The organism is Paenibacillus sp. 01L418 (assembly GCF_056400045.1).
The window spans coordinates 1-43,607 of sequence record NZ_JBFTSN010000049.1 but is presented as its reverse complement, the minus strand read 5'-3'; the positions used below and the strand labels follow the sequence as shown (position 1 = coordinate 43,607).

Annotated in this window: 33 protein-coding genes and 1 pseudogene; 26 read left to right on the top strand and 8 right to left on the bottom strand. The window is 45.7% G+C overall.

What is annotated here, in order from left to right:
• Positions 1 to 136 precede the first annotated feature (136 nt).
• From AC1DSE_RS09675 to AC1DSE_RS09655, 5 genes are all read left to right on the top strand, one after another.
• Positions 137 to 1,063 carry a hypothetical protein gene (locus tag AC1DSE_RS09675; RefSeq protein WP_477510180.1) on the top strand — a complete coding sequence of 309 codons (927 nt, stop codon included), beginning with the start codon at positions 137 to 139 and terminating at the stop codon, positions 1,061 to 1,063.
• A gap of 92 nt (positions 1,064 to 1,155) precedes the next feature.
• Positions 1,156 to 1,518: a BlaI/MecI/CopY family transcriptional regulator gene (locus AC1DSE_RS09670; protein ID WP_076268671.1), complete on the top strand. Its 363-nt coding sequence runs from the start codon at positions 1,156 to 1,158 to the stop codon at positions 1,516 to 1,518.
• A gap of 2 nt (positions 1,519 to 1,520) precedes the next feature.
• Positions 1,521 to 3,473 carry a M56 family metallopeptidase gene (locus AC1DSE_RS09665; protein WP_477510181.1) on the top strand — a complete coding sequence of 651 codons (1,953 nt, stop codon included), beginning with the start codon at positions 1,521 to 1,523 and terminating at the stop codon, positions 3,471 to 3,473.
• A gap of 585 nt (positions 3,474 to 4,058) precedes the next feature.
• Complete coding sequence (locus AC1DSE_RS09660) at positions 4,059 to 4,754, top strand: lysoplasmalogenase (protein WP_477510182.1); 696 nt, start codon at positions 4,059 to 4,061, stop codon at positions 4,752 to 4,754.
• Positions 4,755 to 5,302: 548 nt separating this feature from the next.
• Positions 5,303 to 5,758 carry a hypothetical protein gene (locus AC1DSE_RS09655; RefSeq protein WP_477510183.1) on the top strand — a complete coding sequence of 152 codons (456 nt, stop codon included), beginning with the start codon at positions 5,303 to 5,305 and terminating at the stop codon, positions 5,756 to 5,758.
• Positions 5,759 to 5,980: 222 nt separating this feature from the next.
• On the opposite strand, the gene AC1DSE_RS09650 is transcribed toward AC1DSE_RS09655, so the two are convergent.
• Complete coding sequence (locus AC1DSE_RS09650) at positions 5,981 to 6,304, bottom strand: 2Fe-2S iron-sulfur cluster-binding protein (protein ID WP_477510185.1); 324 nt, start codon at positions 6,302 to 6,304, stop codon at positions 5,981 to 5,983.
• A gap of 429 nt (positions 6,305 to 6,733) precedes the next feature.
• Here AC1DSE_RS09650 and AC1DSE_RS09645 point away from each other — a divergent pair, with 429 nt between their 5' ends.
• The 8 genes and pseudogenes from AC1DSE_RS09645 (at position 6,734) to AC1DSE_RS09610 (ending at position 18,435) form a co-directional block, all read left to right on the top strand.
• A complete protein-coding gene (locus AC1DSE_RS09645) occupies positions 6,734 to 7,597 on the top strand; it encodes an AraC family transcriptional regulator (RefSeq protein WP_477510186.1) in 864 nt (287 codons plus the stop codon).
• 77 nt (positions 7,598 to 7,674) lie between these two features.
• The gene (locus tag AC1DSE_RS09640; protein ID WP_477510187.1) at positions 7,675 to 9,471 is read left to right on the top strand and encodes a sensor histidine kinase; all 1,797 of its coding nucleotides are present in this window, start codon (positions 7,675 to 7,677) and stop codon (positions 9,469 to 9,471) included.
• A gap of 3 nt (positions 9,472 to 9,474) precedes the next feature.
• The gene (locus AC1DSE_RS09635; protein ID WP_477510188.1) at positions 9,475 to 11,115 is read left to right on the top strand and encodes a response regulator; all 1,641 of its coding nucleotides are present in this window, start codon (positions 9,475 to 9,477) and stop codon (positions 11,113 to 11,115) included.
• A gap of 124 nt (positions 11,116 to 11,239) precedes the next feature.
• Entirely contained in the window at positions 11,240 to 12,826 is a 1,587-nt protein-coding gene (locus AC1DSE_RS09630; RefSeq protein WP_477510189.1) for an extracellular solute-binding protein, read from the top strand.
• 33 nt (positions 12,827 to 12,859) lie between these two features.
• The gene (locus AC1DSE_RS09625) at positions 12,860 to 13,816 is read left to right on the top strand and encodes an ABC transporter permease (protein WP_441878841.1); all 957 of its coding nucleotides are present in this window, start codon (positions 12,860 to 12,862) and stop codon (positions 13,814 to 13,816) included.
• Positions 13,817 to 13,832: 16 nt separating this feature from the next.
• Positions 13,833 to 14,729, top strand: a complete 897-nt coding sequence (locus AC1DSE_RS09620) for a carbohydrate ABC transporter permease (protein ID WP_477510190.1) — start codon at positions 13,833 to 13,835, stop codon at positions 14,727 to 14,729.
• Between the two features lie 38 nt (positions 14,730 to 14,767).
• Positions 14,768 to 16,658: pseudogene (locus tag AC1DSE_RS09615) on the top strand (alpha-L-arabinofuranosidase C-terminal domain-containing protein).
• Between the two features lie 10 nt (positions 16,659 to 16,668).
• The gene (locus tag AC1DSE_RS09610; protein ID WP_477527627.1) at positions 16,669 to 18,435 is read left to right on the top strand and encodes a glycoside hydrolase family 2 protein; all 1,767 of its coding nucleotides are present in this window, start codon (positions 16,669 to 16,671) and stop codon (positions 18,433 to 18,435) included.
• 147 nt (positions 18,436 to 18,582) lie between these two features.
• Here the strand turns inward: AC1DSE_RS09610 and AC1DSE_RS09605 are convergent, their stop codons facing one another.
• Both AC1DSE_RS09605 and AC1DSE_RS09600 read right to left on the bottom strand, forming a co-directional pair.
• Complete coding sequence (locus AC1DSE_RS09605) at positions 18,583 to 19,428, bottom strand: helix-turn-helix transcriptional regulator (RefSeq protein WP_477510193.1); 846 nt, start codon at positions 19,426 to 19,428, stop codon at positions 18,583 to 18,585.
• Between the two features lie 177 nt (positions 19,429 to 19,605).
• Positions 19,606 to 21,141, bottom strand: a complete 1,536-nt coding sequence (locus tag AC1DSE_RS09600) for a sulfatase family protein (RefSeq protein ID WP_477510194.1) — start codon at positions 21,139 to 21,141, stop codon at positions 19,606 to 19,608.
• A gap of 259 nt (positions 21,142 to 21,400) precedes the next feature.
• Between AC1DSE_RS09600 and AC1DSE_RS09595 the strand changes: the two genes are divergently transcribed.
• From AC1DSE_RS09595 to AC1DSE_RS09585, 3 genes are read left to right on the top strand one after another with little or no spacing between them, the layout of a single operon-like run.
• Complete coding sequence (locus tag AC1DSE_RS09595) at positions 21,401 to 22,018, top strand: chromate transporter (RefSeq protein WP_477510195.1); 618 nt, start codon at positions 21,401 to 21,403, stop codon at positions 22,016 to 22,018.
• 24 nt (positions 22,019 to 22,042) lie between these two features.
• Positions 22,043 to 22,573, top strand: a complete 531-nt coding sequence (locus AC1DSE_RS09590) for a chromate transporter (protein WP_475446017.1) — start codon at positions 22,043 to 22,045, stop codon at positions 22,571 to 22,573.
• A gap of 27 nt (positions 22,574 to 22,600) precedes the next feature.
• Complete coding sequence (locus tag AC1DSE_RS09585) at positions 22,601 to 23,575, top strand: formylglycine-generating enzyme family protein (protein ID WP_477510196.1); 975 nt, start codon at positions 22,601 to 22,603, stop codon at positions 23,573 to 23,575.
• Positions 23,576 to 23,707: 132 nt separating this feature from the next.
• Here AC1DSE_RS09585 and AC1DSE_RS09580 read toward each other — a convergent pair whose 3' ends face one another.
• Positions 23,708 to 25,444 (bottom strand): ABC transporter ATP-binding protein, encoded by a 1,737-nt coding sequence (locus AC1DSE_RS09580; protein WP_477510197.1) that lies wholly within the window; start codon positions 25,442 to 25,444, stop codon positions 23,708 to 23,710.
• Positions 25,445 to 25,661: 217 nt separating this feature from the next.
• Here AC1DSE_RS09580 and AC1DSE_RS09575 point away from each other — a divergent pair, with 217 nt between their 5' ends.
• From AC1DSE_RS09575 to AC1DSE_RS09560, 4 genes are all read left to right on the top strand, one after another.
• On the top strand, positions 25,662 to 27,104 hold the full coding sequence (locus AC1DSE_RS09575; RefSeq protein ID WP_441878821.1) for an ABC transporter permease: 1,443 nt from the start codon (positions 25,662 to 25,664) through the stop codon (positions 27,102 to 27,104).
• 14 nt (positions 27,105 to 27,118) lie between these two features.
• Complete coding sequence (locus AC1DSE_RS09570) at positions 27,119 to 28,627, top strand: ABC transporter permease (RefSeq protein WP_339206601.1); 1,509 nt, start codon at positions 27,119 to 27,121, stop codon at positions 28,625 to 28,627.
• Between the two features lie 222 nt (positions 28,628 to 28,849).
• Positions 28,850 to 30,682, top strand: coding sequence for an ABC transporter substrate-binding protein (locus tag AC1DSE_RS09565; protein WP_076268688.1), 1,833 nt, complete (start codon positions 28,850 to 28,852; stop codon positions 30,680 to 30,682).
• A 102-nt stretch (positions 30,683 to 30,784) separates the two neighbouring features.
• Positions 30,785 to 31,240 carry a hypothetical protein gene (locus AC1DSE_RS09560; protein WP_477510198.1) on the top strand — a complete coding sequence of 152 codons (456 nt, stop codon included), beginning with the start codon at positions 30,785 to 30,787 and terminating at the stop codon, positions 31,238 to 31,240.
• A gap of 176 nt (positions 31,241 to 31,416) precedes the next feature.
• Here the strand turns inward: AC1DSE_RS09560 and AC1DSE_RS09555 are convergent, their stop codons facing one another.
• The gene (locus AC1DSE_RS09555) at positions 31,417 to 32,622 is read right to left on the bottom strand and encodes an S-layer homology domain-containing protein (RefSeq protein WP_477510199.1); all 1,206 of its coding nucleotides are present in this window, start codon (positions 32,620 to 32,622) and stop codon (positions 31,417 to 31,419) included.
• A gap of 411 nt (positions 32,623 to 33,033) precedes the next feature.
• On the opposite strand from AC1DSE_RS09555, the gene AC1DSE_RS09550 reads away from it, so the two are divergent.
• Together AC1DSE_RS09550 and AC1DSE_RS09545 are read left to right on the top strand one after the other, a co-directional pair.
• Entirely contained in the window at positions 33,034 to 33,360 is a 327-nt protein-coding gene (locus AC1DSE_RS09550) for an ArsR/SmtB family transcription factor (RefSeq protein ID WP_477527626.1), read from the top strand.
• 60 nt (positions 33,361 to 33,420) lie between these two features.
• Positions 33,421 to 33,954 carry an SRPBCC domain-containing protein gene (locus tag AC1DSE_RS09545; RefSeq protein ID WP_477510200.1) on the top strand — a complete coding sequence of 178 codons (534 nt, stop codon included), beginning with the start codon at positions 33,421 to 33,423 and terminating at the stop codon, positions 33,952 to 33,954.
• A gap of 178 nt (positions 33,955 to 34,132) precedes the next feature.
• On the opposite strand, the gene AC1DSE_RS09540 is transcribed toward AC1DSE_RS09545, so the two are convergent.
• Positions 34,133 to 37,600, bottom strand: a complete 3,468-nt coding sequence (locus tag AC1DSE_RS09540) for a galactose-binding domain-containing protein (RefSeq protein WP_477510201.1) — start codon at positions 37,598 to 37,600, stop codon at positions 34,133 to 34,135.
• 751 nt (positions 37,601 to 38,351) lie between these two features.
• On the opposite strand from AC1DSE_RS09540, the gene AC1DSE_RS09535 reads away from it, so the two are divergent.
• The 3 genes from AC1DSE_RS09535 to AC1DSE_RS09525 all read left to right on the top strand — a co-directional run bounded on the left by AC1DSE_RS09535 (position 38,352) and on the right by AC1DSE_RS09525 (position 41,132).
• A complete protein-coding gene (locus AC1DSE_RS09535) occupies positions 38,352 to 38,540 on the top strand; it encodes a CsbD family protein (protein ID WP_477510202.1) in 189 nt (62 codons plus the stop codon).
• Positions 38,541 to 38,824: 284 nt separating this feature from the next.
• Positions 38,825 to 39,541, top strand: a complete 717-nt coding sequence (locus AC1DSE_RS09530; RefSeq protein ID WP_441878807.1) for an ABC transporter ATP-binding protein — start codon at positions 38,825 to 38,827, stop codon at positions 39,539 to 39,541.
• On the top strand, positions 39,525 to 41,132 hold the full coding sequence (locus AC1DSE_RS09525; protein WP_477510203.1) for a hypothetical protein: 1,608 nt from the start codon (positions 39,525 to 39,527) through the stop codon (positions 41,130 to 41,132). The genes AC1DSE_RS09530 and AC1DSE_RS09525 overlap by 17 nt, the downstream gene beginning before the upstream one ends.
• A gap of 141 nt (positions 41,133 to 41,273) precedes the next feature.
• Here the strand turns inward: AC1DSE_RS09525 and AC1DSE_RS09520 are convergent, their stop codons facing one another.
• The gene (locus tag AC1DSE_RS09520; protein WP_339206614.1) at positions 41,274 to 41,477 is read right to left on the bottom strand and encodes a DUF378 domain-containing protein; all 204 of its coding nucleotides are present in this window, start codon (positions 41,475 to 41,477) and stop codon (positions 41,274 to 41,276) included.
• 352 nt (positions 41,478 to 41,829) lie between these two features.
• Between AC1DSE_RS09520 and AC1DSE_RS09515 the strand changes: the two genes are divergently transcribed.
• Positions 41,830 to 42,585 carry a YheC/YheD family protein gene (locus tag AC1DSE_RS09515; protein WP_477510204.1) on the top strand — a complete coding sequence of 252 codons (756 nt, stop codon included), beginning with the start codon at positions 41,830 to 41,832 and terminating at the stop codon, positions 42,583 to 42,585.
• A 53-nt stretch (positions 42,586 to 42,638) separates the two neighbouring features.
• On the opposite strand, the gene AC1DSE_RS09510 is transcribed toward AC1DSE_RS09515, so the two are convergent.
• On the bottom strand, positions 42,639 to 43,607 hold a 969-nt coding region (locus AC1DSE_RS09510), incomplete at its 5' end, for a LysM peptidoglycan-binding domain-containing protein (RefSeq protein WP_477527625.1).

The following is a 43,607-nucleotide window of genomic DNA, read 5'->3' as shown; positions in this document are numbered from 1 at the left end:
GGTCTACATGACCTCATTTAACACATTTTCCTTTGCCATACTTTCGCCATGTTCAGGAGCGTTCTGCTCAGACATAATTCAGTTAATAAGTACAGAAGTTAGTTTGTTTTATAACTGTCTTTAAGGAGGAATGGGCATGTTTAATAAAACGGTGGCGCTTCAACCTTTTGCTGATATTTCTGCGTATACGGAGGGGTTCAAGATTGTCTCGGCACAAATTGGCTCCGATGGCTGCATGTATGTTTTGCTCATTAACCAGATCCCAATACGGGAACGAGGTATGTTCGTCCCATCGACTCTAAAGAAACCATATACCTACAAGGTGCTGCTCGTAGAAAAAGATTATGTTGATGAAGTAGTGTTTGCGGATCAACATTTCAATTATCATTATGTTCAGCCGCTTCATAATCGTCTACTGTTAGTCGGAGCGCGCTGCTCTTACTATGGCGAAGGCAAGTATGATCTGAATGCTAAAGTGTGTGATTTTAAAGGGAATACGATCCGAGAATTTTTGCTTGGAGACGGCATTCAAAGTGTTCAGGTGACGGAGAAAGGGATCATTTGGACCAGTTATTTCGACGAAGGCGTGTTTGGAAACAACGGTTGGGATAAACCTGTAGGTGCGCAAGGTCTTCTAGCTTGGGATGAGAACGGCAATAAATTGTATGAGGATCAAGTGTCGGATATCGCCGATTGTTATGCGTTGAATGCAGCTAACGATGAGAAAGTTTGGTTTTATTATTATACAGACTTTTTGCTGGGCTGTATTTCCGGCGGAATCGAGCAGCCCAAGGTCACCTTTATAAATCCTGAGATTTCCGGCTCTTCGGGGTTTTGTACGGATGGTTATCACTTTCTGTTCGATGGTGGTTACGGAAAACACGGAACTTATATTCTTAAGAAAAATGAAAAACCGGGGAGCTTATCAGCAGGGTGCAAGATCCATTTTCTGAATGAAAAAGCTGAGCCGCTTGTCCCGTTAACACAGGATTTTCGAGAGAATCGAGTGCTTTTCAGTGAAGGAAGCTTGTTGTATCTGGTGTCAGTTGAAGAAGTGGTTTAGCCTTGGTCTCCTATTTCCATTGACTAATCTGGTTTATAGTTATAAACTCGTTACATGGGTTTATGATTATAAACCAGATAGGGGAGGTTATTATGAGTAACTTAAAGCTATGTGAAAGTGATTATCGCTTTATGCTAGTTGTGTGGGAGAGCGAGCCGGTGGCATCCGGAAGGCTGGTAACTCTTTGTTCAGAGAAACTCGGCTGGAAGAAGCCAACCACCTATACCGTGCTTCGGAAAATGTGTGAAAAAGGACTTCTTAAAAATGAGGATACAATGGTAAGCTCCATTATTCCAAAAGAGCAGATCCAGGCGTACGAAAGCGAGCATTTTATTGAGCGGACTTTTGAGGGCTCGCTGCCCCAGTTTCTCGTCTCTTTTTTCGGCAATAAAGCTCTCTCCAATAAGGAAGCTGATGAGCTAAAGCGTCTAATTGATGAGCATAAGGAGGGATGAGTATGGAAACGTTGTTTCTAAAAATACTCAATATGTCCCTCACGGCGTCTTATGTCATTATCGCCGTGCTTCTCATCCGTCTGCTGTTGAAACGGGCACCAAAGAAATATTCCTATATGCTATGGGCGATTGTACTGTTCCGCCTAGTTTGTCCGGTGTCTATTTCCTCCGAGCTCAGCCTCTTTAATGCTCCCCCCTTTGATATGACTGCAGCACAAAAGAGCGGCGAAGCGGCACTGAGCTATGTCCCAGCGGACATCGGCTATATGGAGAAGCCGGGAATGACGGTAGGCATACCGACCGTAAATGTCATGATAAGCGACACGCTGCCTCCAGCAGACCCGACTGCTAGCGTAAATCCTTTGCAAATATGGATACAGGCCGGTACTGTTCTATGGTGTTTAGGTACCCTTTCGCTGCTTGTTTACAGCTTGGTGACCTATTTCCGATTGAAACGCCGTATGGCTACAGCAGTCCGTTTGGATAAACATATATTCGAGTCCGACAGCATCCGGTCGCCATTTATTCTTGGCTTTATCAAACCGCGAATTTATATTCCCTTTGGGCTTCAGAAGCAAGAACGAGTTTACATTCTGCAGCATGAAGCCTACCATTTAAAGAGGAAAGATCACCTAATCAAGCCGCTTGCCTTTGTGGTTCTTGCTTTTCACTGGTTTAATCCGCTTGCTTGGCTTGCTTTTATATTAATGGCCAAAGACATGGAGATGAGCTGCGATGAAAAGGTGCTATCGGAGACGGGTTCAGGAATCGCGAAGGAATATTGCACATCATTGCTCTCCTTTGCGGCAAACCGCCGCTTACCGTCTGCTAGTCCGCTAGCCTTTGGAGAGACAGGCATCCGTGAGCGCGTCAAAAATATATTACGCTTTAAGGCGCCCAAAAAACGGGTGATTGTATTCTCAGCAGCTGCTTGTATAATTGCTGTTGCCGTCTGTGCAACGAATCCAATCGTGAATGGGGCGCTGCAAGAGACTGGAGAACCGTATGGCAGCTATCGCTTTGAGGAACAGGTGTATATGAATTTACTGAGCTCGTTTGTAGCTGTCGATGGGTTTAAGGAGTACTATACATTTACCAAAAACTCGCTTATTATAACCGACGGAGCCGGCAATCAACAGAAAATGAAGGCTGTTTATGAACGGAAAGCTTTAGATGTGCAAAAGTTTAATGAAAGCTTTATGCCTAGCATTAATGTTCCTAATATTTTAGGTTATAAAGAAAGATATGAGTATGTATTAACCGATTCTGCCGTTGATCCTGAATATCGTCTTTTTCTGCTGGATGATGAGATATGGCTGGCAAAAACACATAAGGATAACGTCAATACTTTAAAGAGTGAATATATTTGGAGCATCTACAAAATTTCGAAGCTAGACGAGGAAATAGTAGAATCGGAATCTATAGTGGGAACTCAAGACGGTGTTAATGCTTTTTTAGCTTTGCAAAAGGAATTTAATTCAGGCTACGACACAGACAAGTGTTATAACATCACACCACAATCTATTAGTGAAAACTCTGAATATAGTATTTTCAAATATGACAAATCTGCCGCATCATTTTTGTTATATAAGGGAGTTGTCTATCCGCTTGGCGAGTGGTTTGGCGGGCTAGGCGTAACCAGCATGACTCTAGCCGATATGAATAATGACGGGGATTCCGAATTGTATTTTACATACTCATGGGGTTCTGGCCTTCATCGCTCTCATGCGGCTTATTTTGACCCGTCTGCCAAAGAAATTGTAATCTTACCCTACACAAATATGAATAAGGACATGACCCTCGTGAATCATGGTGACGGCAGTCTATCTCTATATGGAGCAGACATATCAAATCTAATAGATTTTGCCCATTTCGATAGGAAGAAAACTGATTTTATATCGGATATTGTATATGAGAAAGGGCAGATCTTATTAAGTGCAGCAGCTAATGAGTAAAGACGAAGGCGAACGCATTGATAGGTATTATGAAAGCTTCATATGCATAGAAGGTAGAAGCTCAAATCACGGTAATTGAGGATGCAGCTTTCACTGCTAAGATCCAATTTCCATCCCAAAATCATTTTTCTAACGAACCGTATTGCCCTTATTATGTAGAAAAGTACAACTATTTTATTTTAACGAATCTGGATAACGTTATATCATGCTTTATTRGGTGTTATGAGCTGCTTTTCTCGAATTAACGATTCTGGAGTTCGTTACAATTTTAATCGACTACCTATGGCTTAAATAGGACCTATAAGGTTCGTAAGCTATAGGAATGGTAAGAGAAGGGCACCTTCTGCCTAAGCTCCATCAAAAAACAAAGCTGGGTCTGTTTCAAGCGTAGGTAACTCTACTTTTGGGACAGCCCTTTTTTAAATTAAGGAGTGGCGATAAGATACGAAAAAAGACTAACCGTTCTCTGTTTTCGTTTATTTCATTCCTTTGTTCTACTTTGAATAAGCAAAAATATTCATGTTTATGTCAGCGTTTACATCGCATCTAGGTTCGGGTAAAGTGATGGAATAAGGGGGATCGCATATGCGTAGAAGTTGGCTGCTGGGACTTATTGTGTGTACAGGTGTAATTCATCTTGCGACGTTATCAGTGGAAAGTACGGTGCTGCATTGGATATTCAAGCTTCTGCCAATTGCGCTCATTATTACGCTCGTTGTTTGCAGTGTACCAGATGGACGCGGCCAAGCGGTTTATAGGAAGCTGATTCTGACAGGGCTGCTGTTTAGCCTATTGGGAGATGCGTTTCTACTGCTTCCTGATGATCCGTGGTTTGTGTTCGGGTTGGGTGCGTTTCTAACGGGGCATTTGTTTTATGTGGCTGCAATGGTTGCTCGTTGGTTTAAGCAGCAATCGCTTATGAGCTGGTACGGTGTGCTTGCGGGCTTGATTATCGTCATTTACTCGGTGCTGCTGGGCAGTCGCTTTTATGAGCATATTTCGGGGGAGGAAAGCTTAAGCGGGTTATGGATTCCCGTCGTTGTCTACATTACCGTTATTGGAGCGATGTGCTTTACGGCAATTATGAGCCGCAATGCGTTTGCGATTGTTGGTGCGATCCTATTCGTTGCATCGGACTCGATACTGGCTTGGAATAAGTTTGTCGCAGAAGTGCCTTATTCAGGTCTCCTTATTATGTCTACTTACTTCGCAGCTCAATTGTTGATTGCTTCAAGTGTACAGAAGGTCGAGAATGTTGGAGCGGCGGCCGCTAAGCCTTAGAACATCCCTCTGTGATTAAGAATACGAACTTGATAATTGTGAATCAAATTGGATCGAGAACAAGTGTCGCCTGACACCTGATCCAAAAGCGCTTGCGATCGTAGGAGATCCCACATGAACAGCGATGAGTACCGAAAAGCGAGTTATAGGATGGAGGGAACTCGCGATTTACACGGCGAACCTCGCAAACTCTCTGCTATCCCTTGGAACTCTACGCAGCTTGTTGGCCTTTGCTTGGGTATCGATATGTGCTCCGGGAGGAACGAACCGATTGGGGGCAATTAGACGTTTGGAGTTGTTTATCTTAGTGTTATTGTTGAATGATGGTTTCCAAAGCTTAATATTATTCCCCGTGTCTTATTCTCCTCATGAGCAGTTTATATGCCTTCCAATTTAAACTATTCAGCATGTCTGTGAATGTCACAAGATTTTCAGGTTATCTATCAGGAGTATGCCTTCCCAACCCATTGAACTGCCGTATACACACCAAAATCTATTAATCTCCATATGATAGTAGTAATTCTACTAATATTAAGGAGATGATAGGAATGATGAGAACAGGGGGAAGCAAGAGCGGAGGAGACCGAAGTTCAGGTTGCACATGCTCAAAGAACAGGAGCCATGGCGATAAAAGTGAAGGCCACAAGAGTGGAGGCCACAAAAACGAAGGACATAAAAGCGAAGGCCACAAAAATGAAGGTCACAAAAATGAAGGTCACAAAAGCGAAGGCCATAAATGCTGCTGCGGTAAAAGCAGTGGAAGCAACAGCAATATTTTAAAAATTCTTTTGCGAATTGGTGTAGGAACACCTAATGTTCGGATTCATTTTGATGGAACATCGCATGTAGGCGTTTATTTGGGCATTTCAGATGGCAGCGTCATTCTTAATGTAAGAGGTGTCGTAGCATATATTAAAATTACTTCTATAACGGCTGTAGAGTTAGGTGTTAAAGTCAATAGAAAGTGTAAGAGAAAACAGTCGTGGAAATGCAGAAAAACATAAGCTAAATGTGTGTACTCACTGGATATAACAACCGTACTGTTAGCAAGAAGGCCGTGTTCATTTCCTTGTTTGGGTGGCACGGTCTATTCATTATTCCTATCTATACAAACAAAAAAAGGGCTAGAAGCCCTTATTGCCGTAGATATGACCCAGATGGAGCTAGCTCACTTATTGTTATGATCGAAGCTTGCTTTTCCATCACCATATAACACGGGAAAATGATTAATCTTGGGGACGAGTGCCGGGCTCCAGGCCAGTAGAAGTCGCTGTCTTAATAAGCCGGACCGATAGGTCGCTATGCAGCCGAATTTGGCAGGATAGTCGAATAGCTGCATCCTCGATTCCTTTGTTGCGAAGAACTGTCGCTTCTGCCTCGCTCATCTCGCCTGCATCTCCAGAGAGAACTTCTACAGCGCATGTCGTACACCTAACGTTCCCGCCGCATCGGTGCAGGACGTCGACTCCATTATCCTCTAACATTAGCACAAGCTTTGTGCCTTCAACTGCCTGAATGGCGTTTCTTCCTTCTACTTGAACCGTTGGCATTTGCCATTCCTCCTCGAATTGTTCATCCTCATATTACCTAACCAGCTTATATTAAACCATTATCTTATAGAATAAGTCCAATTCTATAGCCAAACTCTTTTTATAGTACGAAAACCCACAAGAGGGGGGCAATTTTCAGAGTATCTTTCTTAAAAGTAAAATAGCTAAAATAAAAAGAATCATAACCATTAAGATCATTCATCCAACGGGTTTCGGTTCTTTAATATCGCCAGCTTAGCGGGATGCAGCGGCCACCCAGTGGCTTTTTTTCACTTCTAATAAAATTAGCATTATGTTAGGTGAACTAGACAAGAACAATCACTACTATTATTATAATTCTTATAATAATACGATTTATTTTGAATTGTGAGAAATGATATAGTTGTCATTATGTTATATGTATGTGGAAATGATTATGGGATGGGAGTGATGGCTGCGATGCAGGAATACGAGTATGAGTTTGCTGATTTCATTTACTATACGCCTGGGCAACTGGAAAAGGAATGTCGTATATGGCCGGTTCGAGCGGGTCGCTGTTTGGCCAAGCCTAACTATAAAGTGGGACCCAAGAGGATCGAGTGCTACAGCCTTCACTTCGTGCAGGAGGGAATGGTTCGGCTGCAGTACGAAGGCAAGCAGGTGGAGCTGGAGAAGGGCGACGTGTTTTGTTTATTTCCTTATCGTAAATATTTCTACGACATGCTTCCCTCTGATCGGCCGCTTCAAATGAGCTGGTTGGCGGTGGATGGCGATAGGGCAATGGCGTTGCTAGAGCTTGCGGGCTTAACGCATGAGTATCCGTTTCGCAAGAAGGCGCTGACCTCACGAGTCAGAGCATCGGCAGACCAAGTCATTCATACGCTTGAGGGGGCTCAGCGGTGGAATCCGGCAGGTGCGCTTGAGCTGCAAAGCCATATTTGTGCCTTATTCGCCGGGTTGATTCCGGAGTCGGTACCTGCTCAAGAGGCCGAGCTTGCCGGTTGGATTCATGAATGCATGAAATACATAGAGCTGCACGCCTCAGAGGGAATATCCGTCCAACAGGTAGCAGATTTCGCGGGTGTTCATCGTTCCTACTTTACCCAAGTGTTTACAAGCCAAGCGGGTATGCCGCCAATGAAGTACATGCAGAAGATCCGCATGGACAAGGCGAGGCAGCTGCTAATGGATACAGACGCGACGATAACGGAGATTGCTCTATCCCTTGGGTATCCGAATCTATATACGTTCACCAGAGCTTTCAAGACTTATTTTAAGGAATCCCCCTTAACTCTGAGAAAGACATTTGGATAAGCTCAAGTAGGTACAATATATTTGAAAACGATTACAAGATAAACACTTCCTTATGTTCAAAAAGGAGATTTCGCGATATGAAGTTATCCACCCTTCAACGATGGATTTCGCCCCGTTTAAGCATCCAAGGGAAGATATTCATCGCATTCAGTCTAGTCGCCCTGCTTTCCATATTATCCGTATCTGGCATTGTCTATTTGAATATGCGCGAGACGATAAAGGATAACGCAGTTACTTCGGTATCGGATAGTATTCGCCAGGCGGATGAATCCCTAAATATTATGCTGGAGGAGATCGACCGGCTGAACACGGTAGTAGTGACTAACAAAAACACGGTGATCGATACGCTGCTCAGTCCATCGGAAGAGATCAGCTACGAATGGTTTTTAGAACAGAAGCGGATTGAAGAATTTCTATCGGTGCTGATCGATTATAAGCCTTACATTTCTAGGATTGCCGTTGTTGGGTTGAATGGAAAGGTTTTTTTCTCCGGTGGTCCTTGGCTGGACCGGACGGTCCTTGGGTCACAGATGATGGATTATACGCTTGGAAACGGATCGCGCCATGCCTATTTGAAGCAGACCGGCGTGTCGGATGCCATTACCGTAGGCAGAGAAATCCGTTATGACCGCGAGACAATCGGCGTAGTCATGGTCGATTTAAACTATGATTTCATTAAAAAAACGTATGGAGTGAAGCCGACCGCCGATAGCATGCTGTATGTGCTCGATAAAGAAGGCGGATTCGTGTATCAGTCCGAATCGGCGCCGTCTTTTGCTCCTCCTATTGAGAAGATTGTAAGCATTAAGCAGGAATTCAAAGGCCCTGGCGATGCGGCGGAAATGATCATAGATGGAAGAACCTACACCGTTGTTAGACGTTCATCGGAATATACGGGCTGGACTACACTGGCGCTAATACCGATGGATTCACTGCTTAGTGAATCTGCGAATCTTCGCAAGCTGATGGCTGAAGTATCGGTATTTGTTTTGGCCATCGTGTTAATCTGCTCACTGCAGGTGTCCTCCCGGATCACCATAAATATTCGGCGTCTGAAGTCCATGATGATGCGGGTGAAGGACGGGAATTTGGAATTTCCAATGAAGGAAATCAAAACGAAAGACGAGGTAGGCCAGCTGTACCACGTCTTTATCGGTATGGTGGAGGAATTGAAACGGCTGCTGGAAGGAATTCGAATCAGTGAGAAGGAGAAGCGCGAAGCGGAGTTGACGGCTCTTCAGGCGCAGATACGTCCACATTTCCTATACAATTCCCTAAATACAATCAAATACTTGGCTAAGCTGAACGGTGTGCCCAATATCGAGGAGGTATCCGGCTCTTTAATCGAGCTGATGCGCGGGGTTTTAGGTAATTCCAATGAATATCTTACGGTTCGAGAGGAACTGGACTATGTAAGAAGTTATATCTCCATCGTGAAATATAAATACATGCAGCCAATTCCGGTGTATGAGGAGATTGAGGATGAAGCCCTGCTGGAATGCCGGGTGCCCAAGCTTATGCTGCAGCCTATTGTGGAGAACGCCATCATTCATGGGATCGGCTCGCTGGAGGAAGGGGGAGCGGTCATGATTCGCGTTTGCGAAGAGAATCACAACCTAAAAATAGAAGTGACGGACAATGGCAAAGGTATGACCCTGGAGCAGATGGGTTTGCTGCTGGGCGAGCATAGCAAAGGAGAGGCTCCATCACGTTTCAGTGGCATGGGAGTGCGTAATGTGCATGAACGAATTGTTCGCATAAATGGAGAACCTTACGGTGTAAAGCTGTACAGCGAGCTGGGACTATATACGAAGGTCGTAATTACACTTCCCGTTCTACGGGACACGGAAAAATTAGATCATGAGGTGATATAGGTTATGTTTCAAGTGCTGTTGGTTGATGACGAGCCGCTGGTCCGCAACAACTTATCGACGCTAATCAATTTCCGGAAACACGGCTTTGAAATATGTGGTGAAGCGCACAACGGAGTCATGGCCCTGGCATTGATCGAGCAGTCTCCGCCGCATATCGCCATTATAGACGTAAATATGCCTGAAATGAATGGTGTGGAGCTAAATCGAACGATCAAAGAAAGATATCCTGCCATTAAGACGATTATGCTTAGCAGCTTTGACGACTACGATTATGTGCGTGATTGCTTGAAAAATGGCTCCATTGATTATTTGCTGAAGCATCGTCTCGACGGAGCAACGCTGATTGACATGTTGAACAAAGCGGTTCTTGCACTGCGGCAGGAGGATCGGCTGTTGGAGGACCGCAATGATCAGAAAGCGATGGCAGAACGAATGAATCCCGTGCTCATCCGTGGTTATATTGCCGATTTGGTAAGAAGGAAACCGCAGTCCGCCCAGGAGCTTGAAGTCTTTGCACGGAAGAATGGGCTATATCCTCAAACGGTGAGCTACGCTGCAGCGTCTCTTCAGATTGTCCCTTTCCTGCTGCTGACGCAATCCTGCAGCGACGTACAGACCAATCGGCTCGTCCAGCAGGCTGTTGAGATCATGCAGCAGAGTCTGGGTGATATACAAGAACGTACAGCTGCCTACCTTGAGAACGGACGTATGGTTGTCGTTTTTTCGTTCAAGGAACGAAGCGAGCATGCAGCCGCAAGCGAGGCTGACCGAATGATGAGCAAGCTTCGCCACGCGCTGGAGCTATTCCTGAATTTAAAGTGCGTCTATGCTGTCGGACATTTATGCAGCAGCCTGTCACTTCTTAGAACGAGTTACGGTTCCGCAGAGCGATTGCTTGACTTTTCACCCAATGAGGAACTGACTGGCCAAGTGAATGGAGGGGGAAATGGCATATACGGACAGCGCGTCTCTTTAACCATCGAGGAGCAGAAACAGCTGCTGCTCTCAATCGAGATGCTGGATAAGGACGGCATGCAGCGGCTGATTTTATCCGTATTCGATTCGATTAAGGGGCAGCCCATTCACTCTCATTCCGTGCAAATGATCATCAGCGAGCTTCTGCATATCGCGGATAAAGTGTTGAAGAAATGGCTGCCTCAGCATGGCTCTGCGATGGACAAGCTTCCTGCAAGGAGCGAACTGGGCAGATTAGACAGCGTCGGAGAGATGGAGCAATGGCTGCAAGCCTTCTATGCCAGCCTGTTGAGCCTGCTCAAGGAGACCCATTCAGTGGGACCGTATTCACGGCATGTATCGCAAGCGATAGGATTCATTCTGGAAAGATATTCAGGCAGCGTCACCCTGGAGCTGGCAGCGGACGCCATCAGCCTGAATCCATCGTATTTAAGCAGAATATTCAAAGAAGAGACGAAGTCGACGTTCTCAGAATATTTAAACCGGATCCGAATCGATGCTGCGCGCAAACTGCTAGAGAACGGTCAATACTCGCTCAAGCAAATCAGCAGTCAAGCGGGCTTTTCTTCCTACAACTATTTTTTTAGAGTGTTTAAGGAAATGACCGGCGTGACGCCCCAAACGTATTTGAACGGTTTGGGAGGCGGGGGAGCTGAAGCGAAGTTGTAAAATATGTGGAGTAAATAGTCATATTATTATAACTTTGTGGCGAAACGGGTGAATTATAATGAGTGGACACCGCTGGCAAACGGTTACACCATTCGGTGAATAGAACATTGGAGGTCACAGATTTATGCGTAGACACTGGGGAAGAAACGCACTTACTACGATGATCGTTTCCGGTCTGATCCTGACCGGCTGCAGCAACAACAACGGAGGCTCAAAGACAGAGAATCAGCCTTCGCCTGCTTCTGAAAGCGCTGTTAAAGCGGAAGGATTCCCGATCGTGGAGCAACCGATCAAGCTCAAGATGTTCACACGAATCGCGCCTGCTAACGGGCCGTTCAAAGATATGCCGGTGTTCCAAGACTATGAGAAATTAAGCAACATTCAGGTAGCATTTACCGAAGCTCCTACAGACGGCTTCGCGGAGAAAAAAAATCTATTGTTCGCTTCCAACGAGCTTCCCGATGTATTGTACCGTTCGGAACTCAATCCGCTTGAGACTATTCGCTACGGGACGGCCGGACAGCTTATTCCGCTGGAGAATTTAATTGAGCAGTATGCACCAAATTTGAAAAGCCTAATGGAGCAATATCCAGAGATCCGCTCGGGCATTACGACTCCGGAAGGACACATTTACTCGATTCCCGGTATCGTAACGACCGGCTCGGCGCGTACGGACAAACGCTGGATCAATAAAGCGTGGCTCGAGAAGCTGAACTTGGAAGAGCCCAAAACGACGGATGATCTATATAAAGTGCTCCTTGCTTTCCGGGATGGAGATCCGAACGGCGACGGCAAATCGGACGAAATTCCTATGACTGCGCGTAAGGCGGCAGCGGGGATACCTATCGTAAATATGATGGCAGGATCGTTTGGCTTGGATTTGCAGCTCGGCTATAACATCAACATCGAAGACGGCAAGATCAATATTTGGAGCAGCGACGAGAAGCACAAAGAGTTGCTTATGTACTTGAACAAGTTGTATAAGGAGAAGCTTCTGGACCAGGAAATCTTCACGCATACGGAAGCACAATATCTTGCTAAGCAAGGCTCAGGCAATACGGGTCTTTTCTTCGACCAGACGAACAACAACTTCTTGCCGATCCAGGATCAATATGTCGGCACCGCTCCTCCAGTTGGTCCGCATGGCGACCAGATGCAAAGCCCGGTAGCGCCGGTGCCACGCGACTTTGGAGCGTTCGCTATTACATCTGTGAACAAATATCCGGAAGCGACTATACGCTGGATCGACTATTTCTACAGTGACGAGGGCTCCACCCTGCTACGCTTTGGCAGAGAGGGCGAGCATTACGAGCTGAAGGATGGCATGCCGTATTACAAAGAGGATTTTCTGGCAATAACAGGTGCGCAGGGAAAAATGACACCGTACGCAGGCGGCGGCGCGCCTCACTTGATCAGCGACAAGGTAGCGTCTTTCATCAATCCACCGCAAGTTCAAGAGGCATACGCGAAGCTGGAGCCGTACATGCCGAAGATTCGTTATGCTGCTCCGATGTTCAATGAAGAGAACGCTCAGAAAGTTAACATTCTGCGCAACGACATCGACAAATATATCGACGAGCAAAGCACGAAGTTTATCGTTGGCGCGATCAGCTTCGATAAGTGGGAGGAATTCCAGGCTACTTTGAAAAAAATGAAGATCGACGAGCTGGAACAGCTCTATCAAGAAGCTTACGACAAGATGGAGAAATAAGACCGAGACCGTATGAATAAGGAGTGAATGCTCATGAAGAGCGCGCAAGAAGGTGCAGCCGCTCTGTCCCATATCCAGCCGAGGCGCGGATCCAGCCTGATCAGGAATATAGCCAAACGGTATGATCTGTATCTTATGCTGCTTCTGCCGATAGCCTGGTACTTAATCTTTAACTACGGTCCACTGTACGGCCTGCAAATCGCATTCAAAAATTTCAATCCGGCAAAGGGCATTTTCGGAAGCCCTTGGGAAGGCTTTGGGCATTTCGAACGGTTTTTTGACTCGTATTATTTCTGGAGGCTGTTATGGAACACGGTGTCCATCAACTTGTTCTCTCTGCTCATCGCATTCCCGGTTCCGATTATGCTCGCTCTAATTGTTAACGAAATCCGAAGCAAAACCTTTAGCAAATGGCTGCAAAATATTACGTATATCCCTCATTTCATTTCGGTTGTCGTTATCGTAGGCATATTGAACGTATTCCTATCACCGACAGGACCGATCAATATGATGATCGAGGCATTCGGCGGCACTTCAGTCCGATTCATGGAGGCAGCCGGCTGGTTCAAGACGATCTTCATCAGCTCAAACATATGGCAAAACATGGGGTGGCAATCGATTATCTACATTGCGGCGCTCAGCGGAGTGAATCCGCAGCTATACGAAGCGGCCAAGATGGACGGGGCATCGAGGCTGAGGCGCATATGGCATGTCTCGCTTCCAGGCATAGCTCCGGTCATCGTGATCCTGCTCATTCTGGATATCGGCCATTTCATGAACGTCGGCTTTGAGAAAATTTTGCTCATGCAAAACAACTTGAATTTGGAATCAAGCGACGTCATCTCCACGTTTGTCTATACGACAGGCATATTGAAGGGAGAATACAGCTACACGGCGGCTATCGGACTGTTCAACTCGGTCATCAATCTCATCCTGCTGCTGATGGTCAACCGGTTCGCGCGCAAGACGTCAGAGACGAGCTTATGGTAAAGGAGGGAACCCAGTCATGTCGAAGCAACAAGCCATAAGAAAACCATCGGATGAACGGGCGTTCGACTTCGTTATATACGTGATCGCCGCAATCATCATTATTATTGTGCTGTATCCGCTGCTCTTTATTGTCAGCGCTTCGTTCAGCGATCCGTCCAAGGTGCTGAATGGAGATGTATGGCTGCTTCCGAAGGGCGTGACCTTGGGAGCGTACAAGAGCATTTTGCACAACGATAAAATTTGGACAGGGTACCGCAATACGATCGTTTATACCGTGGTCGGTACGCTCATCAATATCATCATGACGATATTGGCGGCGTATCCATTGTCCAGGCCAGATCTTCCCGGGCGCGGCAAAATTATGGTCTTGATCACGCTCACTATGTTTTTCGGCGGCGGATTGATTCCAACCTATATGCTGGTTAAGGAACTGGGAATGGTGAATACCATGTGGGCGCTGATCGTCCCGGGGGCGATCGCCACGTACAATCTAATCGTTATGCGGACTTACTTTCAATCAAGCATTCCATGGGAGCTGCAGGAGGCAGCTCACATGGACGGCTGCTCCAACTGGCGATTGCTGTTTAGCATTATATTGCCTCTATCCAAACCGATATTGGCTGTTATGGTTCTATTCTATGCGGTGGGTCATTGGAATTCGTACTTCGCCGCGCTGATCTATATCCGCGACGAGGCTCTGCATCCGCTCCAGCTTGTGCTGCGTGAAATTCTCATGATCAGCCAATCCGCAGGCATCGAGGGCGGAAGTGTCGGGCTGGAGGATCAAATTCTGCTTGCCGAGAGCATTAAGTTCGCGGTCATTATCGTCTCTACTTTGCCGGTATTGATCATGTATCCATTCGTGCAGCGGCATTTCGTCAAGGGCGTTATGATCGGATCGCTTAAAGGTTAACATCGTAACCATTATGACAAATCAGTTGGAGGTTTATTTTGAAAACTAACGCAAAGATTACGATTGATTGCAGTCATGCGAGCGAGCATGCAGTTAACCCTTACCTGTTCGGTCATTTCGTTGAAGACATTCGGGATCACATGGAAGCGATGCTCGCATTCCCGCTTAAGGATATGGACTTCGAGAGCGAGGCCGTGTCGAAGAAAGAGATTTCCGGTAGCTGGTACGCCTATACGAATGGACGAAATACCAAGTACGCGTTGGAGGCGCCTGCACCGAAGCATTCCTATTATCATTGAAGCTGTCGATCGGCGCTCGGAAGAGCTCCTTGGACAAGTCCGGATCGAGCTCGAAAGTCACAATTGGCGTGAGTACGAAGCGCAGCTGTCTATTGCTCGCGAATGCGTCGACGCCGAACTCAGGGTATACATTCCGGATGACCACCAGAGATGGTGCGATCACGTGTCCACCGGTATGCTTTGGATTGACCATGTATCTGTATTGCCGATAGATTGCATCGCCATGGTGAAGCGTGAAGTCATCGACATGACGCGTGATTTGAACGCGGGGATGATGAGGCTTGCCGGCAACTACATCAGTGCCTACCATTGGGAGCACGGTATAGGTCCTGTTCTCGAAAGACCAGTCATGTACAACGAAGCATGGGGTGGCTGGACCAGTAAATATTTTGGCACGGACGAATTTATTCGGTTTTGCCGGGAACTTCAAGTGGAGCCGCTCATCTGCGTAAATGACGGATCGGGTACGCCCGAGGAAGCCGCTCAGTGGATTGAATACTGTAATGGCGGCGTCGATACGCCAATGGGTGCGAGGCGTGCGGCGAACGGAAACCCCGAGCCTTACAATGTCCGCTATTGGGAGATTGGCAACGAGGTATGGGGACAGTGGCAGGTAGGTACGTGTTCTGCGGATCAGTTTGCAAAGCGTACGGTTTCCTTCGCCGAAGCTATGAAGGCCAYAGATCCCTCCATCGTCCTGCTGGCTTGCGGACACTACGAGCAGGAGTGGAACAAGACCGTCCTTGATCTCGCTGGTGAACATTTTGATTATCTTACCTTACATTTGTATCACGGCTATGGACCATTCGGCATGAACCAGAATACGCCGTCGGAGGATCGATATAAAGCGATTGCTGCTTATCCCGAGTTTACCCGTCACCACATAACAAAGACGACAGAGCATATTCTTGCGAATGCGAAGCATAGCCATGTGAAGCTGGCAATTACCGAATACAACACGATGTATTACCCGAACACGATTCGTAAAGGGCTGCCGAATGAGCATACATTAGGTGCGGCAGTAGCCAATGCTGCTAACCTGAACGAAATGATACGCTGCAGCGATATGGTTCATATCGGCAGCTTCTCCGATCTGGTAAACGGCTGGCTCGGCGGATGTATTCGCGTTGGCGATTATTATGCCGATCAATATTGCGGCAAGGAACCCGGCTGGAGCGGCTTGCCCCTTACCGTATACGGAACGCCAACGTATGAAGTGATGAAGCTGTACGCAAATCGTGATGTTCGGCATCTTGTTCACGCCACAGCCGAGTGCGGAAATTTTGCTGTTCCGTCACTCAGGGAGACGCCTATCTCTCTGGAGTCGCTGCCTGATCTCGATGTTGTGGCAGGCACGAACAGCGGTCGCACCTCCGTCACCGTGTTTATCGTAAACCGCAGCTTAAATGAGGTGAAAGCGACGCTTGAACTGCAAAACTTCGAGGCTTCGGAAGAAACGATTTTATATGAAATTACGGGAGATTCCTACGACGATATCAATTCCGTGTTTGAGCCGGAACGGATTACAGGCAAGAAAAGAGTCGTCCCTGCCGAAGAATGGAAGCTCGGCTATCCGCTGCGCCCTACATCTGTTTATGTACTGGAAATTTTGGCGAAGCACAAGAATTAGGAGGTACGGCATGACAACAAAGGCATATATCAAAGACTATCCCAGACCACAATTTGTACGCGACAATTGGCTAAGCTTAAATGGCGAATGGAACTTCCGCTTCGATGACCGCGGTTTGGGAGAGAAAGAAAAGTGGCACGAGAAATTCGAAGAGACCCACAAAATAAACGTGCCTTTCACGTACGAAACCAAAGCGAGTGGGATTGGAGACGAAGAATTCCATCCGCAAGTATGGTACAACAAAGCTGTTCACATCCCGATGGAAGCTGAAGGGAAACGGGTTATCCTTCATTTCCAAGCGGTGGATTACGAAGCTAAGGTGTGGGTGAATGGAACGTTAGCAGGCCAGCACATAGGCGGCTACGCGGCTTTCTCGTTCGATATTACTGATTATCTCGCATTCGGAGCTGATAATCTAATTACAGTGAAGGTGGTAGACAGCAATAGCTGCTATCAGCCTCGAGGCAAACAGCGCTGGACCAAAGACAATTTCGAATGCTTCTATGTCCAGACGACCGGGATATGGCAGACGGTATGGATGGAATACGTGGAGGAACAGAGACTTGACGCCGTCAAAATCACGCCGGATTTCGACCGTTCCATCGTCCGTTTCGATTATGAGGTGCATGGGGTGGAGGAAGCGGGAGCCGGCGATTTAAGGCTGGAAGCTATCGTTACGTTCAAAGGCAAGCTTGTGAAACGGGTTAGTCTAGCGATCGACCGCCCTTGCCTAACTGTTGAGGTTGATCTGCTGCATGAGGCAAACGGGCCTTGGAAAAGAAGCTTCTGGTCTCCTCAGCATCCGAACTTATACGACGTGGAATTTGTGCTGTATGCGAAGGATCAGGCTGTAGACAAGGTGTTCTCCTATTTTGGCATGCGAAAAGTCTCTATTAAGAACGGCAAGGTGCTGCTGAACAATGTTCCCATCTACCAGAGAATGATTCTGGATCAGGGCTATTGGACAGAAAGCCATCTGACTCCACCAAGCGAGGAAGCCTTAATTGAAGATATCGATCACATTCTAGCAATGGGCTACAACGGCGTGCGCAAGCATATGAAGATCGAGGATGCCCGCTTTCTCTATTGGTGCGATGTGAAAGGTTTGCTTGTGTGGTCGGAGATGGCGGCTACTTTCGAGTTTCATGACCGGGCGGTCGATGCGTTTACAAAGGAATGGCTGGAGATTGTGAGGCAGCAATATAATCATCCAAGTATTATTACTTGGGTGCCATTTAATGAATCATGGGGCATCTCTGCTATTCTGCGAGATAAACGGCAGCAGAAGTTTACCGAGGGCATCTATCATTTGACTAAATCCATTGATCCTTACCGTCCAGTCATCACGAACGACGGCTGGGAGCATAYGGTATCCGACATTTTAACGCTGCATGACTATGTAGCTACAGGTGATGGTTTCCTGAAGCGTTATGCGGACAAGGATGCGATTTTGGCCAATGAAACGACTTGCAATCAATGGAAGTACGCGTTAGCCGAAGGATACGAATATCAAGGTCAGCCGATCATCATCAGCGAATTCGGAGGAATCGCGTTCCAGTCGGACAAAGGCTGGGGCTACGGCGATCAAGTGGTGTCGGAGGAGGAATTCGTTAAGCGTTTCCGCGGCATTACCCAAGCGATTAAGGACGTTAAGTATATTAGTGGTTACTGCTATACGCAGCTTGCCGACGTTCAGCAGGAGATTAACGGGCTTCTGACTGAGGATCGAAAGCCGAAAATACCTTTGGATACAATTAAAGCTATTAATTTAGCCTGAATGAACCTATAAAGCTCAGTCATTATCAAATATTTCTTTCATTAATATATAAACCAATGAATATTTGCTGCAGTCAGTTAGATTGTCGAGAAACCCGAGTCTTATGGAGGACATCGGGTTTCTCTTTTTAGGCTGTAAGTTAGGTTATTATGATTTCCGGTAAGAGCTTGGCGAGTGTCCGTGGTATCTTTTAAAAGAATGTGTAAAGGAGTACACGTCTGAATACCCGAGGGATAGGGCGATATGAGAAATCGGCAGTGCCGTCGTTTGCACTATTTTCATAGCTTCCGTCATGATTAGATTCGTCAGGTACCGATGCGGCCGGATGCCGACTTTCTGGTGAAAGACATTCGAAAAATGCGAGCGATGGATCCCGACATGTTCAGCAATGTCTGCAACGGTTATCCCTTCCTTATAATACAAATGAATGTAGTCGATGCTTGTTGCTACCCAGTCATCGGTGGGTGAGGCTGCTTTCATCGGTTTGGATAATTGAATGATCTGATTCAGTAAAGAGTAGAACCCTTGCGTTAACGAGAGGTCATCCTGTCTCACGAGATGCTTCCATTCGGAGGCGAATTGAAAAAAGGATCGCTCAAGATCCTGGTTGAAAAAATTTTTAATATAGGGGTGTTTGAGCGTAAGCCCAAGGCGGCGGGTGACCAGAGGCATTTGTTTACCTTCGGCAGCAACCCAAAACATCTTTAGAGCGGGTTCTTCACAGGAAGTAATGTAATATTCATGAATGCTGTGAGGGAATAGAACAAAAAGATCGCCTCGCGTAAGTGTTGTCTCTTCCTGATTCATGCACAGTGTAACCTGGCCTGCAAGAACGAAATGCAAGCTATAGTAAGCAATAAAGCGCGGTCCTATATGATAATTTGGCTTTGCCTCGTTATAGCCAATACGGATGGGTATAACTCCGTTATACTTCTCCAAGGCATTGGGGGTGTGGTACAAATGTTCCGCATATTCATGGGTGAACTCTATCATGCAGACGACCTCTTCCGAAGTTAAAGTTGATGAAAGTCACTATCATTTTAACATCGTCGGACATAGGTGGATAGTAACCGTCATTCATGAGAAGGGCCTCAAGTCTGCCTGCGGCCAAGTACGATGATGCAAATAGTACCCGCTTGGCTGCAGATTTGAGGCTTCGTGATGGACAGGTTAAGCGTGACAAATTCTAGGCATCGGCATAGGTTCTTTACCAAGCTCAGCCCATACATATTTCAGCAGGAGCTCTGTCTTTAAGCTGGAGTAATTAGGGTTATCCCACAAGTTGCGAAGTTCGTTGGGATCCTCTTGCAGGTCAAAAATTTCACCATATATCTGGTTATAATAAACCGTAATTTTATATCGTTCATTTACGAATGTTTTCTGATGGATGGTAGTTGCCTCGTGCCGGAATTCACAAATAGCATGGTCTCTTGCTCGATCGGACCTGCCAAGCCACACTTCCTTCTGGTCTACTCCTGTCATTGCATGAGGGATAGGCAGATTTGAGAACGAAAGGAAGGTAGGGGCTAGATCAACAAGTGATTGAAATGCAGTAGAGGTTTTGCCAGCTGCAACGTGCCCTGGGTACCTCACGATGAACGGCAGCTTTATCAAATCCTCATAATGGAAGCCGCCCTTAGCTTGCAAGCCGTGCTGTCCAAAGAAATGGCCATGGTCGCTTGTGAATACGACTAGAGTATTATCAGCTAATCCGAGTTGGTCTAATTTATCAAGAATAGCGCCAATATATTTATCCATCATACTGACCATGCCATAATACACAGCGACCAGCTTTTTCTTGTCTTTTTCCGTCAGCCTGAATTTGCTGCCGTACTCATAATAGTGATGGGAGCGGTAACCGTGAATGTCGAATTCGCTCTCTCGCAAGAAAGAGAAGTCTGGCGCCTCTTCTTGAGTCATTCGAAAATGCGGCGGATTATTATCGTGTTCACCTGGTACCATGGCAGGAATGGTTAGCTTATCGGGATCATACATTCTGTCCCATGGCTCAGGAACCAAGTATTCAGGGTGCGGGTCAAAAAAGCTGGACCACAAGAAAAAGCTGTCATCATTTTGTTTATATTGTTCCAATAACAGATTCGTTCGTTCGGCGATCCAGGTATTATAGTGGTACTTCTCAGGAATTGGCCAGGTGTAAGTCTGGTTAGGATCCATGGTGCCTGTCGGCGGCAAAAAATAATCTCGCCAATTGGTGCATCCTTTATCCTCCAGCCATGCTGCATAGTGCTGCCCAACATGCGCTTCATTGGTATGGTTTCGTGCTAGCTCAACATGAGAGAAACCGTAAAAAGAGTCCTTGTTTGTTCTCCAGTAATCCAAATCCTGCAGTATGGGATACGATTCGAGTGATGGATATTGTTCTGTTGAACGCAAAGGTTGAAAATGTGCCTTACCGACCAGCGCAGTTTTATAACCTGCCTGTTGGAAGTCCTCGCCAATCGTATGACGATCTTCGAGCAGCTTCGTGCCAAGCGTCCAAGCTCCGTGTTGGCTTGGATACATGCCAGTAATAATGGATGCACGGCTAGGTGTACAAGTAGGATTGGGACAATAAGCTCGGCTGAAGGTTGTACCTTCACGAACTAGCCGATCCAGATTGGGAGTATGCACTTCATTGTTAAATGCGCCTATCGTATTCCAATGCTGCTGGTCGCTCGTAATCAATAGAATATTTGTCTTTTTCATAGATTCATCTCCTTTCTGCTTTTCATTATAGACAATAATGGTAATAAGAAGGATGCTCTAATGTGTCCTTACTATTTGTTATTTTGTGAGGTGGATAGAAAGGATTGTTTTTATCATATTGGGATTAAGGTGTAAGATTAAAGCGTGAGAGATGCTTTGAAATCACTCTCTCATTTCGGATTTAGTTTATGCTTATTTCAGATTGGAATAAACAAAGMTGCGAATAGAAGGTTAATTATTAGGAAGGTAGTGTTGCGAAGTGAATCGTTCTGAATCGAGTTCTCCTCGATTAACATCCCTATTTTGGAGCTTTCTAAAACTTGCGCCTATTTCTTTTGGCGGTGGATACGCCACTTTTCCTGCGTTGGAACGGGAGATTGTTGCGAGCAGGAAATGGATGAATGAAGAGGAATTACAAGAAACGCTTTCGCTTGCGGCAGCGGCCCCAGGAGGCGTGGCAATCAATGCTTCTTTATTGATCGGGTATCGTCTAGACGGGGTGAAGGGGGCGGTCGCAGCAGCAATTGGTGCCATCTTACCGACCTGTCTCATCGTTATCGGCCTTTTTCTACTCTATTACAAGTTCAGTGACAGCTTGAAGGTAATTGGAGCGTTAAGAGGAATCGGCTGGGGAATTGTTGCAATGATCCTCTATACCGTTTTTAGGCTGGGGAGGATATCAATTAAGGATACACTTTCGTTAGCAATTGCGATTATAAGCCTTGTACTTCTTTTTTTGGAGACACATCCGATTTGGCTTATAACCGGAGGTGCTGCTGCCAGTGTCGTTGCAACACATGGCGGTCGGAGTGCAGAAAGCTCGCAGGCACGCCAATTCAAGGATGGTGCCGACAATTCATATATGTATTTTATTTAAGTCATTCATCTGGGAGCTGAAGTCATGGCGCAGTTATTTTGGTTTTTTCTGCAAATGGGATTCGTGTCGTTTGGCGGAGGGTATGCTTTGATCCCATTAATTGAGAGGGAGACGGAACGCCAAGCCTGGATGAGCAGCGATATGCTTGTAGACGTTATCGCAGTCGCAGGAATGTCTCCTGGTCCCATCGCCGTTAATTTGGGTTTGCTTGTCGGCTATCAAGCCTATGGGGTGATTGGCGCCATTGCTGGTGTGCTAGGCTTACTTCTGCCTTCCATACTGATGACTGCAGGAATGATTTACTTCATTACCCGTGATCATAAAAATTATCTGGGGCGCTGCATGTATGGCGTGCAGCCTGTTGTTACAGCTCTTATACTTTTTGCCGCTTATCAACTCTGCGTGGTCCATTTATCCGCTAGCTTGTCTATCAACGAGCTGCTGCCTGCTTTCCTTATTGTAGCTGCATGTTTATACATGTTATTTCGTTTACGATTGCATCCATTTACGATTCTCTTATTCTCGGGGATTAGCGGGGCAGCATTCTATGCTTAATAGGCTGGAAGAGGGGCAAATAATGATATGATACGAGGAAAATCTTGTTGTACGGCAGGCAGAGAACAGGTAGCAGCCGCCAAAATAAAACGAATAGATTATCCATTGCTTCCCACACGATCCACTCACGCACGAGGAATCAGTCAGTTGGTAAGAATTGATGGGGGCACTTTCAGGATGGGGACGAGTGAAGCGGGCGGGGTCGCGTCGGACGGAGAGGGACCGGCTCGTGATGTGCATGTCGATTCCTTCCTTATCTCTCCGTATGCCGTAACAAACGGTAAATTTCGCTCCTTTGTTGAAGAGACGGGCTACGTTACAGAAGCCGAACGGTTTGGTTGGTCATTTGTGTTCCATTTGCTGGCCTCCGAGCCGACACGAGAGCGGGTCAGACAGGTCCCACAGCAAGCGCCATGGTGGCTTGCTGTGGATGGTGCCTTTTGGGCGAAGCCGGAGGGGCCGGATTCAACTATTGACGAAAGGCTTGACCACCCGGTTGTTCATATCACTTGGCACGATGCGATGGCATATTGCGCCTGGGCCGGGACTCGTTTGCCGACGGAATCCGAATGGGAATACGCCGCTAGAGGCGGACTCGCAGGCAGAACCTACCCTTGGGGGGATTTGCTGAAACCAGAAGGAAAGCACATGTGCAACATTTGGCAAGGCAAATTCCCCGTGAAGAATAATGCCAGCGACGGTTATGTAAGCACCGCGCCCGTTGATGCTTATGAGCCTAATGGGTATGGACTGTTCAATTTGTCCGGTAATGTATGGGAGTGGTGCTCTGACTGGTTCAGCCCTGAATACCACCAAGTGACATCCGAGAGAAATCCGAGGTTCATGGAACCGACCGGAATACGTGCCATGCGCGGCGGCTCTTATCTATGCCACCGTTCCTACTGCAACCGTTACCGCGTCGCAGCCAGAAGCGGAAACACACCGGACAGCTCTACCGGCAACTGTGGTTTCCGTGTGGCGGCGGACATTATGGACGGATAAACAAGGGTAAACGATAGGGATGTATATCCGTCGTTAGGTTGCACTTGAAGGAAGTCCAACGTATCAATAGCCCAAATAAAAAGAACCGAAACCCGTTCATCTAACGGGTTTCGGTTCTTTAATATCGCCAGCTTAGCTGGTTGCAACGGCCACCCAGTGGCCTTTTTTCACTTCCACGAATTCGGAGTGTTCGAGCTCGTAGGGATCAGCTTTGGCAGCTTCCTCATGCACCACCAGCTTCTTCTGTGATTCAACCTTCGGATCGGGTACTGGGATTGCCGCCAAAAGTGACTTCGTATAAGCATGGATCGGATTCGCGTAAAGCTCCTCGCTTTCGGCAAGCTCAACGATCTTCCCTTTATACATGACCGCGACGCGGTCGCTAATATGCTTCACCATCGATAAATCATGGGCGATGAACAGGTATGTCAGACCAAGCCTTTGCTGAAGCTCCTCGAGCAGCTTCACAATCTGTGCTTGAATGGAAACGTCAAGTGCGGACAATGGCTCGTCGCAGACGATAAATTCAGGCTCTACAGCGAGCGTCCGCGCAATGCCGATCCGCTGCCGTTGGCCGCCGGAAAACTCATGCGGGTAGCGCATAGCATGAGAAGGATCTAGCCCAACCATCTCAAGCAGCTCCTCGACACGTTTCTGCCGATCTTTCTTGCTGGTTGTTAATTCGTGAACGTCAAGCGCCTCGCCGATAATATCAATGATGCGAAGTCTTGGATTCAGGGAGGCGTACGGGTCTTGGAAGATCATGCCCATATGACGTCTCATCGTCTTCATCTCCGAGCGATTTAATTGCTGAAGCGGTATCCCTTTGAAAAGTACTTCGCCGCCCGTCGCCTCATTTAAGCGAAGAATTGTGCGGCCGGTCGTTGACTTTCCGCTGCCCGATTCACCGACAACTCCGAGAGTTTCACCTGCCTGTATATCGAAGCTGATATCATTAACGGCCTTAACAATCTGCCCTTTGCCCATATCAAAATATTGCTTCAATGAACGGACCTGCAGCAAAGGCACGCCTTCTTCCCGCTGAATAATCGCAGGGATGGGCTTCGGTTTTTTCTTCTCGTCTAAACGAGGCAATGCATGGAGAAGCTTAACAGTGTAAGGATGCTGCGGATTGGCAAAGATTTGCTCCGTTGTTCCTGTCTCGACGATTTCTCCGTCCTTCATGACGACGACGCGATCACACATGCCGGCTACGACACCTAGGTCATGCGTAATTAAAATAATGGAGGTTCCTAGCTGCTTCTGTATATCCTTCATCTGGTTAAGGATCTGTGCCTGTATGGTAACGTCAAGCGAGGTTGTCGGCTCATCTGCGATTAGCAGCGAAGGACGGCATGCCAGCGCAATGGCGATCATGACCCGCTGACGCATCCCGCCAGAGAATTCATGAGGGTACTGATGATAGCGGGCTTCGCTGTTCGGAATGCCTACGAGCTTCAACATCTCGATCGCTTCAGTACGGGCTTGCTTCTTGTCCAGCTTTTGATGCTTGATCAAGCTTTCTTCAATTTGGTTGCCGATCCGCATGGTCGGATTGAGCGATGACATGGGATCTTGAAAGATCATCCCGATATCTCTTCCGCGTATGGCTTCCATTTCTTTATCGGTTTTAAAGGCTAGATTTTGTCCTTGAAAAAGCACCTCACCATTCTTCACCATGGAAGGGGGAGAGGGCAGCAGCCTCATAATTGTACGCGCGGTAACGCTCTTTCCGCTGCCGGATTCGCCTACAATGCCGAGCGTTTCGCCTTTACGGACCTCAAAGCTGACGTGACGTACCGCTTCTATTTCTTTGTTACGGGCGAAAAAAGAAACCGATAAATCGTTAACTTGTAATAATGTATCCATATAAGCACCTGCAATTCTGTGGTTTTCCAATTGAGAATAGGGTAATTTAAAGAGAGATTCTTATTTATACCTGATATTCCTTATATCATGTATAATGAAAAAAAGTAAGTAACAAAGTTATAAGTTATTGACATATTCCAGTCCATAAAATAAAATCTACTATATTGATCGGAATAATGCAATTTAAAATTACTAGATGGAAAGGAAGCGGACTAGCTTGAAAGGGCACGCAACTGCTACGGGTAATGGCTTTGTTGATCATATCGCCGCCATCTACCGCAAAATGTTATTACATCCAGCCTACAGTCTGCTTATATTGCTGTTAGGAGCTCCTGTATCTGCCATCGTGTATGGCGTTCATCAATATCGTAAAACGAAGTACGGCTACAAAGCAATCGCCGAGGAGACAAGGAGCAAGCTGCTTGCAACGGGGCGCCGGGATAAGCTGCTTATCGAGGCTAAGGAACAGCTTGTCCGCAAGCATCGTTTCTTCGGGCAAACCGTCAGCGCAGAGCAAACCGAGCTGGAAGCGAACCGGTTGGCTGAGATCAAATTTAATGAATCGTTCAACCATGAGCTGGACAAACGGCTTGCCAGCGAGAACGGGCTGAAGTTTTCATTTGGCGATACGTATCATGCGTTAGCCTTAAATCCGGCTTTCTTCATCTTATCACTCATTATCGGTTTTCCAATGTATGTGTTGATGGCCATTTACTCGATGCCTTACTTGAAATACGTTGCGGAACGAATCGTGATGTCAGTATTCGTTATTTTGGGCGTCGCTTTTCTCGTTTTTACAATCCTGTATATATCGCCGATGAATCCAGCGGCTAACTTATTAGGAGAGACAGCGACTGCCGAGCAGATTGCAGCCTTCAACCATCTGTACGGATTGGATCAACCTTATCTTGTCCAGTTATGGGACACAATTAGAGGTATATTTACATTCGATCTCGGCAAGTCATTTGCAGGCAACGAGAATGTTACGGCAGCTATCGCGAATAAATTTCCGGTGACGCTCACGTTAACGGTTATCTCGACGCTGATCGCTGTATTGATCGCTTTGCCAATCGGCATTATTTCGGCTACGAGACCGAATTCCTTTTTTGATTATACCTTTATGTTCATTGCTTTGCTCGGATTGTCGATTCCGAACTTCTGGCAGGCGCTTATTTTTATTTTGAATTTCTCAATTAAGCTTCCATGGCTGCCTGCAACGTATAACCCTGAGAACTGGCTGTCTGCGATTATGCCGATTGTCGTTCTAGGAACAGGGCTAACGGCTGCCGTAGCCCGAATGACCCGCTCATCGACGCTTGAAGTTATTCATGAGGATTACATTACGACCGCAAGGGCCAAAGGGCTTGCCCGCAAAAGTGTTATTTGGAAGCATGCCGTTGGCAATGCGCTTATCCCAATTATTACTGTCATTGGCTTACAGTTCGGCGGTATGCTCGGGGGAGCGGCGGTTACAGAGAAAGTATTCAATATTAGCGGTATCGGCAGTTATATCGTTGATAAGCAGTTCATTCCCGACATTCCTAGCGTGATGGGCGGGGTCGTCTATACAGCCATTACCATCTCGATCGTGAATGTTATCGTCGATTTGATGTATGCGTTTTTTGATCCTAGAATCCGCTCGAAAATGAAACAATACTAAAGCAGGTGCTACTCTTGACGAATCCTACTATCAGCAAGCAAGAAGTCAAGTTCAGGCTGAAATCGAGCCAAGAATACAGTCAGGCAAGCTTCGCTGGCATCGTATCCCTGGCGCTTGGTCTTGTTCTTCTGCTAAACAGTTATGTTCCCGGTGACGGGTCATTTAAGCCTGCAGTACTCATTGCAAGCATTGCATATTTTGCCTTCGCTCTGCTCGAGCTGGCGGTATGGGCGCTCATTCGAAGCGATCTTATCCGTTTTGGCGCGATCAGACGTTCCACAAGGATGCTTGGTTATGTACTGCTGTTAAGCCTTCTAACCGCGAATGTATTCGTGGCAACCACGGCGTTCCAGCTCATCAAGCAGAAAAAAAGCGCGGCGTATACGTTGGCTGTTTATTCGCTCCTTACGACTCTGCTCGTATTTGCAGTATCAGCCCTTAACTTGTTTAAGCCTTATGTGGCTAACGGGTTTATGATCGGTATGTTTCTATTGATCGTTGCCGCGCTCCTGCAGCTCGCAGCATTGCTGCTGGTCGCTAAATATGCAGATCAAGCAGCGATGCCGCGCTGGATGGGAATCGTTGCTGGGATCCTTATTTTAACTTCGGTATCCGGCAACTTGTTCGCATTATTTCTAGGGTTATTATTGATTGCGAAGCTGCGGGACAAGGGGTATTCGTCCGGCTCTAAGCTTGGAGAAGTTGTGGAGCGTCTGTCGAGAAGCTCGACTTCCATGCTGGGACTGCTCTTTATCCTGTTCCTGCTCACGTTATCTATAACTAGTTACCTGACCTTTGATTACGGCCTTGCGGTTGAGAACAACTACAGCTTAATTCTTCAATCTCCTGAGCTGGCTTACCCGCTAGGAACGGATAACTTCGGAAGAGACCTGTTCTCGCGTATCGTCTTCGGCGCACGAATCTCTTTGGCAGTTGGCTTGTTGTCAACGCTCATCCCCGTCTTGATTGGGGGCGTTCTAGGTGCAGTCTCTGGCTATTATGGGCGGCATACGGACAATATTATTATGAGGATATTAGATATCCTCTATGCGATTCCTGGCATTCTGCTTGCCATTGCGATTATTGCGGCATTTGGCGCAAGCACGGTCAATCTAATTTTGGCATTAAGTGTAGGTGCGATTCCAACTTATGCTCGGACAATGAGAGCCAATGTCATGCTCGTATCTACGCTGGAATATGTACAGGCTGCTAGAGCTTTCGGCTCCAGTGACCGAACTATTTTGTTCAAGCACATCGTACCTAACTCCATCGCGCCGATGATTGTAAAATCTACGCTGACGATTGGTACTGCGGTTATATCGACCAGCAGCTTGAGTTATTTGGGGCTTGGCGTAGAACCGCATATTCCGGAGTGGGGAAATATATTAAAGCTCGGAAGCGCATATCTCGAAACGCATGCTTATACGGCTGTTTATCCGGGACTTGCGATTATCGCGCTTGTACTCTCATTCAACTTTCTTGGCGACGGCTTGCGCGATGCGCTGGATCCGAAGCTGGATTAAAGATTTCATCCCTTTTTTAAAATATAGGAAAGTATAAGCTTCACATTTATACTCCGCCTATATTTTGCGAGAAACTTCTTGTCCTTAAACAAGGACGACGAAGTCGTTTCTTCTTAACCTCATTCATATTCCATCGACTTCTACGTTACGAGACAGGAATGGGCGATAACTGAATGTGAGTTAACATACAAGATAAAGATAAAACAGGAGGAGACTACTATCATGAAGAACAAAGGCAAATTCGCCGCATTGTTGCTAATCAGTCTTTCGATTATGCTCAGCGGATGCAAATTAACAACAAAGAACGACGTGAAGGAATCACCAGCACCAACGCAAGGAACAGAGGCAGTCGTTGACAGTAACCCAGTAGATATAGAATTGCTTGGCATGAGCTCAAACGAGGCTGACCTTAACATTGTTCGTGATCAGCTTACCAAAAACGGCTTTAAAGTGAAATTGAATCTACAAGCTGATTACGGCAGCTTCAAATCACAGCAGGACGCTGGCAACTATGACATCGCATTGTCCAGCTGGACTACCGTTACAGGTAACCCCGACTATGCAGTACGCTCGCTCTTCAAAACAGGCGGAGACTACAGCATCCTTGCTGATCCGGAAATCGATAAATTGATTGATGCGGCTGGTGCTCAAACGCCAGAAGAGTACACAGAAACGTACAAGCAATTCGAGCAGCAGCTTGTCTTTGACAAGGCTTATATCGCGCCGCTATACAACTCCTTGAAAGCACAGGCCTTGAATCAAGACGTACTGAACAAGGATTCCGTACGCATCTCGAAGTCACGTTCCCTTCCTTGGGAAGATGTTGATTTTAAAGACACTTCAAAGCGTGCAAAAGATGCACTAGTACTTCAATCGACTATGCCGACGCTGACGTCGCTTGATCCAATCAAAGGCAACGACGGCTCCATCAACATTATTAATACGAATATGTATGTGCGTCTAGTGAATCTAACAGATGATGATAAAATCACTTCCGAAGGTTCCCTATCGTTGAATCATGCGATTGCTGATGGCAATTCCGATTATTACTTTATCCTAAGAGACGATATCAATTTTGCTCAAATCAAAAACAAGCTCGCAGTAGATACTGGCGAACGCGTTGGTGCTGACGATGTAATCTTCTCGCTGAACCGCGCGAAAGACAAAAACTCTGTACCTGACCACCGTACGTTTACTCTTCACGAGCATATCAATAACGTGGAGCTTGTAACGGATGCTGCAGCACTAGATGCTGTTAAAGTTTCCGGTGGCAGCGACACAGTAAAAGCAGCTCTTGAAAAAGGTCTTGGTTCAAAAATTTCCGCTCTCGTATCGGATAAGAAGCAAGCGAACAACAAAGAGGGTAAATACCAAGTCGTTAAGCTTACGACGACTGAGCCTTTCCCACAAGTACTGAACTACTTGGCTCACCAATCGGCAGGTATCGTGTCCAAGAAACAAGTAGAGAGCATCAACACGTACGATGTAGCTAAATTCGATGTGAACAAAGATATTCCTTACGGCGACCAAAATACGGTAACAGAAGGCAGCGCGTATAACAACACATTGTTTACAAGCGGTCCTTACATCCTGTCCTCCAAAAATGATTACGAAGCAATTTTCTACAAAAACCCTGCGTATATGAAGGGTACAGAAAATGAGCCGAATATCGCTAATATTAAAATCCGCTTTATCAAAGACGCAGACAGCAGCTTGTCCGCGCTTCGCAGTGGTGAGATTCACATCTACTACGGCGTATCCGAGACGAAATTTGACGTTGTGAAGGGCGACAGCAAGCTGGCGCTTCAAACCGTACAAAGCAATGCTGTTTCTTACTTGCTGTTCAATACAAAAAATCGTCCAGTTGCAGAAAGCGCAGATCTGCGGAAAGCAGTTCTATACTCCATCAACCAGGATGAAATCTTGGCATTCTACAATGGCAACAAGTTCAAAGCCGTTTCCACGCTTAGCCCGCTTGTGAATACAGGCATGGAGCTGAAAGCTGATCCGGCGAAAGCGAAAGAATTCCTAAACGCCTACAAAGCAAGCAAGTAACTTTTAATATTGGCAAGAGACTGCCTCCGGTTATCCATGATGACCGGGGCAGTCTCTTTCACATAGGACTGCTCACATGCGAGCATAAAGGAGAGATAACGAATGGCTGACACACTCAAGCCCGAAACGAAGCTTTCACAATGGGATGCCTTGATGCTGGAATCACTGAAGGCTAACGGCTGGCCAAATGATGAACTGATTAGCAAAGTGCAGGCTGGCAATTTGCCGACAGATGAAAGCAAGTTCCATTTCGAATACACCGCTTTAACTGCATTGGCGAATGAGGAGCAAGATACTTTCGTACAAGCTGTAACAAACGGCTATCAAATCAAGTACAACACGATACGCGGCATTCACAGCTGGATACTTGTCGCACTGAAGCAAGAAGCAGAGCTTATTCTGGAGCCGGAGAACGAAGCGGTCATCGCCCGCTTGTCAGAAGCTGAAGCAGAGCGCCTCGCTTCCGTCCTTTCATTCGGCTGGGGTGTGTCCCCTCATGAGGGGGAGCAAGATTCAGACGGTAGAGCCGCATATAAGGTGGCACCTGTTAGAGCGTAAGGGTTAGCTGGGATTGAAAAAGGAATCATTTATGATTTATGGTTTCGGTAACAGAAATGTGGCCTATAAGAAGGAAGTTTTTTATAAAAAGTGCTCTTCGTGTAGGGTTCTGGAACGAATGTTATACCTATACAAGAAACCCAGTACCGCATCGGTACTGGGTTTCTTGTATAACATTAAACATCTTCCCATCCAAAATAAGAATAGGGGAACCAAGAAGTCGAGACATAGACAACAGCATGGCTCTCCTTATCGAATATGAATGATATTGAATACATATTATCAGGGTTGTTAAGCTTATCATGAATGGAAATGTCGCGGTAATTTCCGTCGCTGGTCTTCTCGTAGAAATAGGTAGCTGATTGGTCTCCATAAAAACCAAAAGTTCCATATAGGCGAAGGACATCGAACATTGTGCTTTCTCCGAGGACAATCCCCTTATATGTACGTAATGACGGATTTGTATTGGTAGGCTCAATAGTGTCTTCATCTATTTTCCAAGAATCAATCAGCCCATCTTTGTTGTAGTGTGCTGAGAATAAAGGGTAAATGTTATTATTAAAGACATCCTTTTCATCCGAAACCTCGTATAGATCCTCTATTGTTTCTTTTGAATCTCCTATCTTCACCTCAGTAAAAGGACTATTTCCAAATAAATTGAAGTCATTTCCCGTGACAGGTTCAGCGCTGAAATCTGGAATACGCTGGACGGCTGCAGATGGTAAAGACGGTAGAAGTGTGCGATCCGATGGAGCGGTTGGCCTTGTTAATAGATCCAATACTCCTTTAAAGGTGAGCTGCCTGATCCACTGAATGGCTTCTGCTCGTGAAAAAGAGTCCTGTCCATTGAATTGCTCTGGCGTTATAGCATCACTGTTAGCCATACCGTTTCCAATGAGGTAAACAACGGCGTCTTCGCCTTCATAATGAACCCCTTGCACGGCACAAATGATTTCTGAAGCTCGCGACTTCGAGAGTGGCTCCATTCGCAGCTTATGGTTCGAAGCGCCGGATGTAGGATGATTAAAGCTCTCTGCCAGGCGATAGGGACCGTCTGTCCAATCATCATTACCCTCAGGGGAACTTGCGGATGGCAAAGCCATACCCAAGGCTCTATAAAGAGCTTTTAAAAACTCTGCTTCACTTATTGGCTCGTCAGGCTTTAAGCTGCTGTCAGGGTATCCATTTATAATATTTTGTGCCATAGCCCATTGAAACAGACGCTCAGCCCAGTGTCCTTTCATTCCATAGGGCTTGATAATGAGAAAATCGTATTTTTCGTCATCTTTTTGATCCTGAGCATTCAAATTTGCTGTTGCTGTTACCCAAAATAATGAAGATACGATGATCAGACATGTAACTATACGCTTAAACTTAAACATAAAATTCATCCTTCCGAATCCAATTAAATACCGTTTTTTTATATTGTTAAAAACTTCCTAATGTTATATCGGAAAGTATAGTATTTTAACTGATAGCTGCGAGTGAAAACAGCGATTTGATTTATTCTTCTTTAATCAGAATTAGATGAGGCGATGTAGGATGAATAAGAACATCGATGATATCGATGGTTCTTAAATCCGCTGCTCGGTTGATTTCATGGAACATAAGCAAGCTTTAAAAATATTTTGAATATTCCTTTACAGGAATATTCCCGTTGTGGTATATTTAATTCAACAAAAGGAAATACAAGGAGGGAGGGCTTAAAGGATTCGATAAAGCAATGTTTGCTTTAAATGTTTGCTTTAGAAGAAGGATGAATTAATTAAATCAAGTGAATGGATGTTTTTCTTATGAATGCTAACGTTATGAGTGCCTTGGCTGAGCCTAACCGCCTGCAGATTGTTGACCTATTGCGAGCGAGTCCTCTAACGGTTGGGGAGATTGCTGAAAGGCTTGGCCTACGTCAGCCCCAAGCTTCCAAGCATTTGCGCGTCCTTAGCGAGGCCGGTATTGTTGAGGTGCAGGCGATTGCTAACCGTCGTATTTACAAGCTGCGTCCTGATCCGTTTAAGGAATTAGACGCTTGGCTTGAATCATACCGACGTATGTGGGAGGAACGCTACGATCGGCTAGACGATTATTTACTGGAGCTGCAAAACARGGAAACAGATAAATAAGATTAGCAATAAGACATAAACGGATTAATGATATAAACAAATTTGAGGAGGATGTTTATTATGACTAACCCTAACCTAACTAATCAATTGGTTTCGAAAGTAGAAGGCAGCACACTTATATTGGAGCGTGTGTTTCAAGCACCGCGCGAGCTTGTATTTAAAGCTTTTTCGGAGGCAGAGCATTTAAAACATTGGTGGGGACCAAAAGGCTGGACTTTACCTGTATGCAACGTCGACTTCCGTCCAGGTGGAACTTGGCATTATTGCATGAAGTGTGAAGATAAGAACCAAGGCGATTTCTACGGTATGGAATCGTGGGGTAAAGCATTCTATCAGGAGATTACAGCACCGGAGCAGATCGTCTATAGAGATTGTTTCTCGGATGCGGAAGGCAATGTTGCGGAAAATATGCCGCAAATGATGGTTACACTCGATTTTATTGAGCAAGATGGCAAGACGAAGCTAGTTAACACCGCGAAATATGCATCGCCAGAAGCTTTGCAAACGGTAATCGATATGGGAATGATTCCAGGTATAACGCAAACGTTTGAAAACTTGGATGTTCATCTGGAAAAGCTGCAACAAAGCAATTAAGGAATAAAGGCGTGTACTTTCACAAGAAGAATTAATAAGAATAGAAAAGAGACCGTATGATACGTCGCCTTAACTTGGGATTTTAAACTGATACTATTACCTATAAATTGTTTGGAGCTAGAAGAAAACAGCGTACTCAGTTACCCGAGTACGCTGTTTTCTTCTGCATTGCGCTAGATTACCAGTTGTTTCCGGATACTCTTGTCACTGTAAAGTTCGGGCTGCCGCTTTCACCATAAATGGCTGCGACACCTGGATTATTCACTTTCACATTCGTAAAGCTTGCTCCGCCGACAGCTGGCCCTTGGCCTTGTTCTCCTCTGACAACGAGCTTGATGCCGTAGCGGGAAGGGTTGTTGATGTTAACGTTCTCTACGCGAACGTTTTGCATAGCAAGATTCTCTGGCGATTTTGTCTGGAACATTAGACCAAAGTACACGGGATTATTAATGTCCACATTTTTTACGAGAATGTTTTTGAAGGTTCTGTCTCCTCCGAAGAACCAGATAGCGCCAAAGTTTTGATATTCATTGATTTTGTCATCAGCGCCGACGCTGGTCCAAAAATCTCCACCCGTACGGTCTAATGTTACGCCATCAATTATAGTATCCTTATCGCCAAATCCTAATGTGTTGTAACCAAAGCTTAAGCTGCTGATGGTAATGCCTGGATAAGTCAACGTGTCTGCACCATAGAGGTTTTGATATAGGTTATCCGAGCCGCCGTATACGGCAAAAGCTGCTGCACGTCTTACACAGGTTGCCGTAAGATTCGTGTATTTGTTGCCTACATTGTAGGAACCGCCTGCATCAACTGCGCTGAATAAGGCGAAGGCATCGTCACCGGCGCCTCTTGAGTAGTTGTTGTCAATCACGTTATAGGATGAGCCGTTGGTCATATTAATTCCATCCGCGAATGTGTTTTTGATACGATTGTCTTTGAACGTGTTGTTGGAGGAATTCACGCCCCAATACAAGCAGATGAAGTGCTCAACCCAGACGTTCTGAACCGTTACATTCTGCATGCCGTTGCCATCGATGAATTTACCAGGACCATCAGTTCTGTATACATAGTTGCCCCATGCAGACAGGTCTTTAATCGTTGAACCGTTAGCGGTAGAACCAATATTAAAACCTACATCCGTATTGGATTGGTTCTGTGGCGCAACCAATTTGGTATGCCATGGTCCAGCACCAATGATTTCGGTTGCACGTCCATAAAGGAATATTTTACTGTTGATCACCCATTCGCCTGCAGGGATGTAAATCCCCTTTTTCGTGGAATCCTGTCTAAATTCATTAAGCGCCTGCTCTATGGATTTGGAAGAGGAAACCGAAATATATTTAGTCGTGTCGGGGTTAGCTGCTGGAGGAGCGACATTTTCGGTTTCAATCATGTCAACATAGATTGCTGAAACGTCACCAGCATCCTTTTGAATTTTGATCTTCGTTCCTGCTGGATACACTTGGTCAAGCAGCAACTGGGAATCTTCATACAGCCAGTAAGCAGTTAATCCTGCCCCAGGCGCATTGTCGTAACCCAGGCGGCCAAGCGTACTTGGTGTTGCATAGACATAAGAGAACTTGGAGGTTACCGTGAATTTGCCTTTACTCACACCGTTAGCATAAATACTAATCGTTCCGGTCGTATTTTCTGCAACTGCGTTGCGAAGGACAAAAGCGTTGGCCGAAGAAGTCAGCGTAAACTCTACATATTCGCCTGTTGCATCAAGATGCACGGCGGAGCGTCCAGAAGCTTCACCCGCATAATCGCCTGGCTTGAAGTTCGGAGCTAATTTTGTTCCGTTCGTTGTATTGGAAGAGGACTCTGCTTCAATAATGGTAAACGGCATATTAGCGCCGCGGCCGGAATAAAGGCTTGTTGTATTTGAGTTGTTTGCTTGCTTAATGAGTACTTCGTTTGTGTCAGCTGCAACAGTGGAAGTTACTGTGTAGCTGCCATTGACAGCGGTCCAAGTCCCCAGGCTGACATTGACGGATTGGTCTACAGCTAATGAGCCATTATAGGAACTATTTAAGGTTTGAATGGTTGCACCAGCAGCATTTTTAAGAACTAGTGTTATGGCATGAGCACCACCGGCGGAAGCAATGTTTCCTTGGTTTTTAAGATTTACGGTAAAGGTTACTGTATTGCCTGCACTTGGATTGCTTGGATTCCAAGAGGCGGTTGCGATTAGATCAGAGCTGGACACGGCAGCTACGGTTAATGCAGCCGGGCTGCTATAGCTGTTGTTAGTCTCGTTCTGCTCAATAATCGCATTGCTCTCGTCGACCTTGGCGCTAACGGCGTAGGTTCCAGCATTTTTTGCTCCGGCATTCAGCGATACGGTAGCTGAAGCGCCAGCCGTCAATGCGGCTACTGGAGCAGATCCTGCTAGCTCGTTGCCGAGATAAAAATTGACTGTAGTCGCAGGGGCGTTTGCAGTGCCGATATTTTTAACGGTTGCGTTAAGGGTAATCGCATTCGTCTCTACCGGAGCTGTAGGCGTCCAAGTTATTCCTGTAATCGTAAGATCCGGATTTGGAGCTGGAGCGCCATAGATTTCAAATTCGGCTACTTGGCCAGCAGGAGCGCCGGAGTTGTTCGTTATGTTCAATTGGACCTGTTTGACCGTAGCGGTTACCGGAATCGTTACCGAGTTGCCGTTAGCGGGGTTAAACGTGTAAGATGCCGCGGAAACCAAGCTGCTGAATGTGGAAGAGTTCTGGGTGTTGCCTAACACTTGAATCGTTTGGGTTCGCGTACCCCATTCGCTAGACGGGTTTAGCTTCACAACAACAGATGTGATGTTGTGATTGGAACCGAGATCGACGGTTAATTGGCTAGGATTGCTGCCGCCTTCCCAGTATGTAGCCGTATTGCCGTCGTTGCCGTTCGTTGCTACGAATGTGTGGACGGTAGAACTGGAAGTGATTGATTTACCTAGAGCTAAGTTGCCGCCAGCAGGTGGCGTTGGTGTAATTGTAGGCGTCGGTGTAATTGTAGGTGTAGGTGTAATCGTAGGTGTAGGAGTTGGTGTTGGCGTTTGTGTAGGCACAGGTGTAGGGGTTGGAGTAGCTGTTGGTATAGGAGTAGGAGTAGGTGTTGGCGTTACTGTGGAACCGTAAATTTCGAATTCAGAAATTTGTCCGGCTTGCCAACCCGTGTTAGCCGTAAAGTTTAAGCGAACATAACGGGTGCTGGTTGCTGTAAAGTTGATTGTTACGGTGTTGCTGCTCACTGCTGGATTGAATGTGTAGGATGCAGAACCAACAATATTAGAGAACGTTGTGCCGTTTGTGCTGCCTTGTACAGCTAAGGATTGTGAACGTGTTTCCCAGCCCGCAGGCAGCTTTAGTTTAACTTGATCGATGCTCGTATTCGCACCAAGATCGATTTGGAGCCATTGTGGGAATGCATTATTTACGCTCTCCCAATAGGTGCCCTGATTATTGTCATTAACATTGCTCGCTACATACACATCGGCATAGCCGCTGGCTGATACAACTTTGCCCAGAGCAAGATTAGGGCCTCCGGCGGCTGAAGATACGGAGGGGTACAGCGTAAGCTGCGACAGCAATAAAACAAATGCCAAAGACATGATGACGAATGGATTTCTTTTTACCAATTCGTTCAATGATAACATAAAAAACCTCCTAGTCAGATGTTTTAACCTCGAATTAATGCGCTTTCAATTTTGCACATCATTACATTCTTTCTTAATCACCTCCTTAAATGTGTGAAGCCATCACGATTCTAGACGGCAATGCAATAAAACCAATATTTATTTAATATTGGTTTACAAAATAGGCGGATAATGTTGCACGATCAAACGATATTGCAAACAAACTTATAGTACTAGCATAAATCAGTTACACAGCTTGCTGAATATGCATTCCTACGATTATCGTGTGTAATATTATTGTTTAGATAAACGGGGTCTATATATTAAAGGTTTTCAGTTGAAAATAAGCAACTACGCTTTATGAAAAAACTTGCCAAGACACTGTCAAATAAATTTAACACTGCAAAGCAGGTTAGCTAAATGTGCACATCAGTCAGCAATAGCTGAATCTAAGAGCATAAATGCACTTATTTAACTAAATAATTTTCAATTTTGCTCAAATAGATGCATTTATACACCTATTCGAATCATTTTCATCTCGTTTGTTAAAAACAGGTGCACTTCTGCGCTTATTTACACTCGACTATCGGTACACGCACACCACTAATCTCTATATCGATATCAAAAATGACATTGTAAACGAGCTTTATTTCGAGTATTTAATAGACTAAATAAAGGGTAATTCATCCGTAAAACTACCGGCTTCCAATATAGCCCTGTTTCAAAATCACCCCTTGGAGGTAATAAGAAGCATACAATTATCTAGGAGATGATGAAGATGAATACAAACGGACTGAAAGATAAAGTGAAGGGTATTGCGAACCAAAGCAAAGGCGAAATGAAGGATAGCTACGGCAAAGCAACAGATAACAAGAAGCTGCAGGCGGAAGGCAAGTTGGATAAGCTGAAAGGTACTGCGCAGGAGAAGCTTGGCGAAATGAAGGAAAAAATCAGCAAGTAGCGAATGGACGATAATGTATGCATCTGAGCCAATCGGTTTGCGGAAGGGCTGCCTAGCGGTGTTCAGGTACCAATCATTATCAGCTGCTTATATATTTTGCAATGAGGAGCAGTCGGCTCTCCCGTCGAAGGGGGCTGGCTGCTCTTTTTGTGCTTACTCCCTGCAAGTAAGTCCATGTATTTACATATAATTTTCGTTCAGCAGCCTTACAATTCGAGACCTTTCGTTCTCATTATCGTACACAATAGGAGATGAAAAAAGTGGGATGAATGGAGGAGCTGTAATTGCGTCTGATTATTGATGATATCGTCAAGCGATTTGAGGATAAACAAGTGCTCCAAGGAGCCGGATTTACTTTTGAGAAAGGAAAAATATATGGTCTGCTCGGTCGAAACGGTGCAGGTAAGACGACGCTATTCGACTGTCTGAGCGGAGAGAAGGACATGGATGGCGGGCAAGTGTTGTTGGAAGTGGATGGCCACACGAGGAAGCTAAGCGAGCAGGATGTCGGATATGTGTACTCGCTGCCGATTCTTCCCGAGTTTCTTACGGGCTATGAGTTCGTGAAGTTTTTTATGGATATTAACAAAGGCAAGCTGCAAATGGATAAGAGCATTGATTATTATTTTGACATGATGAGCATGACAATGGAGGATCGCCATCTGCTGATCAAAGGTTACTCACACGGCATGAAGAACAAGCTGCAAATGCTGCTATTTCTCATAACGAAACCGCCAATTATACTGCTCGATGAGCCGCTTACCTCCTTCGATGTTATTGTTGCTCTGGAGATGAAGAACATGCTGAGGGAGATGAAGAGTGATCACATTCTGATTTTCTCTACGCATATATTGCAATTAGCTTCAGATCTATGCGATGAGCTGGTTGTTTTGAACAAAGGGAAGTTGTCTGCCGTACCGTCAGAGCTGCTGCATAGCGCGGAATTTGAGCAATCCGTCATTAACCTGCTGAAGGATGAAGCCCATGCTGAGAACGCTTAACACGCTGCTCGCCATTCGAACCTCCATTACGGCAAACATGCTCATTTATTATATTCAGAAGCTGCCGCTGCTCGGCAAGCTGGTGCACAATAGCTTCTACGCCAATTTGGGGCTCAAGAAGGCCGTTTCTATTATAGCGCTCATCATTACCCAGCTGTGGGGATTCATGCTTCGATTCGCGTATTTGGGGATACTTATCTACTTGCCTATAGCGGAATTCGTTGTGGGATTGTCTGAGGAAGAAAAGCACCAGCAATTTGTACATATTTTTGCAATCATCAGCTTTGTAGTGGCAGCGATCAGCAGCGCGACTGTGCTTGAACCAAAGCGAGAGAAGTACGTAGCGGTGAAGCTGATGAGGTTGTCTGGAAAAAGATATATGCAGGCGTCACTTGCCTATCGTTATACAACCTTTTTGCTATATCTGCTGCCAGCCATGCTTTTGTTTGGATCACTCGCGGGAGTCTCCATATTGCAAGCGGTTTTGCTAACCATTATGGTCACAATGTGGCGAGTTCTTGCGGAGTATGCACATCTCAAGCTTTTTGAGAAAACGGGCATTGTACTGATTAAACAGACTGCTCTCGTATGGATGATCATATTAATTGGTTATGCCGGCGCGTATTTGCCATTGCTGCTCGGCAAGGTTCCGTTTACGGGTACGTTTCTTCTGAGTCTTCCGGTTAGTATTATCATTATAGCTGTAGGCTTGTTTGCTGTCTTTCAACTGGCTCGTTATACCGGTTTTAGTGGAGTGGTTGATGCGGCAACTAAAAGGGATGACCCTCTGCTCGATCTGGGTCGTATGGTGACAGAGTCACAGAAGAAAAGCGTCAAATCAAAGGATAGCGATTATATCATAGACGTAAATGAGCAAGGCAAGTTAGACGGCAAAAAAGGTTATGCGTATTTGAACGCTATATTTTTTCTCCGGCATCGCAGCCTGATCAGCAGCCCGGTTAACAAACGATTAGTTATCGTTGGTGCTTTCGGTGTGGTGGGTGTTCTGCTTACCTTCCTATTCCGAGAGCAGCTGCAGAGTCTAAAATGGACTGTGGGAATGATATTTCCGTTCTTAGTTCTGATTATGTATTACATGTCCGTTGGAGAAAACATTTGCAAGGCTATGTTCTACAACTGTGATCTTAGCCTAATGCGTTATAGCTTCTATCGCGGCTCAGCATTTAGTCATTTCCTCATTCGGCTAAAAAAAATGATGGGCTTGAACCTGAGTATTGCCGCCGCTTTTGGGGTGTCACTCACAGCGATTATCGCTGCAGCGGGCGGGGAGTGGCTAAACAGCGAACTGCTTATGCTTTGGATCTGTGTTATTTCGCTTTCCGTGTTTTTCACCATACATCATTTGTTTATGTATTATATTTTTCAACCGTATTCTACAGAGCTGAATGTGAAAAACCCGCTATATTATATAGTGAATATGGGGATATCAGCAGCTAGCGGGGCATGTATCTTTTTGCGAATTCCGATAGTGCCATTTACGGTGAGTATAGCTGCTTTGACGCTGATTTACTTCGCTGCTGCGCCAGTGCTTGTCCGCAGGTACGGGCCGAGAACGTTTCGAGTGAGATAAGAATGACGATGCTTTTGCTTGCAGAATGATTTTTTAACAAGGAGATGCAAGTTTCTCATACATCGTCACAAGAGTATAGTAAACAACTACAGGCCACGCCTGGCTTAGCCAGGCGTGGCCTGTAGTTACTGCCGTTGTTTGTTAGTCCTCGCTTGTTACCTTTCCAAAAAGGGATAGAGCGTAAAGCGCAGCGACACCGACGACGATATATACAATTCGTGATCCAACTTCTTCTGTTCCCCCAAAAACCTCACTGACGACGTCATAATTGAATAAGCCCACGGATAACCAATTTAAGCCGCCTAGGATGATCAGAATAAGACTAATTACGTTAAGTGCCTTCATCAGAAATAACCTCCTTAATGGGGTTTCCTAACTTTTTTGTTGAATAGCCTGATGGATGTGCGCTGATTCTTAGTTGTTTACTATAGGATTATGAGTATCAGCCGCATGATATGCCATACAAGCCTCATCCTTTAAACACATGTATCGCATTTTTTACAGTGCTTGATCAAGTTAGAACGGATAGATTTTCTTCGCTTTTCTTCGCACTGCGATGAAGCTGAACGATCATATTAAATTATGGAATCATGCTTCCATTAAAGTGAGCTGCATAGATAATACCACCGACTAGACAAGAGCACGATCAGACAATCATACCTCCTCATATGTTAGGGATAAGGAGGGAATGTACATTATGAACTACAAGAGTACCACGATAAAGAGCAAGTGGACAAAAACGAAATGGCTGCTTAAGAATGCAGATGTAAGAGCGTACGTTCCTAAGACGCTGCGCTTTAACCGAAGGAATCTTAGTATGATCCTTTCTCAATATCCCACTGTCTATTTCAAGCCGACCACTGGTTCAGGCGGCTTTAATATTATACGGATAAAGAAGCAGGGAAATGGTTATCAGATCCAACACAACTCCGAAAAAAATCACTGCTCCACGCTCGACATCCTATATGTAAAATTGAAAAAGCATGCGAGGAAACGTTCTTATTTGCTGCAAAAAGGCATTCATCTTGCCACTGTGAATGGCAACTCTTTCGACATACGGGTCATGGTACAAAAGACAAACAACGGCATATGGAAGAGCAGTGCGCTCTTCACGAAAATAGGCAAGCGGGGGAAAGTTACAACAAACTATCACCAAGGCGGCCAGATCGGATATTTCCAGAATACACTTTCTCAAGCAGGGTTCAGTTATGCTAGAGTAAAAAGAAAGGAAGCAGAACTGAAGAGGCTTGGCAGATCAGTTGGACGTATATTTGATAGACATGGAAGTAGATTTCGCGAGCTGGGCCTCGACGTCGCCTTGGACAAAACCGGAAATGCTTGGATTCTAGAGGTAAATACGAGACCGCAGTTTTATCCGCTGAAGCATTTAAAGGACAAAAGCATGTATCGACGCATTACATCTTATGCCAAGCAATATGGAAGGAAGAAATAGACAAAAAAAACGACGCCTCTCGCGAAAGAGGGCGTCGTTTTTCTTTTAGCTAATCATTTAGGGATTTTCAATACCGTGCCGGCTTTTACATTATCAATATCTACGATTTGATTGAAGTCGGCAATAAACATTGCGTATTTGTTAGAGCCATAATAGGTTTTGGAAATGCTGTAAAGCGTCTCACCGTTTTTTACGGTATGATCTACTGTCTCAAAACCTGGAGATACACCCCATGAGTTATCATCTTCCTCTTTCTTGTAATTTTTAAGAGAAGGAATGATGAGATTGCTGCCTGCTTTCAATCCGGCGTTTTTGTCAATTTTGTTTTCCTGCGCAATGTAACTTACATATTCCGCGGATTTATAAAACATTTTGGATATGCTGGAGAGGGTATCGCCAGCCTGTACCAAATAGGTTGCTGGCAGGGTGATTTTGGAATAATCCTTTGACCCTTGCGAGCTGCCGCCTGTTGATCCAGTGCCAGAGGATAATGCCGGAATAGTTAGCTTATCTCCAGCTTTCATATCATTAATAAACAAAATATGGTTATGCTCTGCAAGCAGTGCATAGTGGTCTTTCGATTGATAAAATTTCTCGGATATTGAGCTTAAGGTGTCGCCTTTTTGAACGATATAGGTAGTTGGAAGCTTTATCGTCTCATTGGAGGAGCCTGTTGTCTTGTCGCTGTCCTTCGGTTCTTGTACAGGTTTTTCCACCTTGTCAGGCTTTTCTGTCACAGCGGGCTTAGAAGTGTCAGGTGTTTTAACGGTCTCTTTGACCGGTGGATTTGGATTATTAGTCTCAACAGGTTTGGAACCCGTATTGGTATCCTGCTTTTCTTCAGTTGGTTCTTGTTTTTCTTCATCGTCTACAGATCCTGCGGGGATTAGCTCGTCTACAATCGTTTCAAGCCCGCCATTTTCATTTTTGCTTGAATTCGAGTTAGCGGTTTCATTATTGAGCGCTTGCTCATTTGATTGCTCTAGCTTATTAGCAACAGCGGATTGCAGGTTGAAATCAAC

What these genes read in the sequence shown, in the direction of transcription:
- AC1DSE_RS09675 (WP_477510180.1), top strand. Translation starts at nt 137, where the DNA reads ATGTTTAATAAAACGGTGGCGCTTCAACCTTTTGCTGATATTTCTGCG.
- AC1DSE_RS09670 (WP_076268671.1), top strand. Translation starts at nt 1,156, where the DNA reads ATGAGTAACTTAAAGCTATGTGAAAGTGATTATCGCTTTATGCTAGTT.
- AC1DSE_RS09665 (WP_477510181.1), top strand. Translation starts at nt 1,521, where the DNA reads ATGGAAACGTTGTTTCTAAAAATACTCAATATGTCCCTCACGGCGTCT.
- AC1DSE_RS09660 (WP_477510182.1), top strand. Translation starts at nt 4,059, where the DNA reads ATGCGTAGAAGTTGGCTGCTGGGACTTATTGTGTGTACAGGTGTAATT.
- AC1DSE_RS09655 (WP_477510183.1), top strand. Translation starts at nt 5,303, where the DNA reads ATGATGAGAACAGGGGGAAGCAAGAGCGGAGGAGACCGAAGTTCAGGT.
- AC1DSE_RS09650 (WP_477510185.1), bottom strand. Translation starts at nt 6,304, where the DNA reads ATGCCAACGGTTCAAGTAGAAGGAAGAAACGCCATTCAGGCAGTTGAA.
- AC1DSE_RS09645 (WP_477510186.1), top strand. Translation starts at nt 6,734, where the DNA reads ATGGCTGCGATGCAGGAATACGAGTATGAGTTTGCTGATTTCATTTAC.
- AC1DSE_RS09640 (WP_477510187.1), top strand. Translation starts at nt 7,675, where the DNA reads ATGAAGTTATCCACCCTTCAACGATGGATTTCGCCCCGTTTAAGCATC.
- AC1DSE_RS09635 (WP_477510188.1), top strand. Translation starts at nt 9,475, where the DNA reads ATGTTTCAAGTGCTGTTGGTTGATGACGAGCCGCTGGTCCGCAACAAC.
- AC1DSE_RS09630 (WP_477510189.1), top strand. Translation starts at nt 11,240, where the DNA reads ATGCGTAGACACTGGGGAAGAAACGCACTTACTACGATGATCGTTTCC.
- AC1DSE_RS09625 (WP_441878841.1), top strand. Translation starts at nt 12,860, where the DNA reads ATGAAGAGCGCGCAAGAAGGTGCAGCCGCTCTGTCCCATATCCAGCCG.
- AC1DSE_RS09620 (WP_477510190.1), top strand. Translation starts at nt 13,833, where the DNA reads ATGTCGAAGCAACAAGCCATAAGAAAACCATCGGATGAACGGGCGTTC.
- AC1DSE_RS09605 (WP_477510193.1), bottom strand. Translation starts at nt 19,428, where the DNA reads ATGATAGAGTTCACCCATGAATATGCGGAACATTTGTACCACACCCCC.
- AC1DSE_RS09600 (WP_477510194.1), bottom strand. Translation starts at nt 21,141, where the DNA reads ATGAAAAAGACAAATATTCTATTGATTACGAGCGACCAGCAGCATTGG.
- AC1DSE_RS09590 (WP_475446017.1), top strand. Translation starts at nt 22,043, where the DNA reads ATGGCGCAGTTATTTTGGTTTTTTCTGCAAATGGGATTCGTGTCGTTT.
- AC1DSE_RS09585 (WP_477510196.1), top strand. Translation starts at nt 22,601, where the DNA reads ATGATACGAGGAAAATCTTGTTGTACGGCAGGCAGAGAACAGGTAGCA.
- AC1DSE_RS09580 (WP_477510197.1), bottom strand. Translation starts at nt 25,444, where the DNA reads ATGGATACATTATTACAAGTTAACGATTTATCGGTTTCTTTTTTCGCC.
- AC1DSE_RS09565 (WP_076268688.1), top strand. Translation starts at nt 28,850, where the DNA reads ATGAAGAACAAAGGCAAATTCGCCGCATTGTTGCTAATCAGTCTTTCG.
- AC1DSE_RS09560 (WP_477510198.1), top strand. Translation starts at nt 30,785, where the DNA reads ATGGCTGACACACTCAAGCCCGAAACGAAGCTTTCACAATGGGATGCC.
- AC1DSE_RS09555 (WP_477510199.1), bottom strand. Translation starts at nt 32,622, where the DNA reads ATGTTTAAGTTTAAGCGTATAGTTACATGTCTGATCATCGTATCTTCA.
- AC1DSE_RS09545 (WP_477510200.1), top strand. Translation starts at nt 33,421, where the DNA reads ATGACTAACCCTAACCTAACTAATCAATTGGTTTCGAAAGTAGAAGGC.
- AC1DSE_RS09540 (WP_477510201.1), bottom strand. Translation starts at nt 37,600, where the DNA reads ATGTTATCATTGAACGAATTGGTAAAAAGAAATCCATTCGTCATCATG.
- AC1DSE_RS09535 (WP_477510202.1), top strand. Translation starts at nt 38,352, where the DNA reads ATGAAGATGAATACAAACGGACTGAAAGATAAAGTGAAGGGTATTGCG.
- AC1DSE_RS09525 (WP_477510203.1), top strand. Translation starts at nt 39,525, where the DNA reads ATGCTGAGAACGCTTAACACGCTGCTCGCCATTCGAACCTCCATTACG.
- AC1DSE_RS09520 (WP_339206614.1), bottom strand. Translation starts at nt 41,477, where the DNA reads ATGAAGGCACTTAACGTAATTAGTCTTATTCTGATCATCCTAGGCGGC.
- AC1DSE_RS09515 (WP_477510204.1), top strand. Translation starts at nt 41,830, where the DNA reads ATGAACTACAAGAGTACCACGATAAAGAGCAAGTGGACAAAAACGAAA.